The organism is Cnuella takakiae (assembly GCF_001953305.1).
GTDB lineage: Bacteria > Bacteroidota > Bacteroidia > Chitinophagales > Chitinophagaceae > Flavisolibacter > Flavisolibacter takakiae.
The window spans coordinates 3,813,945-3,855,440 of record NZ_MTFE01000010.1; the positions used below are offsets into that span (position 1 = coordinate 3,813,945).

Annotated in this window: 33 protein-coding genes; 11 read left to right on the top strand and 22 right to left on the bottom strand. The window is 50.8% G+C overall.

Features of this window, described 5'->3' with window-relative positions:
* The first annotated feature begins 114 nt into the window (after positions 1 to 114).
* Entirely contained in the window at positions 115 to 2,556 is a 2,442-nt protein-coding gene (locus BUE76_RS16415) for a transglycosylase domain-containing protein (protein ID WP_073042821.1), read from the top strand.
* A gap of 209 nt (positions 2,557 to 2,765) precedes the next feature.
* Entirely contained in the window at positions 2,766 to 3,356 is a 591-nt protein-coding gene (locus tag BUE76_RS16420; RefSeq protein ID WP_073042823.1) for a hypothetical protein, read from the top strand.
* A 94-nt stretch (positions 3,357 to 3,450) separates the two neighbouring features.
* Here BUE76_RS16420 and BUE76_RS16425 read toward each other — a convergent pair whose 3' ends face one another.
* From BUE76_RS16425 to ribD, 3 genes are read right to left on the bottom strand one after another with little or no spacing between them, the layout of a single operon-like run.
* Complete coding sequence (locus BUE76_RS16425; protein ID WP_073042825.1) at positions 3,451 to 4,047, bottom strand: IMPACT family protein; 597 nt, start codon at positions 4,045 to 4,047, stop codon at positions 3,451 to 3,453.
* A gap of 49 nt (positions 4,048 to 4,096) precedes the next feature.
* Positions 4,097 to 4,978 carry an EamA family transporter gene (locus BUE76_RS16430; RefSeq protein WP_073042827.1) on the bottom strand — a complete coding sequence of 294 codons (882 nt, stop codon included), beginning with the start codon at positions 4,976 to 4,978 and terminating at the stop codon, positions 4,097 to 4,099.
* Between the two features lie 14 nt (positions 4,979 to 4,992).
* The gene (gene ribD, locus BUE76_RS16435) at positions 4,993 to 6,108 is read right to left on the bottom strand and encodes a bifunctional diaminohydroxyphosphoribosylaminopyrimidine deaminase/5-amino-6-(5-phosphoribosylamino)uracil reductase RibD (RefSeq protein WP_073042829.1); all 1,116 of its coding nucleotides are present in this window, start codon (positions 6,106 to 6,108) and stop codon (positions 4,993 to 4,995) included.
* 272 nt (positions 6,109 to 6,380) lie between these two features.
* On the opposite strand from ribD, the gene prmC reads away from it, so the two are divergent.
* Positions 6,381 to 7,280, top strand: coding sequence for a peptide chain release factor N(5)-glutamine methyltransferase (gene prmC / locus BUE76_RS16440; protein WP_073043144.1), 900 nt, complete (start codon positions 6,381 to 6,383; stop codon positions 7,278 to 7,280).
* Between the two features lie 66 nt (positions 7,281 to 7,346).
* On the opposite strand, the gene BUE76_RS16445 is transcribed toward prmC, so the two are convergent.
* From BUE76_RS16445 to pepT, 5 genes are all read right to left on the bottom strand, one after another.
* On the bottom strand, positions 7,347 to 7,754 hold the full coding sequence (locus BUE76_RS16445; protein WP_073043146.1) for an ExbD/TolR family protein: 408 nt from the start codon (positions 7,752 to 7,754) through the stop codon (positions 7,347 to 7,349).
* A 96-nt stretch (positions 7,755 to 7,850) separates the two neighbouring features.
* Positions 7,851 to 8,549, bottom strand: coding sequence for a MotA/TolQ/ExbB proton channel family protein (locus BUE76_RS16450; protein WP_083596493.1), 699 nt, complete (start codon positions 8,547 to 8,549; stop codon positions 7,851 to 7,853).
* A gap of 217 nt (positions 8,550 to 8,766) precedes the next feature.
* Entirely contained in the window at positions 8,767 to 9,711 is a 945-nt protein-coding gene (locus BUE76_RS16455; RefSeq protein ID WP_073042833.1) for an SPFH domain-containing protein, read from the bottom strand.
* 199 nt (positions 9,712 to 9,910) lie between these two features.
* Complete coding sequence (locus BUE76_RS16460; protein WP_143157289.1) at positions 9,911 to 13,153, bottom strand: S41 family peptidase; 3,243 nt, start codon at positions 13,151 to 13,153, stop codon at positions 9,911 to 9,913.
* Positions 13,154 to 13,677: 524 nt separating this feature from the next.
* Complete coding sequence (gene pepT / locus BUE76_RS16465) at positions 13,678 to 14,925, bottom strand: peptidase T (RefSeq protein WP_073042837.1); 1,248 nt, start codon at positions 14,923 to 14,925, stop codon at positions 13,678 to 13,680.
* Positions 14,926 to 15,054: 129 nt separating this feature from the next.
* On the opposite strand from pepT, the gene BUE76_RS16470 reads away from it, so the two are divergent.
* Complete coding sequence (locus tag BUE76_RS16470) at positions 15,055 to 15,657, top strand: hypothetical protein (protein ID WP_073042844.1); 603 nt, start codon at positions 15,055 to 15,057, stop codon at positions 15,655 to 15,657.
* Between the two features lie 60 nt (positions 15,658 to 15,717).
* Here the strand turns inward: BUE76_RS16470 and BUE76_RS16475 are convergent, their stop codons facing one another.
* Positions 15,718 to 16,170 (bottom strand): FKBP-type peptidyl-prolyl cis-trans isomerase, encoded by a 453-nt coding sequence (locus tag BUE76_RS16475; protein WP_073042846.1) that lies wholly within the window; start codon positions 16,168 to 16,170, stop codon positions 15,718 to 15,720.
* A 301-nt stretch (positions 16,171 to 16,471) separates the two neighbouring features.
* Between BUE76_RS16475 and BUE76_RS16480 the strand changes: the two genes are divergently transcribed.
* Positions 16,472 to 17,788: an exo-beta-N-acetylmuramidase NamZ family protein gene (locus BUE76_RS16480; RefSeq protein WP_073043148.1), complete on the top strand. Its 1,317-nt coding sequence runs from the start codon at positions 16,472 to 16,474 to the stop codon at positions 17,786 to 17,788.
* A gap of 51 nt (positions 17,789 to 17,839) precedes the next feature.
* A complete protein-coding gene (gene fmt, locus BUE76_RS16485; protein ID WP_073042848.1) occupies positions 17,840 to 18,778 on the top strand; it encodes a methionyl-tRNA formyltransferase in 939 nt (312 codons plus the stop codon).
* Positions 18,779 to 19,017: 239 nt separating this feature from the next.
* Here the strand turns inward: fmt and BUE76_RS16490 are convergent, their stop codons facing one another.
* From BUE76_RS16490 to BUE76_RS16525, 8 genes are all read right to left on the bottom strand, one after another.
* The gene (locus BUE76_RS16490; protein ID WP_083596495.1) at positions 19,018 to 20,019 is read right to left on the bottom strand and encodes a LysM peptidoglycan-binding domain-containing protein; all 1,002 of its coding nucleotides are present in this window, start codon (positions 20,017 to 20,019) and stop codon (positions 19,018 to 19,020) included.
* Positions 20,020 to 20,159: 140 nt separating this feature from the next.
* On the bottom strand, positions 20,160 to 21,554 hold the full coding sequence (locus BUE76_RS16495) for a methyltransferase RsmF C-terminal domain-like protein (RefSeq protein ID WP_073042852.1): 1,395 nt from the start codon (positions 21,552 to 21,554) through the stop codon (positions 20,160 to 20,162).
* Positions 21,555 to 21,849: 295 nt separating this feature from the next.
* The gene (locus BUE76_RS16500; RefSeq protein WP_073042853.1) at positions 21,850 to 23,397 is read right to left on the bottom strand and encodes an NAD(P)(+) transhydrogenase (Re/Si-specific) subunit beta; all 1,548 of its coding nucleotides are present in this window, start codon (positions 23,395 to 23,397) and stop codon (positions 21,850 to 21,852) included.
* Positions 23,398 to 23,497: 100 nt separating this feature from the next.
* On the bottom strand, positions 23,498 to 23,815 hold the full coding sequence (locus tag BUE76_RS16505; protein WP_073042855.1) for an NAD(P) transhydrogenase subunit alpha: 318 nt from the start codon (positions 23,813 to 23,815) through the stop codon (positions 23,498 to 23,500).
* A 46-nt stretch (positions 23,816 to 23,861) separates the two neighbouring features.
* On the bottom strand, positions 23,862 to 24,983 hold the full coding sequence (locus BUE76_RS16510; RefSeq protein WP_073042858.1) for an NAD(P) transhydrogenase subunit alpha: 1,122 nt from the start codon (positions 24,981 to 24,983) through the stop codon (positions 23,862 to 23,864).
* 153 nt (positions 24,984 to 25,136) lie between these two features.
* On the bottom strand, positions 25,137 to 25,934 hold the full coding sequence (locus tag BUE76_RS16515; RefSeq protein WP_083596496.1) for an O-methyltransferase: 798 nt from the start codon (positions 25,932 to 25,934) through the stop codon (positions 25,137 to 25,139).
* A 41-nt stretch (positions 25,935 to 25,975) separates the two neighbouring features.
* On the bottom strand, positions 25,976 to 26,479 hold the full coding sequence (locus BUE76_RS16520) for a dihydrofolate reductase (RefSeq protein ID WP_073042860.1): 504 nt from the start codon (positions 26,477 to 26,479) through the stop codon (positions 25,976 to 25,978).
* A gap of 81 nt (positions 26,480 to 26,560) precedes the next feature.
* The gene (locus BUE76_RS16525) at positions 26,561 to 27,355 is read right to left on the bottom strand and encodes a thymidylate synthase (protein WP_073042862.1); all 795 of its coding nucleotides are present in this window, start codon (positions 27,353 to 27,355) and stop codon (positions 26,561 to 26,563) included.
* A gap of 134 nt (positions 27,356 to 27,489) precedes the next feature.
* On the opposite strand from BUE76_RS16525, the gene BUE76_RS16530 reads away from it, so the two are divergent.
* Positions 27,490 to 28,122 (top strand): hypothetical protein, encoded by a 633-nt coding sequence (locus tag BUE76_RS16530; RefSeq protein ID WP_073042863.1) that lies wholly within the window; start codon positions 27,490 to 27,492, stop codon positions 28,120 to 28,122.
* A 42-nt stretch (positions 28,123 to 28,164) separates the two neighbouring features.
* On the opposite strand, the gene BUE76_RS16535 is transcribed toward BUE76_RS16530, so the two are convergent.
* From BUE76_RS16535 to BUE76_RS16550, 4 genes are all read right to left on the bottom strand, one after another.
* Positions 28,165 to 30,864, bottom strand: a complete 2,700-nt coding sequence (locus BUE76_RS16535; protein WP_158069987.1) for a choice-of-anchor tandem repeat GloVer-containing protein — start codon at positions 30,862 to 30,864, stop codon at positions 28,165 to 28,167.
* Between the two features lie 589 nt (positions 30,865 to 31,453).
* Positions 31,454 to 34,501, bottom strand: a complete 3,048-nt coding sequence (locus BUE76_RS16540) for a choice-of-anchor tandem repeat GloVer-containing protein (RefSeq protein ID WP_073042866.1) — start codon at positions 34,499 to 34,501, stop codon at positions 31,454 to 31,456.
* Between the two features lie 17 nt (positions 34,502 to 34,518).
* Complete coding sequence (locus BUE76_RS16545; protein ID WP_143157290.1) at positions 34,519 to 34,914, bottom strand: hypothetical protein; 396 nt, start codon at positions 34,912 to 34,914, stop codon at positions 34,519 to 34,521.
* 605 nt (positions 34,915 to 35,519) lie between these two features.
* Positions 35,520 to 36,755, bottom strand: coding sequence for a proline dehydrogenase family protein (locus tag BUE76_RS16550; RefSeq protein ID WP_073042870.1), 1,236 nt, complete (start codon positions 36,753 to 36,755; stop codon positions 35,520 to 35,522).
* 187 nt (positions 36,756 to 36,942) lie between these two features.
* On the opposite strand from BUE76_RS16550, the gene BUE76_RS16555 reads away from it, so the two are divergent.
* The gene (locus BUE76_RS16555; protein WP_073042872.1) at positions 36,943 to 38,466 is read left to right on the top strand and encodes a cryptochrome/photolyase family protein; all 1,524 of its coding nucleotides are present in this window, start codon (positions 36,943 to 36,945) and stop codon (positions 38,464 to 38,466) included.
* Positions 38,467 to 38,792: 326 nt separating this feature from the next.
* Here the strand turns inward: BUE76_RS16555 and BUE76_RS16560 are convergent, their stop codons facing one another.
* Entirely contained in the window at positions 38,793 to 39,059 is a 267-nt protein-coding gene (locus BUE76_RS16560; RefSeq protein WP_254049535.1) for a TIGR03643 family protein, read from the bottom strand.
* 92 nt (positions 39,060 to 39,151) lie between these two features.
* On the opposite strand from BUE76_RS16560, the gene BUE76_RS16565 reads away from it, so the two are divergent.
* The 3 genes from BUE76_RS16565 (at position 39,152) to BUE76_RS16575 (ending at position 41,123) form a co-directional block, all read left to right on the top strand.
* Positions 39,152 to 40,198, top strand: coding sequence for an FAD-binding domain-containing protein (locus BUE76_RS16565; protein ID WP_216820670.1), 1,047 nt, complete (start codon positions 39,152 to 39,154; stop codon positions 40,196 to 40,198).
* A gap of 98 nt (positions 40,199 to 40,296) precedes the next feature.
* Positions 40,297 to 40,812 carry an acyl-CoA thioesterase gene (locus BUE76_RS16570; RefSeq protein ID WP_073042878.1) on the top strand — a complete coding sequence of 172 codons (516 nt, stop codon included), beginning with the start codon at positions 40,297 to 40,299 and terminating at the stop codon, positions 40,810 to 40,812.
* Positions 40,813 to 40,829: 17 nt separating this feature from the next.
* A complete protein-coding gene (locus tag BUE76_RS16575; protein WP_073042880.1) occupies positions 40,830 to 41,123 on the top strand; it encodes a DUF1330 domain-containing protein in 294 nt (97 codons plus the stop codon).
* The last annotated feature ends 373 nt before the right edge of the window (positions 41,124 to 41,496 follow it).

Consider the following 41,496-nt stretch of genomic DNA (forward strand, 5'->3'; position numbering starts at 1 on the left):
GGCTTACCTTCCGTAGTTACTACTTCCTTTCCCGTCTTTCCCGTCTCTTCTTAACACTCTTTTCTCCTTTTCCCGATTTCGGACTATACTAAATAATTAGCTTTGGCCCTACGTATGAAGACTTCTGTCAAGATCTTTTGGCGCATCCTTTTAGGTGGGCTGGGTTTGTTTGTACTGATTATTGTGCTTGCCATGGTGGGTGTTTTTGGAAAACTTCCCTCCCTTAAGGAACTGGAAAACCCCAGCATCCTGCAGTCGTCGGAGGTTTATGCCGCCGATGGCACGCTGATGGGCAAATACTACCGCGAACGTGGCAACCGCAGCAATGTGGCCTACCGGGACATTTCCAAGCACGTGATTAATGCCCTTATAGCTACGGAGGACGAACGGTTTTACGACCATGCTGGTATTGATGTGCGCTCTACTACCCGTGCGGTGGTACTGCTGGGCAAGGAAGGCGGTGGCTCCACCATTACGCAGCAGCTGGCTAAAACCCTGCTGGACCAGGGCAACCGCAACAAGCTGGCCCGCCTGATGGAAAAGGTGAAAGAATACATCGTGGCCCTGCGCCTGGAACGCAACTTTACCAAGGAGGAAATCATTGCCCTTTACCTCAACGCTGTGCCTTTTTCCGATAACGTGTATGGCATCCGGAATGCTGCGCGTACTTTTTTCCAAAAGGAACCTGACCGCCTTTCCATTGAAGAAGCTGCCCTGCTGATAGGCACCCTCAAGGCCAACTACTCTTATAACCCCCGCCTTTTCCCGGTAGCGGCCAAAGAGCGCCGCGACATTGTGCTGGGACAAATGGAAAAAAACGACATGCTGACCGGTGCCGAGTTCAGCAGGCTGCGGGCGACCCCCATCCAACTGAACTACAAAAAACTGGATGAGAATACCGGCTATGCACCTTATTTCCGCGAGGTGCTGAAAGACGAGGTACGCCAGGCACTGAAAGGCATTACCGGGCCTGATGGCGAGGAATATGATATCTATGATGATGGTTTGAAGATCTATACCACCATCAACCCTAAAATGCAGGAATATGCCGAAGAAGCCGTAGCCCAGCAAATGCCGCAACTGCAAAAGTCACTGAACCGCCAGGGCAATATCCGCAACGGCAAGGTGTGGAACGGCCACGAAAACGTACTGGAAGCTTCGATGAAGGCCAGCGACCGTTGGGAAAACATGCAGGAAGAAGGCGCCTCGGAAGAGGAAATCCGCCGGACCTTCAAAGAAAAAGTGCCCATGCGCATTTTTGCATGGAACCAGAAAAGGGAAACCGATACGGTGATGACACCGATGGATTCCATCAGGTACCACCGCCAGATGCTTCAAACCTCTTTTATGGTAATGGACCCGATTACCGGCGAGGTAAAAGCCTGGGTTGGCGGCATCGACTTTAAAACCTATAAGTACGACCACGCCAATATCAAAACCAAGCGCCAGGTAGGTTCTACCATCAAACCCCTCCTCTACTGCCAGGCAATGGAAGAACGGGGAATGGATATGAACACACCCGTGCAGGATGTGCAGCAGTCTTTCGGTTCCCTGGGTCTGGTGCCCGCCACCGGAAAAACCTGTACCGGCCGTACCGTTACGATGGCTTCGGCGCTGACCTGGAGCCGCAACTGTGCCACCGCATACATCATGAAACAGGTTGGCGCAGCCCAGTTTGCCGCATTCCTGGAGCGCATTAATATCCCAACAAAAGTGGAACCCTTCCCCTCTATTGCTTTGGGTGCTTGCGACCTCAGCCTGTACGAAATGATGTGGGGTTATACCATTTTCCCCGGTCGTGGCTTTTCTACCAAGCCCACCTTCATTTCCCGTATTGAAGACCGCAATGGCAACGTGATTAAGCGTTTTGACTATAGCCAAAACCGCAAGGAAGCCGTAAGCGAAGTAACCGCCTATAAAATGGCCCGCATGATGGAAGGCCCCGTGACCATGGGCACTGCTGCCGGACTGATGCAACGCCTGGGTGCTGCCGAAATGGGTGGCAAAACAGGTACCACCAACGAAAACTCAGATGCCTGGTTTATGGGATACACTCCCCAATTGCTGGCAGGCACCTGGATTGGTTGCGACGACCGTTTTATCCGTATTGAAAGCGGCCTCGGTTATGGCGGACAGGCTGCCCGCCCCATCTGGGAAGCGTTCTTTAAAAAAGTATATGCCGATAAAACCCTGGGCATCGACCGGTCGGCAACTTTTGCAAAACCCGCCGACCTGGAAAACGAAATTTCTACGGCTGATATCATGGAAGTGATTCCCAATGCACCGCCTCCCGGTGCCGAAGGGGAAGACATGGGCGTTGGCAATGCCGATGATTTTGGATTGGATACTTCTTATGAGTTTATGCGTCCCGAATCGAAGGCTCCCGTAGAAGAAGATGCACGCAAGCAAAACGCGCCTGCCAACCAGCAAAAACGCGATACAGCACGAAAGACAGCAGCACCCCGCATTGGCGAACAGGTGGAGGAGCCGCAAAAGAAAAAAGGACTTTTCCGCAAAGTATTTGGCGGCAAAAACAAGGAACAAAACGATTATTAAAATATAGCTGCAACAGAAGCCCGGACCAAGTGGTCCGGGCTTTTTTGTAGGTGTATGTAAAGGCATACAACCTTTGGCTTATGATGGTTGCAATATGTTTGGTGCAGCTATACAACAGGCAGGGTATCAAACAAAACAAAGGGGCTTGAAAAACAGTTAGGCATTGACGTGAGGTCAGCTTAGTTTTGATCCCTCAATTATCTTATACCATGAAAACAATTAAAAATGCTGTACTCACCAGCCTTTTGGCATTAGGCGCAGCGGCACCTGCTTTTGCCCAGGAATCAAAGAAGGAATCCGAATTCCAGCTCTTATTGGGTGGCGCCCTTGAATTGGGGGGCGACAATATCGCAACTGTTTACTTTACCAATGGCGAAGATCAGAAAGTAAACGCCGGCCAGGGTGGATCCATTGCGGTTGGCGGTCAATTGAAACTGGCCAATGCACCCAGGTTTTTGTTGCGTACCACGGTTGGTTTTAAATACCTGACCACACAGGCCGACAATGTACATATCCGGCTCACCCGCATTCCTTTTATTACAACAGCCAACTGGATGGTGGCACCCAAACTGCGCATAGGCGCAGGCCTTTCAGCCCATACAGGAATCCGCTTCAAAACGGGTGGCATCGGTGATGATATGAAATTTAAAGGTGCCGTTGGTCCTATTCTGGAGATTGCTTACAGCGGTATTGGCTTAAGCTACACGGCAATGAAATACACCGACACTGAAAAGAATACTTATTCCGCAAATGCAATAGGTATAACCATATCGGGTGTGGTAAGACCTAAGAAGAAGTAGGAAAATGTGGTTAATAAAAAAGCTCCGGAGCAAAGTCATTCGACCCTGCTTTGGAGCTTTTTTATTTATAGCCAATACTGCCGGCAACCGGGTATCAGCCCTTCCGTACTTCCACCCCATGCAGGTCGCCGATGCGTTGCAGGAAATAAGGCTCTTCCGCTTTGGGCACGCCAATTTTAAGATTGCAAAACAGCTGCATTTCATTGTGCAGCACAATACAATTAAACTTCTTTACTACAATCATCACTTCATTCATCAGGTCGTAGGCAAACTCCAAAGTATAATCCTGTACAATGGGCTTTTGAATGATGGGCGTAAGCTGGATGGCGAAAGAAGTAGCCGTTTTATAAGCATTGATCAAACCCGGCACCCCCAGCAGGGTACCGCCAAAATAGCGCACCACGATAACCGCGGTATTGGTAAGTCCCTTGCTGTCGATGGTATTCAATATGGGTTTACCTGCCGATCCCGAAGGTTCGCCATCGTCCCCGGAACGGAAGTTATTACCATCTGTACCCAGGCGGTAAGCAAAGCAATGATGAACCGCCTTGGGGTGTTCTTCTTTTAATTCTTTGATGCGCTTTTTGAATTCCTCCACCGACTGAATAGGATATGCATAAGCAATAAAGCGGCTGCCCCGGTCCTTAAATTCTGCCATCGAAGGCTTTTCAATAGTCTGGTAGTGCGTCATGAAATGTGCGGTATGATCTTTCTGCTTTGGATGGTTGCAGCTTGCAAAACTAACCAAAAGCAATGAGGGCAATGGCAACTAAGGACAAACCAATACCCAGCCAGTTGATGCGGGACATACGCTCACCCAGCAGCAGAAAGGCTGCCACAGATCCTGCCAGCACAATACCCATATTGTTTACCGGTATGATGGCCGCGGAACGGCCAGGGTTTAATTGTAAAGCTTTCACCAGGCACCAAATGGAAAAATAGTTGGGAATACCAATGGCAATGCCGGCCAGAATGCTCCTTGGATTGAATTGTTGTTTGCCCCTTGCTACAAGTACAGCCAGCACAATGGAGCCGATGGTTGCGGCCGTAGCAAAAGAGGTAATCAGGTAGGCATTACTGTTCGCTGTATTCAGAAAACCCTGTTCTACATACTTCAGCAGGGTATCGAGCAAACCGGTAGAGATGAACAACACAAGCGGGATCAGCAAGCGCACAAAAGGAGAAAGGCGCTGGTCGCCATGACCGGCTTTCCTGTCCGGGATACTGGTCAAAACCACGGCCATCAGGGCCACGAGCAATCCGCCAACCTGTACCGCTGAGACCTTTTCGCTATAGAGGTAAATGGAGAACAGGAAAGGAATGACCAAAGAAAGCTTGGTGACCACCGACACTACCGACACGCCAATCTTTTGTGCCGTAAAACCAATCAGGTTAAAAATGGATACGAACATGGTACCCATCAGCAGGGCCCAGTAAAACCAGGGTTGCCCTACCGATGCAGTATTTAACGGAAAGCTGCCGATGATAAAACAGCCCGTGATCACACAGGTGATATAATTGAACACGATGGCCTGCAACACGGGAATACCAAAGCGTTCCACAACCTTGAAAGAAAGAAACAGGTAGGCATTCAAAAGAATGGACAGAAGTAGATACAACAAAATGTAGGAAAGATTTAAAGGTGCCGGAAATAACGGATGGTATCGCCATCCAACTGCTCCATGCGCTGCAGCTGCTGGTGCGACAAAACAGGAGCTGGCAAGCCATGGAGCGCATTTAGCGATTCGTTGGTGATGGTGCGGGCTTCATCCCATATACCGGCATCAATAAACGATTGTAGCATGCCGGCACCACCCTCCACAAAAAGACTCTGAACCTGCAACTGGTACAAGGCATTTACTACCTGGTGCACCAGCGATACATCTTCGGTTACCTGGTAATAAAAAACGCCACCCTTTGCTGCACGCAACCGGGCAGCATCAGTTAAGGTATGTTTAGTAAGGCTGAACACGATGGTGGTAACGCTGCCATCAAATAACTTCAGGTGTTGCGGCAGCCTATTGTGCAGGTCGGGTACCAGCCTGATGGGATCAGGTCCGGGCCAGAGCCTTGTAGTGAGCGAAGGATCATCGGCAAGGGCTGTTTGTGTGCCTACCAAAATACCAGCCTCCTCGCTGCGCCAGCGGTGTACCAGGCGGTTGGATTGCGCACCCGTAATCAGGAGCCTCTTTGCTGTGGTCACTGAAGGATTGGACGCCTGGATATAATTTCCAAATGCAGCGTCACCGGCAATGTTGCCATCACCTGTTTGGGCCCATTTCAGCGTGATATACGGACGATGTAGGGTATGAAAACAAAAGAACCTTTTATTCAATTCCAGGCAATCCTGCTCCAACACACCTACTACCACATCGCAACCGGCAGCCTGCAGTTTTTCGATGCCCTTACCCGCAACTAAAGGAAATGGATCACGGCAGCCCACCACTACTTTTTTGATCTGGTGTTTAATGAGGAGGTCGGCGCAAGGAGGCGTTTTACCAAAATGCGCACAGGGCTCCAGCGATACATACATGGTAGCATCGCCAATCAGGTGCTGATCGCTTTCTTTAACCGAATCAATGCAATTTACTTCGGCGTGGGGCCCGCCATATTGCCGGTGCCAGCCTTCACCAATAATGCGGTCATTGTACACCAGCACAGCGCCCACCATGGGGTTGGGCGCTACCCTGCCCTGTCCCATTTGGGCCAGTTGCAAACAGCGGTACATATATCGTTCGTGCTGGCTATGCATTTAACCCGGTAAAAGTAGGAATAAAGCAATTAGCCAGGTTGGCGTTTACAATAGGGCGGGCACTCCGGTATTTGCATGCGCTGAAGCTATGTGAACACAATCCAATGCAATTGACCTGGCTCTTGTACCTAAAAACCTTGCCTGGCTGGGAATATAACCTGGATATGCTTTACAAGGAATGCAAAAAGGCGATGTGCTATGTTTGCACAACTGGCAGCAAAAAGTGCGCAGCCAGCGGCTCTAAGCCATCCCAAAATATTAACCACGCCAACATGAACATTGCTGCTGCAGAACTATGGTTGTCCAACAAACTGGCAGACATTTATGAACCTTCCGAAGCCATACAGATGGCCAGCATGGTAATGGAAAAAATCACCGGGCTGTATGGCGGCAACCGAGCTTTCCAAAGGGCCAAAGAACTCAACGCCGAACAGGAACAACAATTGAAAGCCTACTTCATCCGGCTGGAGCAACATGAACCCGTTCAGTATGTGTTAGGGGAAGCCTGGTTTTACGACTTCCCTTTGTATGTGGATGGCAATGTTTTGATCCCCCGTCCCGAGACGGAAGAACTGGTGGAATGGGTACTTAAAGATGTGCAGGCAAGCGGCAAACCTGTTTTTCAAAAAACGCCTACCGATGCAGACCGCACCAACCTGTTGAAGGTGCTGGATGTGGGCACCGGCAGTGGCTGTATTGCCCTGGCACTGAAAAGAAAAATGCCGCTGGCAGAAGTGTGGGGTTGCGATGTCAGTGATGGTGCGCTGAATGTTGCCAGGCGCAACGGCTCAGACTTGGACATACGGGTGGACTTTGTTGGCCTCGACTTTTTGGATGAAGCACAATGGCGGCAATTGCCAACTGTAGATATCCTGGTTAGCAATCCACCTTATATTCCGCTAACAGAAAAGGACAGCATGGCTGCACATGTAGTCAACCACGAACCACACAAAGCATTATTTGTACCCGACCAGGACCCATTAATTTTTTACAAGGCCCTGGCCAATTTTGGTCACCACCGGTTATATCCGCAAGGCTCCATCTATCTTGAAATACACGAAAACCTGGGAGCAGCAGTTTGCCGTTTGCTGGATGTAGCAGGCTATACTACCGAGCTGCGCAAAGACTTACAGGGAAGGGACCGGATGATCAGGGCGTCCAAAAAATTGTGAATGGCTACACGCCTTTGCACTTGATTTGTTGGTAAAGCAGTGGTTATATGTATTTCAACCATCCTGTTATTGCGCATTCCTGTCAACCGACAACACCGTGCGGGCGTTGAGTTGCTGGCCAAGGCGCATTACACCAACTACATACTCGAGCGGTACACTCTTGTCGGCGTTGATCACGATGGTAGGCTCCTGAAGCGAATCGCGTTGCAGTAAGGGAATAAGGGCGGCCTTCATGGCGCTGTCGCCATCTACGCGGTTGGTACCTACAAAATAGGTTTTGTTGGCATCAATGGACACCACCACGGTTTGCTTGGCCTTGGTATCGCTCTTTGCCTTTGGCTGCGACAGCTTGATCACGTTGGGATTGGCAAGTGTGGCTGCAATCAGGAAGAACAACAGCAGGATGAACAGGATATCATTGAGCGGCCCGGTATGCACTTCGGCATGCGACTTTAACTTTCTTCGGATATTCATGGAACCGGTGATTTGCAAGATTAAAAAAGAATTGATAGGAAACAGCCGGAGCAAAAATTGCAGCGCAACTTTGAACTACCAACTAGTATCTCCCGGCTATCTGGTTGGTTCCTGCAATACATCCACAAACTCGGCACTCGCGGCTTCCATCTTGTTGGCGTTCTTATCCACCTGGGTGTTGAGGTAGCTGTAAGCGATATAGGCCAGCAAGCCGATGATGAGACCAACAGCGGAAGTGATCATCTTGGTATAGATACCGTTGGCCATGCTTTGAATGGTGAACTCACCGGTAGATGCCAGGCGGTAAAAAAGCTGGAACATACCAATGATGGTACCCAGGAAACCAAACATAGGTGCAATACCTGCAATCAGCGAAAGCACGGAGAGGTTGCGTTCCAGGTTGTACAGTTCCAGCTTGCCCACGTTTTCCATGCTTTTTTCAATGGCATCAATGGGTTTGCCAATACGCTGGATGCCTTTATCGATGATGCGGGCTACGGGGTTGGCCGTGTTCTTGGCAAAAGACCGGGCAGCGCTCACATTACCGTTGTAGACGTGGTCGCGGATGATGTTCATAAAGTTGGGATCCACACGACCAGCCTTTTGGATGGCGAGATAACGCTCTACAAAAACATAGATGGTAATCAGGAAAAGCAACAGCAGCGGGATCATGATCCAGCCACCCATGGTCAACAGTTCTACCAGGGAAAGTTTGCCATCGCCATTAGCGTCACTCTGGGCTACGGTTTGGGCGGCCTGCACTACCGTATCTGCCATCTGCAGCAGGTTCATCATAAGGTTTTCAGTTTTATACTTTGTATTGCTTCTCCAAAAAACGCCCCTGCCCCTCTTTTAGTATCGCGGGCCGGGCCGCGGCAAAAATAACCGCCTAATCCACTCTTGACGGGATCGACCCTAAATTTTTATCGCTTTTAACCACAAAAAAGTAATGGGCAGCTTTTGCCACCCATTACCAGCACATTAGCAAATCGTTTTATCAACTCATTATTCCTTACCCCATCAACTCACCAGCCCTTCCCGCCTGTTTTACCATGAGGGCCTGGATCTGCTTCATGGTTCTTTCCATGCCATCGGCCGATCCATCCAGGAAAATGACATTACCCTTACCGTATTCGGCAAAGTTCTTCACCGCCTCGGTCCACATGCTAAACAGGATGACATTGGTATCGAGGTTGGCCTGTTTCATTTGTTCGGCGGCTTCGGTCATACCGCGGGCCACTTCCTGGCGGAAGAGGGCAACACCCTGTCCACGCAGTCGGGCAGCTTCCCGTTCTGCTTCCGCGGCAATCTTGATGGCGTTGCCTTCCGCTTCTGCACTTTTTGTTTTGGTGATCAGGAGGGCCTGGCCTTCATTTTCGGCAGCGGCCTTCAGGTTGTTGGAAGCCACCACCTTGCTCATGGAGTCAATGATTTGCTTGTCGAACGTGATGTCGTTGATCTGCAGATCGAGCAGGTGATATCCCCAATCTTCAATCACATGATCGATCTCGCTTTTTACATATTCCACCAGGTCTTTGCGTAAGCCCAGGATTTCCGCTTGCTTTTTAGTGGCCACAAAAGAACGGATATTGCCTTCAATGGTGCGGGTTAAAGCCTGCATCAGGTCGCGGTCGGCAATAAACTTGAACGCCACTTTCTTGATGGTTTCCTCATCGGCGTTCTGAACCGCATACAACAGCATGCTTTTAAAATACACATTGGCCTGGTCTTGGGTAACGGCCTGGAACTCCATTTCAACCGAGCGGTTCTGGATCGATACCCTTTTATTAACCTGTTCCAGGATGGGTATTTTGATATTCAGTCCGGGCCGCACAATACGCCGGTATTTACCAAACATGGTAATAACACCGATATAGCCCTGGTTGATGGTAAAGAGGCCGCTGAACACGATGATCAACAGGATGATCAGCCACCAAAAATTTGCAAGAAAGCTCATAGCAGTTAATATTTGAAACATAAATGTAGGCAAATGCGGGAGGCTTTCACCAGCACAATACCCGCTGCGCTGTTTATTACAACCACCATAACAAGGCCGACTGCAACAGCAGGTGGAGCAATAACAAAAGGAAGTGGGGCAGCTATCCAATAACAGCCTCGCTTTCTATAGTCATTTTCCCCTATACCTGCCCATACGCTTAAGGTTTTACCTTCACAGGCAACTGCGGCGAAGGAGCTTTCTGCGGTGGATTTTTCTTTAATGCATCCAGCACAATCTGGATAGCTTTTTCCAACTGCGGGTCGTGTCCTTTAATTACCTCCGAAGGCCACTGTTCCACTTCCACATCGGGTGGGGTACCCACGTTTTCAATACCATATCCGTTTTCATTGAAGAAGGCCAGGTTGGGGGCTGTCACTGCGCCGCCGTCAATAAATTCGGGGAAACCCAAAATGCCTACCAGCCCGCCCCAGGTGGTTTTGCCCACCAGGGTGCCGAGGCCTGCCTGCCGGAAGAGGTAAGGCAGGTAATCGCCCCCCGACCCTGCTGTTTCATCTATCAGCATCACCTTGGGCCCCTGTATGGAGGCATTGGGTGCCTTCTGGTCTTTACCATGGCGGTACTTCCAGTACGACTGCACGGGCCGCTTCAGCAGGTCGATATAATAATCAGCCAGTTGCCCTCCCCCGTTAAACCGTTCGTCTACAATGATGGCGGCTTTGTTGGCCTGCGGAAAAAAGTAGCGTTTGAAGTATTCATGCCCCTCGGTGGTAGTGTTGGGTACATACACATAGGCCACCTGTCCGTTAGTAGCATCAGCCACCTTACGGATATTACCTTCCACCCAGTCGCGGTTGCGCAAGGCCGCTTCGCTGGCCAGAGGCACCACTTTTACGGTGCGCTTGTTGGCTCCTTCGGCCGACGTTGCCACCGTGAGGTTTAGAATCTTATCGGCGGTATTTTCAAAATAGCTGTACAAATTTTTATCCGCGGTTACCTCCACGCCATTCACTTCCAGGATATAATCGCCTACAGCTACATTTACCCCAGGTTCGGTAAGCGGCGAGCGCAGGTCGGGCGACCAGTTTAGCCCGCCATAAATCTTCTTTATCCGGAAGCGGTTGTTGCTTACTTCGTAGTCGGCACCCAGCAGCCCACCCGGAACCGTATCTGGATTAACACGGCGGTCGCCGGTGGCACTAAAGCGGTGGTGCCCTACCGATAGTTCGCTGAACATCCACTGCATGACCTGGTACAGGTCGGCAGTACTGGCTACATCCGCCACCAGGGGTTCATATTTCTGTTTCATGGCCTTCCAGTTCACGCCATGCATGTTCGGGTCGTAGAAATAATCGCGGTTTACGCGCCATGCTTCGTTGAAGATGTTCGGCCATTCTTCTTTGGGCACCACCTTTACCTGTATGGAAGCAGTATTCAGCAGGGCCTCGGCGCCAGGCTTCTGCCCCGTGGCTGCTGTACCCCACTTGCCTTTACTCAGATATACCGTCTTCTCCCCTTTGGCCGCAATTTTATACCCGTCGGCAGGCATGATGACCTCCTCCTTGCGTTTTTTCAAACTAAACAGGTTGAGTGTTGCAGGGGTTGCATCATGAGGCGCACCGGCAAGATAAAAGAGCTCGCCCTCCTTCATCACCTGCAGCGACCGGTAGCGCCCCTTGGGCACGGGAAGCGGAACGATCCTGCTTTGTATACCGGCCCAGTCTATTCTGAGTTTGGTACTGTTCGAATCTGCTTTGTAGGGCCCCTTTGCGGCGGCACTGTCGCGGGCTTCCTCCTGTTCGTTTTCTTTGGCAAAAGGCGATACTACCTGCTTTTGCAAGGTGATGAGGTAGATAGCATTGGTGGATTCCATATCCTGGCCCGACTGGTCGAACCAGTTGAGTACCGGCCCCGCATCGGTGCTGGCCAGCAGGTACAGGTATTTTCCCGAAGGGTCGAAAGTAGGCTCCGTTACATTCGACAGGGCATCGCTCACGGGGTAGGATTTATTTTCCGCCACCGAATACACCCATGCCCGCTCGAAATTGGTTTGGGCAATGGTGGTATAAGCCAGGAAGTTCGCATCGTGCGACCAACTGCCAAAAAGGTCGCGGTAAGGCCCGGGAATATAGTTGGTGTCGGCTGCGATGGGGATGGTTTTGCCATTGGCGATATCGGCGATATACAACTTGCGGCCATTGTCTACAAAAGCAATTTTACGGCTATCGGGCGACCAGTGCAGGTGGGCATAAAACCCCGAGCCACTGAGCGCTATAACCCGCGCCTTGCCGCTGCCATCGTGGTTTTGGATGTGGAGCGCATACTCGCCGGAAGCATCACTCAGGTAGGCGATGTATTTGCCATTGGGCGACCAGGCGGGATCTTTTTCGTGTACGCCCGGTGTGTTGGTCAGGTTGAACACATCGCCTTTTGTAGCAGGGAGCGTAAGGATTTCGCCCCGGTAATCCATTGCCAGCCGGGCGCCGGAGGGTGAAATATCGACGCTGCGGATGTGCTGCTCGCCTTTCACAAACCTGGAGCGGTGATCCAGCAAATCGGCGGCAACACCCACCTGAAGCTTTGTGGTAGCGCGGGTGGCTGTATCATACCGGTGGAGGTAGCCACCCTGTGCAAAGATTACCTGACCGCTCCCTGCTTCCAGGCTCGATACGGGCAGGTCGGCAAACCTGCTGATTTGGGTAACGGCTTTGGAGCCAATATCATAACTGTACAGGTTCAAAGCGCCATCTCGGTCGCTGCGGAAATAAATTTTGTTGCCTTCCCACACGGGTTTAGAATCGTTGCCGCCGCCCTGGGGCTTGGGTATTTCCACCACCGCATGGGTTTGGGTATTGTACAGCCAGATGCGGCTCATGGTGCCCCCGCGATAGTTTTTCCACTGGTCAAACCTGTCCTGGAGCGGGGTGTAGGCAATGCTGCTGCCATCGGGGCTATAAGAAGCCCAATAGGCATTGGGAATGGGCAACTGCTGCTCGGAACCGGTGTTTATATCCACGGTAAACAGCTGGTGGTAGCGGTTTGTAAAGCTGTTGCGCTGCGAGGCAAACAAGATCTTTTTGCCATCGGGCGAAAAGTCACGCACCAGGTCGGCACCGGGGTGCCAGGTAAGCCTTCGCGGAACGCCTCCCGAAGCAGGCACCACAAATACATCGGTATTGCCATCGTACTGCCCCGTGAAAGCGATCATGCTGCCATCGGGCGAAAACACAGGATTGGACTCGGCACCTTCACCCACGGTGATTCTCCGGGGATAAGACCCATCCGGGTTGGCTACCCACAAGTCTTCGGCGTAGATAAAAGCGATGGCATTTTTGCTGATGGCGGGCTGCCATAGCAGCCGGGTGTCGGTAGTGTTTTGTGCTGATAGCACCAGAGACTGCAGCAACAACAGCAGGCATGATAGGTAAAGGGGGCGCAGCATAGTCATTGTTTTATAGGTTGGTAAGTCTTATCGGGATTGACGTGTATTTGAAATGTTTGCTGTTTCGTGGTAATACCAACCTGGACAAGAGCCACAGGCTGTAGGAACACAACCCAACGAAAAAACAAGCATGGACCATTCACACCCTGGTACAGGAATCACAAAAGCTAAAGCGGCAAGGGTTGAAAAGAACCGGTGCCACAACCTACAACAAAATCCATCAGAGGGCAGCATGACAATCAGGCGGATGCATTCTGAATTGTCGCACATCCACAGGATTGTGTGGACACAGCCCGGGCAGCCGCTGGTTTGTGTCCACCCAAAACAGAAAGTAATTTGGAATACCCACAATAAGGCAGAACAGCCGGGGTGTTTCGCCTAAGGATCAGGGCATGTAGCGATACCTTAAATGGCCTTTTAGCTCCATTTAAATGACGGCTAAATAAAGCGGGGAAACAGGAAGCGCTCTGAAGGCACGCTCCGGTTTCCCCGCATTCTTACGCAGTTATTTATCAATCAGCCTTTCAGCTACGCTCTTCCCACACCTGCACCAAGTGCACGATGGTTTCAACGGCTTTGTGTAAATCCTGCACGGAAATAAACTCCCGCTTGGAGTGGATGGCCTGCATACCGGTAAACAGGTTGGGACAGGGCAAGCCCATAAAACTTAAACGGCTGCCGTCGGTGCCACCGCGGATGCTTTCCATTTTCAGGGGCAAGCCAGCCCGCTGAATGGCTTCTTTTGCATTGGCAATGATCTGCGGGTGCAGGTCCAGCACTTCCTTCATATTGCGGTACTGCTCCGTTACTTTCATTTGGTAGGTTGCACCGGGGTGTTGCTGCAAAACTTCCTGTACGATCCCTTCCAGAAAGTTTTCCTTTTCCTGTAAGCCTGCAGTTACAAAATCACGGATGATAAACTCCAGGGTGCACTGCTCTGAAAGGCCATCAACCCGGGTGGGATGAATAAAACCTTCTTTGCCTTCGGTGGTTTCGGGCGACAAACTGTCTTTAGGTAAAGCAGCCAGGATTTCCCCGGCTATCTTCAGGGCATTCACCAATTTTCCCTTGGCATCGCCCGGGTGGGTAATAATTCCCTTGATGGTAAGGGTCACACCATCTGCGCTAAAGGTTTCATCTTCCAGCGAACCGCGGTCGCCACCGTCGAGGGTATAGCCCAAATCAGCACCCAGCTTTTGCAGGTCCACCCTGGCCGTGCCGCGGCCCACTTCCTCATCGGGCGTAAAGAGCACCTTGATGGTACCATGCTGCATTTCAGGATGGCTCACCAGGTACTGCACGGCATCCATGATAGCAGCCACACCGGCCTTATCATCGCCGCCCAACAGGGTGGTGCCACTTGCGGTGATGATATCCTGACCAATACAGGTTTTCAGGTAAGGCAGTTCCGTTGGGCGCAACACAATGGCCGGGTCATCGGGCAGCACCAGGTCGCGGCCGTCATAGGCCTCGTGCAAGAGGGGTTTTACACCGGTGCCGCTGGCATCGGGGGCAGTGTCTACATGCGAACAGAAACAGATTACCGGAACGGCCTTATCGGTATTGGCGGGTAAGGTTGCGTATACATAACCGTACTCGTCCAGGTGGGCATCAGTAAGTCCAAGCGCCTGCAGTTCGTCGGCAAGCAGTGCACCCAGGTTCTTTTGCTTTTCGGTGGAAGGCTGGCTTTGCGAAAGTGGATCGCTTTGGGTATCGATCTGAACATACCGCATCAGGCGGCTGGCGGCGGAGAAAGGGTATCCTGCAAACATGCGGCAAAGATAAAGGGCCGCAAGCCGGCGCCCTATTTCTTTGCTTTTGCTCAATAACTAAGGAAGGCTATTGTCGGGCTAAAAGATACAAGCTCAGCCATTTCATTTATTTTTAAACAAACCAACATCATGAAAAGAACCCTCTTTGCAGCCTTCATTGGCGGGCTGCTGCTCTTTATCGTGCAGTTCCTCAGTTGGGGATTGCTCAACCTCCACCAGCCTGCCCAGCAATACACTTCCCGGCAGGACAGCATCCTGAACTTTCTGCAACAACAGCAACTGCCTGCAGGCGGCTACCTGATGCCCAACGTGCCGGAAAATGCCAGTATGCAGGAATACGACCAGATGTTGCTGGCTGCGGAAGGCAAGCCCTGGGTAAGCATTCAGTACCACCACCGAAACAATTCCAGGATGGGTCTGAACATGGCAAGGGGATTGGCAACCAATATCCTTACCGTTGGCCTGTTGTGCTGGATCCTGGGCCGGTGGCGCAGGCCACAGTTCCGCTCTTATTTTATGGCTGCCCTGTTTACCGGCACAATCGTTTTTCTGAACGCGCCCTATACCTACCACATCTGGTACCAGAGCTTCGACCTTTATGCGCACCTTTTTGACGCACTGGCGGGATGGGCGCTCTGCGGGGTTTGGCTGGGCTGGTACCTGCCCGGGGTACAGCAAAAAAGCACAAGGCCGGACTGGACGGCGGAGGCATCCACCATGAATATTGACTGACCCGTACCGCCAAAAAAAGCGCCCTTTGGGGCGCCTTTTTTATGTTCGAACCTATTTGTATTAAGGCATAATGATCCGGGAAGCAGGAACGATCTCTACCAGTTCGATATCGAAAACCAGCTCCTGGCCAGCCAGGGGATGGTTGGCATCCAGCATTACGCTTTCTTCCTTTACTTCGGCAATGGTAACGGGGAACTGCTGACCCTGGCCATTGTTCATCATCAGTTGCATGCCCACCTCGGGGTTCATGTCTTCAGGAAACTGGTTCTTGGGAAACTCGATGATCATCTCGGAGCTTTTCTCGCCATAAGCGTTCTGCACATCGATTTCAACGGTGCGCTTGTCGCCTACCGACATTCCCATCACACCCTGATCGAAGCCGGGAATTACCTGGCCACCACCTACGGTAAACTCCAGCGGCTCACGGCCTTCGGAGGAGTCAAAAGTTTCGCCGCTGCGCAGCTTGCCATGGTAATGTACCCTTACCTTATCACCATTTTGTACTTGTTGCATGTTGGTGCAATTTTTAAGTGTAAAAATTCATGTATCGTTCCAGCCTTTGCCTGCGCAAAAGCCATCAGAACTGCCGTACCAGGTGGGGCAAAAGCAGGGCCGAAGGGAAAGATTCAAGGGCGGGAAGGTACGGAGTGATTGCCGATTTCAGCCTTTGGATTTGAAAAGGCTATTCCATTCAGCAAACATCCCTTCCTCCACAACCACCGGAAACCGAAATCATAAATCCGTCATTCATCACCGCCTGCTCCTCGCTTTCTCCCTATTTTAGCAGCCACTACAACCCCGGAAACTGATGCTGATGCAAAACTCCTGCCTTAAGTTGTGCGCCCTCTCCCTATCTGCCCTTTTGGCCCTGGGTTGCGGTGCGCAAAAAACAGCCCAGGCAACGCCTGCCCAAAACATAAAAACCATCGCTACCAACAATTCCATTTTACCCGCCGCCGAACGCACGCAGGCCTACCTGCCCCTGCTCAAAGGCAAAACTGTTGCCGTTTTTGCCAACCAAACTTCTATGGCGGGCAAGCGCCACCTGGTGGATGTGCTGAAAGAAGCAGGCGTAAAGGTGAAGGTTATCTTTGGCCCCGAACACGGGTTTAGGGGCACGGTAGAGGCAGGCGAAAAGGTATCGAGCAATGTGGATGCAAAAACCGGCATCCCGGTAGTTTCCCTGTATGGCAAAAAACGGAAACCTTCCAAGGAGGATGTCGCAGGGGTAGATGTGCTCCTCTTCGATATCCAGGACGTAGGCGTCCGGTTTTATACCTATATCTCCTCGCTGCAGGATTATATGGAAGCAGCCATCCAGTACAACATCCCCCTGATGGTGCTGGACCGGCCCAACCCCAATGGCTTTTATGTGGACGGCCCCGTGCTGGAACCCAGATACAAATCATTCGTGGGCATGCAGCCCGTGCCGGTGGTATACGGCATGACCATTGGCGAGTACGCCAAAATGCTACTGGAGGAAGGCTGGCTGGGCAAGGAAGCCATGGATGCCTATACCCAAAATGTGCTGGCGGCCACCTATCCGCCCGGCGCTAAATATTTCGGCCTCACGGTTATTCCCTGCGGCAATTATACCCATAGCAGCAAGTACGTGCTGCCGGTAAACCCCTCGCCCAACCTGCCGGAAATCCAAAGCATTTACTGGTATCCATCCACCTGTTTTTTTGAAGGCACTACGCTGAGCGAAGGGCGTGGTACGGAGAAGCCTTTCCAGATCTTTGGCCACCCCGACCTGCCTAAGACCATGTACGCTTTTGTGCCCCAACCAAGGGATTATGCCAGGGAGTCGAAACCTTATGGCAAGCAGTGCTACGGATGGAACCTTGCCGGCACTCCCGAGGAAGTACTGAAGCAGATGGACAACAAAATACAGTTGAAATACCTGCTGGAAGCCTACCGGCTTTTCCCGGATAAAAGCAAGTTTTTTATCCTACCCAAGAGCGGCAATGATGCGGAAGCCTTTTTCAACAACCTGGCAGGCACCCATACCCTGATGCAACAAATAAAGGCAGGCAAGAGCGAAGCCGAGATCAGGAAAAGCTGGGAACCTGCCCTGGCAAGGTTCAGGGAGATCAGGAAAAAATACCTGCTGTACCCCGATTTCAAATAATACCAGCCCTGTATCCAAATAAGGCAATACAACACACAGAACAAAACAGCGATGAGAGATTTCAGAGACTTACGAATCGTATTTATGGGCACACCCGAGTTTGCAGTAGCCTCCCTGCATGCACTGGTAGAAGCCGGCTGCACTATTGCAGGCGTTATTACCGCTCCCGACAAACCTGCCGGCCGCGGCATGCAACTCCAGCAAAGCGCGGTAAAGAAATACGCCGTTGAAAAAGGCCTGAACGTACTGCAGCCTGAAAAGCTGAAAAACCCCGAGTTCCTGCAGGAACTGGCAGCCCTTGAAGCCGACCTGCAAGTGGTAGTGGCCTTCCGGATGCTGCCCGAGGTGGTGTGGAGCATGCCCGCCATGGGCACCATTAATGTGCATGGATCGCTGCTGCCCCAATACAGGGGTGCTGCACCCATCAACTGGGCCATCATCAATGGCGAAAAGGAAACCGGTGTAACCACCTTTAAACTCCAGCACGCCATTGATACCGGTAATATCCTGTTGCAGGAACGTATTGTTATCACAGAAACGGAAACTGCAGGCACCCTGCACGACAAAATGAAAATGGTGGGTGCCGAACTGCTGGTAAAAACTGTAAAAGCCCTGGCCCACGGTACCCTGGAAGAAACACCGCAGCAAACCATTGCCGATGAAGCTTCCATCAGGCATGCACCAAAAATCTTTTCCGATACCTGCCGCATCAACTGGAACCAGCCTGTATCGGCAGTGTACAACCACATCAGGGGCCTTGCCCCCTACCCGGCCGCCTTTACACAACTGGATGGCAAGGTGCTGAAAGTATATGCCGTTGAAATGAAAGAAGGAAGTACTAGCCAGGAACCTGGCCGCCCTGACACTGATGGCAAAACCTACCTGCGTTTTGCCTGCACCGATGGCTGGATAGCAGTGCAGGAATTGCAACTGGAAGGGAAAAAGCGCATGCAGGTAGGCGACTTTTTGCGTGGGTATCGAAAGTCATAAGGAACAAGATTATTGCACGCAAAGGACGCAGCGGTGCAAAGGACGCGAAGTGCTTTCTGTGGTTTAAATCTGCGCCCCGCTCCTCCTCTAGCTCTGCATGAAACACATGCCTGCTTAAATAAACCCCATCAAAAAGCCCGCAACCAATAACAGGTGCGGGCTTTTTGATACTTTACCAGTAGTACTAAATCAATCTTCGGAGTTTAAAGCTCCTCCCACCGGGAGGGGTTAGGGCTGGGCTAATAGTTCACCCGAACCACAAACTTCTCCCCATCCCCTTCTTCCAGGGCTGCGGCTGCGGCATTGGAAATACGTATATCCAAACCGGTATTCTGGCGGATGCCGCTCATTTCACCCAGCACTTTGGCAAACACCACTTTATTGTTGCCAGGATTTACAATCCGCACAATGGTGCCGGGTTCTACCCCGTCCATGAGGGCATAAAACTTTCCGTCCTGCCAGCCCGAGGAGGTTTTGAAAATACCTGCGGAAAGTGTCAGGTCCTTACCGGCATTCTGGGTGCGGCTCTGCGCCTCAAACTGGCCTTTGAAATACCCGGAACCCGGGGTACTCAGCTGGCGGGCAGGCTGCGCTGCCTCCTGCGGCCTCGGTGCTACCGGAGCCGGTTTGTTGCCGGCATTTTCCCGAACTTTTACTTCGGCAGGCGGGTCCTGCCGGGCAACTTCACGGGTTTGCTGTGCCGGCTTTACCGGTTCGGGGTTACTGGCCACAGTTTGCCTGGGCGCTTCCTGTGGTTTTGCAGCGGGTTGTTGTGCGGCCACGGTGCTGGCAGGGGTTGCAGGCAGCCCGGTGGACTGGATATAACCCACAATCAGCTTCTGACCCGTCGCAATATTATCCGATGCCAGTTTGTTCCACTTGCGCAGGCTGGCCATCTGAACCTTGTTGTTTTTAACACTCACCCGGTACAGGCCTTCCTTTTCACCCACCAGGTAGTAAACGGGGGTGCCGTTCTCATTGGTTTGGGAAAAATTGGCGGAAGTAAGGGGTACATTAATCACCTGTCCCACGCTCAGGCCACTGGCCATATCCACCCCGTTGAAAGCGGCAATGTCTTTAGGTGATATAGCATACAGGCGGCCAATTGAGTAAAAGTTTTCCTTGGGGCTAACGGTATGGGGCACATACATGCCCTTATCATTGCTCTGTACCAACACCTCCTGTGCAGATGCAGCCAGGGCAAACAGCCACATTCCCAAAGCGAGCAAAGTCTTTTTCATTGTTACAAATTTCTTTCGGTGGTAGCGCCGGATGGCGGGTGTGCAAATTAAGGATTTCAGATTAGGGATTGCAGATTTCAGGAGCAAGTGGCGGCAATACCTTTGCCAGTTTTAACATCTGGCAAAAAGGCGTCTGCCTTTTACTGATCGGGGCCGCCCTGCTTCAAAATGCGCAACTCTTTCGGATAGTAGTTGTTCAGCCGGTTGCCCAGTGCATTGATCCAGCCCAGTTCGTGGCCCTTGTACCGCACGGTTTGCCAGCCTCTTTTTTCCGGCACAAAAGAAAGATCCTGGCGCTGGAGATAACGGATGGCATCTTCAAGCGAGAGGTCGGTTCCCGGCACATCGTCGTGCAACAGGCCACTTAAGGCCAGCGCATGGTCGGGTACCAGTTTGTCCTTCATCACCTCTCCCAGCCGGATACCTGCTTGCTGCACATAGAGGTTGGCCTTAACCATGCTGTAAGCTTCCAGCAAATGCGCTGGAAGGGCATACAGGAAACCTTCTTTCAGCACTTCCAGTTGGCTGGTGTCGAGCCAGGTAGCAAGTGCAGCTACTTCTTTGGCACTGGCCTTTTCTGGTTTAGCCGTTTTATAACGGGTATCATCAACCGCTTTTTTGCGGAAGCAGGCCAGGTAAAACCCTTCGCCCTTTGTTTTATCCGGAAAAAAGCGATAACCCTTTGGACCGCTGGCAGGTGCCGAGGTGGTCACAATCTGCCATTCGGCAGGCACTTCCAGTTGGAGGGGCTCCATGCCACAGTCCTGCACCAGCCAGTCGGCGATAGCTTCATCTTCTTCGGCGGAATAGGAACAGGTGGAATAAACCAACAACCCACCGGACCTGAGCGCTGGCAGGGCATCGGCAAGGATACGGCGCTGGCGGCCGCAACAAAGCTGCACGGCATCTTCGCTCCACACATTGATGGCCTGCGGATCGCGGCGGAAAAGACCGCTGCCACTGCAGGGCGCGTCCACCACCATGATATCAAAGAAGCCGGCAAGGCGTGCAAAATGCTGTGGGTCGTTATTGGTGACCACGGTATTTGCGGCACCCCACCGGGTAAGGTTTTGCTTCAGTATACCCGCCCGTGCTTTGATCACTTCATTGCTCACCAGCAGGCTTCCCGCACTGATCAGCGACTGTATATGGGTACTCTTGCCGCCAGGTGCGGCACAAAGATCCAGTACTTTTTGGTCCTGTTCCAACTGGCCATGTTGCAAAAGGGCCTGCTCCAGGAACATGCTGGAAGCTTCCTGCACATAGTAACACCCTGCGTGGAACAGCGGATCGAATGTAAATGAAGGCCGCTGTGGCAGGTAAAAACCATATTGGGACCAGGGGACAGCAACAGGATTTGTATTGGTTAGCTGTACGCCACTAAAATGCGCTACATCTTCCAAACCAAACTTCACCGGGTTGATGCGCACACTGGTCACCTTTTCCTCAGCGGCATGCACGGCAATAAAAGCTTCCTTATCGAAATGGGGCAGCTGCTCCAGGGAATGAATCAATGCGGCAGGTACTGTGGCCATGAGGGATGCTTGATAAGTGAATGGTGATGTGTGATGGGCGAGTGGCAATGAGTTTTGTGAACGGACTGTTGGCTGGAATTATTTGATACCGGGATAAACTAAGGTATCTAGCACGGTGCGTACACATCTAAAAAAGGAAAATGCACGGTTTATTGTTCTAAAAATCCAGTTCCTTTTTCCATACAAATGATTGGGCCAACAGCAGAACCTTTCCGAAGCATGAGAAAAATTCGGGTAGTAAAAACAACATCGGTTTATGAGGGCTGGAAAAACCTGCTCACCACTCACCAACCACTCATATATTCTTGATCTCCGCAATTAAATCCTGCAATACTTTTTTGGCATCACCAAAAAGCATGGAGGTCTTGGGGCGGAAGAACAGGTCGTTTTCGATGCCGGCATAGCCTGGCTTCATGCTCCGCTTGTTGACGATTACCGTTTTGGCAAGTTCCACATCCAGTATGGGCATACCATAGATGGGAGATGCAGGGTCCGTTTTGGCGGCAGGGTTCACAACGTCGTTTGCACCCAATATCAATACTACATCCGTTGTTGGAAATGCTTCATTGGCCACCTCCATTTCTTCAAGTTTCTCGTAAGCCACATCCGATTCTGCCAGCAATACGTTCATATGCCCGGGCATACGGCCTGCAACGGGGTGGATGGCATATTTTACATCCACGCCTCTTTCCACCAGCAGTTTTTCCAACTCGTGGCAGGCATGCTGGGCCTGCGCTACAGCAAGACCATAACCGGGAACGATCATTACTTTGTTAGCATAACCCAGTACAACGGCGGCATCGGCAAGGCTGATCTCTTTAAAACTGCCCTGCTCTTCTGCCCCGCTTGCAGCAGCCACCGTGCTGCCGCCAAACGCACCTATCAGCACATTCTTCAGCGACCGGTTCATGGCCTTACACATCATGATGGTGAGCAGGGTACCTGCGGCACCTACCAGTATACCACCGGTCATCATGGCATTGTTCTCGTACAGGAAGCCACCACAGGCTGCGGCTACACCGGTAAAGGAGTTGAGCAGGGAAATAACTACCGGCATGTCGGCGCCCCCAATGGGCAGTACAAACATTACCCCGTAGGCCAGTGCCAGCAACAGGATGATATAGAACAATACAAATACAGAAAGGGGCAGCCTGATCCGGATCTTGTTGAACAGGTTTACGGCACTCAGGGTACCAATGTCACCAGAAGAAACCACAAACTGCGCGTAGATATTATACAACAGGGTTGCACCCAGAACTACGATCAGTCCAAGGATCACCAGGTTTACAATATGCTGGCCTTTGAACACCTTATCGGGAATCTTGCCATTGAGTTTGCCCCAGGCTATGATGGAACCGGCAAAAGAAACAGAGCCGATGATCAATCCAATGAGTACGGTAACCATGATGCCCATGCGTACCGGCAGCACCAAGGTTGCTTCATCTATAGAATCTGCATTCTGGTAGGCTTCGTGAATCTGGAAGGTAAAGTCGGTGGAAGCAAAATGGTTGAACTCCGCAATAGAGATCAGCGCAGCACAGGCGCCCCCCATGCCATTGAAAAGGGACACCATTTCGGGCATGGCAGTCATCTGTACCTTTTTTGCCGATACGGTACCAATGGCGCCGCCCACCAGTAAGCCCGCAAAGATCCAAACCTTGTTGTGGAGGAAGGCACCCTGCTCATTCTGGTACAGGAAAATAGTACCCAGTATGGCGAGCCCCATGCCGCCAGCTGCCACCCAGTTGCCCTGCCGGGCAGTTTCGGGATGGGCCAGCATTTTCAGGCCGATGATAAAGGATACGGAACTGATGATATAAACGATGATGAGTAAACTATCCATTGACTAAACCGTATTCATTTAGGATGCAAACAGGATCAAACTACTAAGGGAAACACTATTACAGCAATGGTTACCTTACTGTTGAAATGCAGGCAGCTGTTTATTTCTTTTGTCTTTTGCCTTTGAACATTTCCAGCATGCGGTCGGTAACCATAAAGCCCCCCACCACGTTGAGCGTACCCAGCACCACGGCAACAAAGCCAAGTAGCAGCGCAAAAATATTATCAGGATCTGCCTGCCCCATCACAATAATGGCTCCTACCACCACAACGCCATGAATGGCATTGGCGCCGCTCATTAAAGGCGTGTGCAAAACGCTGGGCACCCTGCCAATGACTTCAATACCTACGAAGATCATCAGGATAACAATGTAGATGGTTTGCTGGTTTGCCGCCAGCCAGTTGATGGTGTATTGCATATTTGTGTGTTGCGACCATGGACAATTGACCATGGCCCATGGTCTTTTAAACCGCTTCTGAAATCAGGCTTTTTACTCTTTCATTCACCACTGCACCCTCATGCGCAATGCAGGCGCCTTTCACCAGGTCGTCTTCCCAGTTCAGGTGCAGGCCGCCTTCCTTATTAAAGAGCAGGGACAGGAAATTGGTGATATTCTTTCCGTACAATTTGGAGGCATCGGCAGGCATGGATGCAGCAAGGTTGCTATTGCCTACAATGGATACGCCGTTGAAATGAACCGCCTCGTTGTTTTGGGTAAAAGGTGTATTGCCGCCTGTTGCAGCGGCAAGATCAATTACAACTGACCCGGAACGCATCCTGCGCAGCATGTCCTCCTGTATCAGCACGGGTGCTTTTTTACCCGGAATCTGTGCGGTGGTAATCACCACATCGGCTTTGGCAATGCTATCGGAAATACGTTGCTGCTGCCGTTGCAGGTAGGCTTCGGATTGCTCCACTGCATAGCCGCCAGCCCTTGATGCATCGGCAGCGCCTTCAACTTCGATGAATTTGGCACCCAGGCTTTGCACTTCTTCTTTTACCGCAGGGCGGGTATCAAATACTTCCACCACGGCGCCCAGCCTGCGGGCAGTGGCTACCGCCTGCAGGCCTGCCACGCCGGCACCCAAAACCAACACCTTTGCAGGTGCAACCGAACCGGCGGCCGTCATGAACATGGGGAAATAGCGGGGGTACAATTGAGCTGCCAGCAGCACCGCCTTGTAACCGGCAATATTGGCTTGCGAGGACAGTACATCCATAGCCTGCGCCCTTGTAGTGCGGGGCAGCATATCGAGGCTGAAGACGGTAAGACCAGAGGCTGCCCATGCAGCCATGAGCTGTTGTTGATATAGGGGTTGAAAAACGCCGATAAGGACCGTTCCAGTTTTAATGGATTGCCGTGGCGGGTGCATGCTCAACACAAGGGCAGCGCTGTCCAGGATTTCGGTTGCACTGCCTATTTGCGCACCTGCGTTGCGGTAGTCTTCATCCGATGCAAATGACTGCTGGCCCGCGCTGGATTCCACCCAAACGGTTTGTCCCTTCCTGGTCAAAGCCGCAACCCCTTCCGGCAATAAGGACACCCTTGTTTCAGGTGCCGGCTCGCGCAAAACCCCTATGATCATAGTCTGTAAATTGACGCGTTGAAGGTAAAGCAAATGAATGAGGTAAATGGATGCAGGATGAAGAACGCCACAGTTATATTGAACAACAGGAATTACTCAGACATCAGGAAAATGCAACACCTGAAAAACTAGGGAAAAGCTTTTCATCCACTATCAGTAGCGGATCACAAAATCCTGCCGCTCCCGAAACTCGCTGCGGAATAATACAATACCCAGGAAGAACAGGTCGATGGTACAGCGCACCCGCGGATCTGTTTTGATGGCTTCCCAAGCACGTTCCATTTCGCTGCTCCAGTGAATATCATCAAATACCAGGAAGGTATCGTTATGGCAGAAAGGCAGCAGCTGTTGAAAATATTTCAGCGTGGGTTCGTACCGGTGATTGCCATCAACCAACACAAAATCCACCTTTTTCATTTCCTGTAAAATGGCCGGCAGGCAGTCGTCGAAAGCTCCTGCAACAGATTGGATTTGCGGCACACCCAACTGCTTGAAATTATCTACTGCCACCTGCCTGATGGAAGGATTGCCTTCAATGGTATACACCTTTGCATTGGCATTGGCCAGGGCCAGGTAAGCTGTTGTAATACCCAACGAGGTACCCAACTCCAGTATTTGCGTTGGCTGGTAATGGTGAACCATGCGGTACAACAAATGGCTGTACCGGGCAGGCATCAAAGCAGTACGGGCAATTCTTTTTACCACCAACTGTTCCATGGCTCCTGCCCTCGAACCGGCCCCTAAATCATTAGGCGGCAAAGCCCGGTTGTCTTTTCGCATAGTTCGTCGCAAAGCTTCCACAGCTGGCGGCGGAGTATAACCTTGCCCGTTGTTCAGCACCTTTACAATAAACTGGAAAACAAAAGGCGAATGCATGCCATGCCCTTTGCCATTCATGGCGGTGCGGTAATAGTGCAGGTACTTTCGGGCAAGCCTGAAAGAAGAGTACAAAAGGAAATGGATTTGAAATGAAGATTATGAAACCGGATGTGTCACTGCTTTTTTTCCCATACCTGGAAGGTGTGGGCGTAAGCATTTTTTTCATCCGCAGCACAGGGCACTTCCTTTACCAGTTGCCAGCTGTTTTCATCTACCGGCGGCAAAAACACATCGCCTTCAAAGCAGTGGTGCACACGGGTAAGATAAAGCCGCGAAGCCTGTGGGTATGCCGTGCGGAAAATTTCGGCGCCGCCAATCACGAAAATTTCACGGACACCTGCTTCAGCAGCCTGCTTTAGCGCATCTGCTACCGAATGCACCACTGCTACCCCATCCTGCTGCCAATTCATGCTGCGGGTAATCACGATATTTTTCCTGCCGGGCAAAGGCTTACCAATAGAGTCATAGGTTTTGCGTCCCATAAGGATGGGCATTCCCCAGGTAATGTTCTTGAAATACTTCAAGTCGTTGGGCAGGTGCCAGGGCAACTGGTTGTCTTTACCAATAACATTGCCTTCATCGGCGGCTACAACAAAACTGATCAAAGGGGCATCCATGGATAGTGTTCTTTGGAAAATATGCAGGTTTCAAGGTTCCGATTGCAGCAGGCCGGAAACAGTTTCCGGCAGCTGCCCTACTCACACCGCCACTGGGGCCTTGATGGCAGGATGGGACTCGTAATTTTCGAGGGTAAAATCTTCAAACCGGAAGCTGAAAATATCCTTCACTTCGGGGTTGATGCGCATAGTGGGCAAAGCAAAAGGCTGACGGGATAGCTGAAGTTGTACCTGCTCCATGTGGTTGCTGTAAATATGCACATCGCCAAACGTATGAATAAACTCGCCGGGCTCCAGTCCGCATACCTGCGCGATCATCATCGTCAGCAAAGCATAAGAGGCAATATTGAAAGGCACGCCCAGGAATACATCTGCCGAACGCTGGTATAGCTGGCAGCTGAGTTTGCCATTGGCCACGTAAAACTGGAACAGGGCATGGCAGGGCATCAGGGCCATTTCCGTCAGGTCGGCAACATTCCAGGCCGAAATAATCATGCGGCGGCTGTCCGGGTTGGTTTTTATTTGCCGGATCAGGTCGGAAACCTGGTCCACCACCTTGCCACCGGCACCTTCCCAGCTACGCCATTGTTTGCCATAAACCGGACCCAGCTCGCCGTTGGCATCGGCCCATTCGTCCCAAATACGAACGCCATGCTCCTTCAGGTAAGCGATATTGGTTTCGCCCTTTAAAAACCACAACAGCTCGTGGATAATGCTTTTGAGGTGCACTTTCTTGGTGGTTACCAACGGAAAGCCTTTTTGCAGGTCGAAACGCATCTGGTAGCCAAACACACTTTGCGTGCCGGTGCCGGTACGGTCGCTTTTAATCACCCCGTTATCCAGGATGTGGCGGAGCAGGTCGTGGTACTGTTGCATGGCCGCAAGTTAAAACCCAGCACAATAAGGTGAACCGGATTTTGCTAACATCCCCGGTCACAGTTTAACCATGTATGCTTTTGCCGGCTAGTACTTGCTACACAGGAAGATTATATTTGAGAAAACTTTGCAATATGAAGCAACTTACCATTTCCCTGCTTGGCGCCTGCTGCTTGCTGCTGGCTGCACCCGCCGCTTTTGGGCAGCTGATGTTGGGCGGCCAGGCCTCCTACCTCACGGGCGACGATCAAAACCTGTGGGGCGGCGGCGCCCAGATAAAATTGCTGGTAGGCCAAAGAATAGCCATCGGCGCAACGGTGCGCAGCTATCCCAAGTCGTATGACGAGCGGCCGATTGGCGGCACCAACCCCGGCACCATCCGCACGGCCAACACCATTACCCCGGTATTGGGCACCCTGGAATATTATTTTGGCAAAGACAACGGCATACAACCTTATATCGGCGCAGATGCCGGGCTTTACCTACACCGCGTATTTACCGAAATAAACTCGGGCAACACCCTGGTACTGGATACCGATGAAGGCCAAACCTATTTTGGCATCGCACCCAAATTTGGGCTCCTGTTCAAAACCGGTGCGCTGATAGCACCCTTTGTGCAGGCGCAGTACCACGCCAATTTCGGCTCCGGCGAAGGTGATGATATCACGGTACCAGGTATCACCAATCCCATCAAAACAGAAATCGCCAATTCTTTTGCTACGTTTGATGCAGGCATCATCATCCGGCTAAGGGCTGCCGGTAAGTAAAAAAGAAAAAGAAAGGGCGGTGATGATCACCGCCCTTTCTTTTTATTGTCCCTGTTTGATCAGTTTTAATTTAACGAGCCGGTCGCCTTGTCTTAACTCCACCAGGTAAAAACCGGGTGTATAATTGCGGCCAAGGGTCAGCACTTTCCCTGTTTGCAGGTTCTGGAATACCTCCACCTGTTTGCCAGCTCCATCCAACACCCTGAGCGATACCTTTTCCGTACTGCCAGCCTTTACCGACAGGCGGAACTCGGTGGCAGAAGGGTTGGGATAAGCGTCAAGGCTCAAAGCAAGCATTTCAGCAATTGCAGGTGCATTGCGCCCCTGCTCCGTGCGGGAAGTAGTGGTGCAGGTTTCGTCTACCAGGCCGTTACAGTTGTCGTCCACACCATTGCCGCATATTTCTACAGCACCAGGTTTTATAGAAGGCGCAGCATCGTTGCAATCCAGATGATTGCTCACGAATCCAGCGGGTGCGCTGCAGGCCTGTATGCTATAGGCTGGGGTACCAAAGCCGTCACCATCTCCATCGCGGTAAAAAGTTGCAGGGCTGGTACAATGCTGGGTAAGACCTGCACTGGCAGGGTTGGCGGTTCCGGAATGTACAAAGCTTTTCAGCTTTTTGGTTGCGCCATCAGCAGGATCGTACCTGAAGATGATACCGGAATCGCTGATGCCACCTTTTTGGGTAAAACCGTACAGGCGTCCATCTTCCCGCATAGCAAGCCGGCCAAATGGATGGGCACCCTTGTTGCCGTCAAAATGAAACAGAACCGTGAAGGTTCCCAACTTAGGGTCAAAGCAAAAGAGTACCCCTTTGTTGTACTTGCCGCCTGCAGGCGTAGTGCCATACAGTTTATTGTCGTGGCCCATCACTACCCTGCGCAGGGGATTGCTACCGGTGGCACCGTCAAAATCATACAATTTCTTGGTGGTGCCTGTTGCAGGATCAAAAGCATAAAGGACTCCCAGGTTGTGCGCTCCGCCCCATTGGGTAACCCCATAAAGCCTGGTTCCGGCACCCATGGTCAGGCCGTCAATCGGATTGGCACCATCGGCGCCCGAAAAGGACAGCAGGCGGGTAAAGATGCCCGTTGCAGGCTGGAAGCGGAATAGGGCCCCCTGCCCGTTGGCACCGCCGCTGTTGGCAGTTCCGTAAAAAGCACCATCGTCACCCCGCAGCAGGCTGCCATCGGGATAAGCGCCACCAGCTTCTGAAAATTGAAAGACCGGAGTTGCATTATTATGAACAGGATCAAAAGAAAATATCTGCCCAGCGCTGTTGGCTCCTCCGGTGCTCAGCATGCCGTACAACTTACCATCGGCACCTACAGTAAACCCACTGGCCATATACTGCCCAAGGGTGGCATCCATGCGGTAGCGGGACTGGTACTTTTTTGTAACCGGGTTAAATGAAAAGATAACGCCCCGGCCACCGCTACCACCACCGGTAGTAGCGCCATACAATAGGCCATCGGTATATCGGGTCAGATCGGCAACCGGGTTGATACCATTGGGGGCTTCTTCAAAAGTTTTGACAGTATGGAATACTGCCGTTGGGAGGTTGTAAGAAAATAAGGTCCCGTAATCGGCACCACCATATGGCGCCACTCCATAAAGGGTGGTGCCTGCAAGGGTAAGGCCACCTTTGGGATAGATGCCATCCTGTGCCTTCAAGGCATAAAGGTTTGCGTAACTGCTGCTGGCAATATCAAAAGCAAACAAGCCGCCATTGTCATAAGTATTTCCAGCCTGGGTAAGTCCGTAAAGCCTGCCTTCATGAAACAGCAGGTTACCGGTAGGCTTGCCGCCTGTTTCAGTAGCAAAGCTGTACAGGCTGTTGTACGTTTTGCTGGCCGTATTGAAGCGGAAAAGTACGCCTTCATTGCTGGCGCCGCCACGTTGCGTTGCGCCGTACAACTGGCCATCGGTTCCTACCGTTAACCCGCCTGCAGGATCGGAGCCCAGTTTGTTATCCCAACGAAAATAAAAGAGGTGGCTGAGCCGGTTGGTAGCGGCAACATAGCGAAAGATGCCACCCGCATGTGTATCTTCTGTACCACCCATTGCAGTAGCGCCATACAGCGAACCATCCTTGGCCAGCACCAGGCTGGTGGCAGGATATGCACCGGTTGCAAGTGAGAAATCCTGCAGCCTGGCATAGGTACCGGTATTGGGATCAAAAGAAAACAGTACTCCCAGATCTTCGTTACCGCCAGCCTGCGTCACACCATACAACTTGCCATTGCTGTGCATCACCAATCCACCTACCGGACTGCTGCCATTAGCGCTATCAAAATGATAGCGACCAGCAAATACTTTTGTTTTGGGATCAAAGGAAAACATGTAACCATTTCCATTGTTACCGCCACTGGCAAACAGGCCATACAATTTACCATCACCTGCCAGCACCAATTCGCCGGTAGGCTGCCCCGCGTCCTGCTGGCTAAAGGTGTACAACAACTGGTAACTCCCGCTAAAGGCATCCAAAACAAAGATGCCTCCGGCGCCTTCCGCGCCGCCCTGGGCAGCAATACCATAGAGCCTTCCATCAGCGCCCTTTGTAAGGCTGCCTGTAGGCATCACAGCCTGCACTTCGGTTTTGTAAACAGTAGCAATAGCGGAAGTAGCATTATCGTACAAAAACACAGTGCCGCCCTTATAATCGGACACTCCGTAAAACTGTTGCGCATTACTCCATAAGGCACAACAAAAACATAACAGGGTACAAATAAATTTCATGGCAAATATCTTTTGATGGTGGGTTGATGCCGGTCGTTTTGAAATGGGCAATTCAGATTGGGTCATTTTTTACCGGGGTATGCTATAGGCTCAAACACAACAGATGCATACAAAGACACATAAAGGCAAAAGCTTTCCGGGCCACGTAAAGCAGCAAAACACACGGGATAGGTTCATGATTATAGAATTAATTGGATTTTGCCAGAAGCAATATTGAAAGGTTAGTGCTTGTTATAAAGTTTCGGTTGAGCATGTAAGTGGGTGAGGCGGGAGCGTTCCTGTTGTGCGCAGAAAATCACCATTTGAAAGCGGATAAAAATTGATTTTAATGTCTTTTTATTTTTACCGTCACTAAAGGAAAACATTTACCTGTCTTCCAATTAAAGTGTAAAAGTAAACACCTATTCGTTCACTACAAATAAGGATTTATACGTATTTAACTTGTAGTACATATGTATGAAGTGAAGTAGGCCTTTAAGAGGCACCAATTTAAAAAGGATGTTGCCATGCAACATCCTTTTTTGCTATCTAACAGCATAACTACAAAAACTGTTCGTGCAGTAAAATTTTGCTTTTAGAAACAAGCATGCTATTGCGCTTGTTTCAACAATTTCAGCCTTACCGAAACACCATCCTGCACAACATCTACCAGGTACATACCGGGATGATATTGCGCACCAATCCGGATAGGTTGTGCAGCAGGCAGGCCACGCCGCACTTCGATGATCTTGCCTGTGGCATCCGATACCGTAAGGGTCACCGGGCCGCTGCCCTTGAAAGATGGCACCAGTTGAAAGCCGGTTGCCGAAGGGTTGGGATAGGCGGTAACAGCAGGTGCACCTTCCTCCATGATCCCAGCTGGCCTCAAACCAGGCGCGGCAAAATTTCCACTTGGCTGTGCCGATTTATCGCGAATGGTGATGCGCACCATCGTTTGATCCAGGGTCACACCCTTGGGATCAAACAAATACACTTTGAAGTTCTCATCCTCTTCGGTTTGCTGGTCGCGGTATACCGGTATGAAAACGGTAACAGAAGAACTGCCTTTGGGTAACTTAATAAGACCTGCCCTTGAGGCGAAGTCAAGGCCAGCCTTGGCACTTCCCGACTCGGTGCGGTAATGCAGTTTGATCTCCTTGGTTGCAGGCTGGCTCAATTGAAACACCAGCTTTGCCTGTCCGTCCTGTTCCTTTACCGTCATGGTTGATACTACCGACAGGTGCAAGGAGCCGCACTGCTCGTCTACCTGGCCATTGCAATTATCATCAATGCCATTACCACAAATTTCTGTTGCGCCGGGATGAATGGCAGCTACTGCATCGTTACAATCCGTATTGTTGGCAGCATAGCCGGGAGGCACACTGCAGGCAAGCAGGGTTTGCGATCCAGCACCATAGCCATCACCATCCTGGTCGCGGTAGAAAGCGGTAAGCTGGCTGCAGTACTCCGACAATGCACTGGTAATTGAATTTGCCGTTCCGCTGCCATCAAAGTCTTTTGTTTTGGCAACGCTGCCTGTTGCAGGATCCAATACAAATACAACACCTTTTCCCTTTACGCCACCTTCGCGGGTTACGCCGTACATTTTTCCATCGGCACCCAGGCTCAGCCTGCCGGAAGGATGTGCGCCATTGGGGCCATCAAAGTGAAAGAGTACTGCAAACTGGCTACTCGCCGGGTCGAATGAATAAAGCACGCCCAGGTTGTTTTTTCCACCACTGGGAGTAGTTCCATACAACTTTTTATTGGCGGCAAGTACCAGTCCACGGAGCGGATTGGCGCCATTGCTGCCGCTGAATTCAAACAGCTTGCTGATGCTGCCCGCTGCAGGATCAAAAGCATACAGCGTACCCAGGTTGGCTGCACCACCCAACTGGGTAATGCCATACAGCTTGTTGTTGGCTCCGCGGGTCAAGCCATCCATGGGCATCGATCCATTGGTACCATCAAAGGATGCCTTTGCGGTATATACAAGCGTCGCAGGGTCAAACTGAAATACGGTACCGGCATTGGCAGTGCCACCGGCAGTTGTAACGCCAAACATCCCGCCGCCATCTGCAGGCAACAAAGCACCTTCAGGGTACGCACCATTGGCATAGTCGAAATTATACAGCACCTGCACCACCTTGCCTGCAGGGTCGAAGGAAAAAATCTGTCCTGACCCATTAGCCCCGCCACTGCTTAACATACCATACAATTTACCGCCAGTACCTCGGGTAAATGCGGCGCCCATATACTGTCCATGCTCCTGTGAAAAGCGAAATACTGTTTGGTAAGTTTGGCTGGCAGGGTTGAAGGCATAAATAACACCCTTACCATAATGACCACCATTAACAGTACTGCCATACAGCAGGCCGTCGGTATGCGGTGCCGGTGCAGCAACAGGATACATACCATCAGGCGCTTCATCAAATTCTTTGAGTTTGGAAAATACTTTTGTGGCCTTGTTGAAGGTGAAGAGCGTACCGTACTCTGTACTACCACCAAAGGGTGCCACGCCATACATGCGGCCATCGGTACCCAGGCACAAAGCGCCTGCATGATCGTAGCCATCTGTAGCAGCAAAAGCATACAGGTTGGTAAAGCTTAAAGTAGCAGGATCGAACGTGAAGATGCCGCCATGATCATTGGTATTAGCCCGGCGGGTAATGCCCACCAGTTTTCCATCGCCTGAAGCCACCAGGCCACCGGCAGGCTCCACTCCACCCTGCTCCGCCAGGTTGTACAACACTTTGTACCGGGAGCGCACGGGGTCGAAACGAAAGATCACACCGCCGCCATTGGTACCGCCATCACTGGTAGCACCAAACAATTTACCATCGGGCATAAAGGTGAAGCTTCCTACTGCACCATAGCCGCTGACATCAGATGCATTGAAGTAATACAGGTGTCCGAGGGTGTCTTTTGCAGGGTTATAGCGGAAAATAGAACCCGCCTGCCACCAATCTGCACCACCAAATGCGGTGGCACCATACAGCAATCCATCAGGGCCTTTTGTCAGGCTGCCTTCGGGGTAGGCACCACTGGCTTCATCAAAATCAGCCTGCTTTTTATATAGGCCTGTAAGGGTATTGAAAGAGAATAAAACGCCGTCTTCATTTACACCACCCAGTTGGGTAAGCCCATACAATTTGCCGTTGCTGCCTGCAGTTAATCCCCCGGTAGGGTTGGCGCCATCGGTGCCGTTGAATTGGTAAAGTACTTTATAAACAAGGCTTTTAGGATCGAACGAAAACAACACACCGTTGTTGTACTGCCCGCCATAAGTAGTAAGGCCATACAGCAGGCCATTACTTCCCCAGGTAATAACACCGGTGGGCTGGCTGCCGCTTGTTTCATCAAACTGGTAAAGTGTTGTGTAAGCTCCGGTGGAAGTATTATAACGGAAAATAGCACCCTGGCGGGCACCGCCGCCACTCAGCGTCATGCCATAGAGCTGGCCATCGGGGCCTTTGGAAAGTGTACCGGTGGGAAACACCTCGTTTACCTGGTGCTTATAAACAGTGCCTAGGCTATTGGCGCCAGCCTGGTAACGAAAGAGGCGGCCAACCGCATAATCGGAAACACCATAGAATGTGGGCTGGGCATGAAGGGAAGTAGCTATTACAAATAGCAGGAGGGTAAAAATATTTTTCATACAGTTAGTTTAGGTGATTACCAGGCGGCTTGCTTTTCGTCCAGATTCAGTTTGCTGGCAATATTGGGCGGGATCAGGTCTGGAAAAACACCGTCCTTACGATAAGCAGCAATCATCCAGTTGGCAGCTCTGAAAGCGGCTTCCCTGTTGGCAAATCCTTCTGCCTGGCGGGTAGCTGGATTCAGTTGCACATTGTGCACGGGTTTACCTTTCTGGTAAATGGTAAAAAGAAAGCTGCGGCGGATGGCAGGCTTCAGGATAACCGAAAAACCATCGTCCTCTTTTTTATCCAGCTTTGGATTGAGCGGGTTTACCGATTTGACTTTTGCATGCGGGTTTGGGGTACGATGCTGCTGGGCAAACGACGCCAGGGCTGCTGCATGGAGCAACAACAAGAGGCAAGCTCTTTTCATGGGTTAGCTTTAGAGGTGAATAGAAGGATTAGCCTGCTGAAAATTCAGAAGACCGGCAATTGGTACAGAAGAAGCCGGTTGCGTATGGAGCGGAATGGGTTTGCACATAAGCATTGGTTGGCGAATGATTGTATTCAGCAAACAAGCTCGACTAAAAATGTGCCAGTGCGGACTAAAAACTACAAGCTGGGTAGATAAATGGTGCTAGAAATGAAAATCAGGCTTATTGTCGAGTTTGATGTAAATATAAACCCTTATTCACATATATAGAAATTTTAATTTCAGCCAAATTGCACCCGCATGGCTGCAATCATAAGAAGCACGAACAAATTAAATGGGGCGCAGTATACTACCTGGTTGAGGTCGAATTTACCCAAGGAAATACTATTTTTTTATAGCAATAAATGAGCGGCAAATACTGAAACACTGCGCCAAAGCACTTGGATCATCGTAGTAGATAAATGAACTGTTGCGCATGCAGCATTATTCTATTCATTACACTATACTTCATGGCAATAAAAAAACACCCCGATGGGTGTTTACTGAAATTTTATTGTTGTAAAAGCATGAGTTTCCAAACTTCGAAACCAAACCGCGGGATTTCCTCAGTTCCTTCTTCTCCGTTTCAGTTCCTTTTCGATCAATGCCAACTCCCGGCCTGTCTGTCCTTTTACCGAAGTATTTTCCTGTGCACGTCGCATCAGGTAAGGTATCACATCCTCAATTGGACCAAAGGGCAGGTACTTGCTTACCGAGCAGCCGGACTTTGCGAGGTTGTAAGTAATGTTATCACTCATACCATATAACTGGCTGAAATGAATATGTGGATGATGATGGGGCAAACCCTTTTCATCCAGCAGCTGCACGGCCAGCAGGTTGCTGTATTCATTGTGCGAAGCAACGATCACTCCTATACGGTTGATATGATCAATACAAAAACTAACGGCTTCATTATAGTCCTGGTCCGACGATTCTTTTGAAGGTTGTATGGGTGAAGCATAACCCATCTCTGTTGCGCGTTTTCTTTCTTTTTCCATATAAGCGCCGCGCACCAGTTTTACACCCAGCAGAAAGTTGCGCTCAACGGCTGCAGCCCCGCATTTTTTCAGAAAAGCCAACCGGTCGTGGCGGTATAGCTGTATGGTATTGTACACTACCAACTTTTCGCGGTTGTACACATCCATCATCACCATGGTCAATGCATCAACAGGATCTTGTATCCATGTTTCCTCTGCATCCACCAGGAAGCCAACACCTGCTTCCTGTGCGGCTTCGCATATGGTACGAAAGCGGGCTACTACCCTTTCCCATTCTTCCTGCTCAGTGGCAGGCAATGTGGCCAGTGCTGCATGATAGCGCTTTACCAATGTGTCGGCACCCGAAACATGCATGGCAGCATCCAGTTTTTCCAACAGTGCAAAGCGGGCAAAGCCGGTGACCTTTACACTCATAAAAGGAATATTGGGCTGGGTGGCTGCAAAATGAATCACCCGGATAAACTCGTTGCGGGCATGGTCGTAGCTGGCTTCACCACTCATGCCTTCCACTCCGTAATCAAGAATGACCTGCACCTTATAGCGCGCCATGCGCTGAACGGCAAGCGTAGTTTCTTCAAGGGTTTCGCCGCCAACAAATTGTTTGAAAATTGTATTGCGGATGATGCCTTTTACCGGCAAGCCCGATTTGATAGCCCATGGAGTAAGACGGGTACCCAGCTTTACCAGCCAGGGATAGCTCATACTGTTGAATAGGAAATGCGCTTCCTTCAACTCCTTATCCGTCTTATGGGCAAAAGCAATTTCAGTATTGTCGAACGACAACACGGGGGGTGATGTAATCATAGCAACGCGTTAATGCCGCAAATGTAGGCCAAATGCCACAGGACAAAGATGAGATAAAGCAATGTGCAGGAGAAGTAGCCGCAGAAAGCGACCAGTTCAACAAGTTTTAACCCCTTGTATACAGATACGGATCGGAGCTGCTGCTTTTTTCTACAACCATTCGTACCCAAAACTTGTCTTTAATGCTATGACCGAAGTAAGCCTTGTTTTTCCGCACCAGCTGTTTCGCCAGCACCCGGCACTTGCCAAGGACCGTACCGTTTACTTGGTTGAAGAGCCGCTTTTCTTCACACAGTTTGCTTTCCACCAACAAAAGCTGGTACTCCACAGGGCCAGCATGCAGTTTTACCGGCAGTGGCTGCAGCAACAAGGATTTACGGTACACTACATTGCTTGCAAAGCTGCCAATGCAGATATTCGGGTATTGGTAAAGGAACTGGCAAATGAAGGGGTGACCGCTTTCCACCTGTGCGAACTGGCAGATGACTGGCTCACCCGGCGGCTGCAAAAGGCTGCTGGTAGCAACAGCCTGGTATGGCACCGGTCGCCTGCATTTCTGAACAGCGCAACCGAAGGTTCCCTTCTTTTTCCTAAAGGCAAATATTTCCAGACCGATTTTTATAAGGCCCAACGGCAGCAGCGCAACCTGTTGCTGGATGATGGCAAACCTTTGGGTGGCCGCTGGACTTTTGATGATGAAAACAGACTCAAGTTACCCAAAGAAGTACCGGTTCCACAGATGCCTTTACCAACAGCAAACCAGTGGGTAGATGAGGCGCTTAATTATGTACAGCAAAACTTCTCTAAACATTACGGCAGCACCCAGGCACCATTTACCGAAGGCAGAACGGAACGGTTCTACCCTACCACTTTTGAGGAGGCAGATGAATGGTTAGGCCATTTCCTGGAACAGCGCTTTGCATTGTTCGGCCCCTATGAAGATGCCCTTTCGCAGCGGCACCCGGTTATGTTTCACTCTTTATTATCGCCCCTCCTCAATACGGGTTTACTCACCCCGCAACAGGTGTTGAATGCAGTGCTGGAACATGCTTCCCAACATGAAATCCCCATGAACTCGCTGGAAGGATTTATCCGGCAGCTAGTGGGCTGGCGCGAGTACATCCGGCAGGTATATGAATTGGAGGGACGCAAACAACGCACCCGCAATTACTGGGGCTTCAACCGGTCCATACCCGCATCATTTTACAACGGCACTACCGGCATTGCACCTATTGATGCCGTGATCAAAAAAGTGCTCCAAACAGGTTATGCACACCACATTGAAAGGCTGATGGTGCTGGGCAACTTCTTCTTGCTCTGCGAATTTCACCCGGATGAAGTATACCGCTGGTTTATGGAACTATTCATCGATAGCTACGACTGGGTGATGGTGCCCAATACTTACGGCATGACGCAGTTTGCGGATGGCGGACTGATGATGACCAAACCTTATATCAGCGGCAGCAATTACCTGATGAAGATGGGTGAGTTTACCAAGGGGCCATGGCAGGAAGTATGGGATGGATTGTTCTGGCGCTTTATGCATGTACAGCGTAATTTCTTTTTGCAAAACCCAAGGCTGGGTATGCTGGTGCGCACTTTTGATAAAATGCCGGAGGCAAAAAGGCTTGCGCACCTGAAAGTAGCAAACGAGTTTTTGAAAAAGATAGACCGGAAAGAAGTGGTACAGGAAGCGCCGTTGCTGTTTTAGCGTTTCACGCAAAGGTGCTAAGGAGCAAAGCCGCAAAAGGTTTTCACGCAACGGCGCAACATTATGTTGTTGCCTCATAATTTGTATATAAATAAGAATGGTCATGCCGAAGTATGCCGGCATCTCCTCCTACTGTAGAACACTCTAATGTTATTGGGGATGCCGAAACGAGTTCGTCATGACAAGCCGTTAAGCTTTAACTACTCCTATATGCTCAAAAAGACTTTGCATTTTTGCTCCTTCACGCCTTTGCGTGCTACAAAACTTTACATCGTTGCTCCTTAGCACCTTTGCGTGACACCTTTCTCTGCGCCGCTTCGTGCCACCTATCGCTTGGCAATTTTATTCATCGATACTGTTCTTTGCCGGCTGCACTTAAAGCGGTCCACAGCTTTGTTGCGCAGAGCTACATGCTTGGTACTGCGTCCCTGCACCCTTTTGCGCCACATGCGGAATGAAGTAGCTTTCATTTCCTGCCGCATAATGCGAATCACGTTTGCTTCCGTAACACCAAACTGGGCCTCAATAGCATCAAAGGGCGTACGGTCTTCCCATGCCATTTCCACAATGCGGTCCCTTTCTGTTTGCGACAAATATTGCATGCAGTATCAACAAACAGGTGTATGAATTGTTATGATCCACCATGCATCATTTCCCTACGTCCTACCCACAAATACTGGAACGTATGCACCGCATCGACCCAGTACGGTATGCCAAAACCCGCAACTTTATAGATGGCGACATCACGTATTTATCACCTTATATTTCCCGTGGCGTCATTTCGCTGCCACAAGTGGGGGATGCCGTGCTGGCAAAAGGCTACAAACCCTACGAGGTAGAAAAGTTTTTGCAGGAGCTTGCCTGGCGCGAGTTCTTCCAAAAAGTATGGTGGCAAATGGGCGACCGGATGTTTGCCGATATCAAACAACCACAGGCGGACGTACAACACCGCAGAATGATCCGGAGCCTTGCCGATGCCCAAACCGGCATTGAAGCCATTGACGAACAGATAAAAGGCCTGTACCAAACAGGTTACCTGCACAACCATGCCCGCATGTATATAGCAGGCATGGCCTGCAACCTGGGCCGGGCACACTGGCAGGCACCATCGGAGTGGATGTATTACCACCTGCTGGATGGCGACCTGGCATCCAACACCTGTAGCTGGCAATGGGTAGCAGGATCGTTCAGCAGTAAAAAGTACATCGCCAACCAGGAAAATATCAACCGTTACCTGCACAGCAATCAACGCGGCACTTTCCTCGATTGCGGTTATGACACCATACTGGACCAGGATGTGCCGCTAGCCATGCAAGCTACTACCGAGTTGCAACTGGAAACACCATTACCTGCAGTGCAGCAATTGCAACTGGACGACGCCAAGCCTTTATTGCTGTACAATAGCTATAACCTCGATCCCACATGGCGGCAGCAGGACCAAGCCAACAGGGTATTGGTGCTGGAACCCGAACATTTTCGCCAACACCCCGTATCTGGTAAGGTGCTCAACTTTATTCTTGCTTTGGGCCAGAATATCGAAGGCCTGCAGCTATGGACAGGGGCAGTACAGGATATTCCGGGCATCAGGCAAATGAAAGTGTATAGCCGCATGCATCCGGTATCTGCGCACTATCCTGGTACGAAAGATCCTTACCCCTGGATGTTTCCGCAGGTGCAGGGTCAGTTCGGGTCATTCTTCTCTTTTTGGAAAAAAGCAGCGCGGTATTTATAGATCTTTTATCTTTTGAAGAGATAGAAGATCAGGGTAAACCTTCAAGGTGTTCAAGACCTTAAAGATTTAAGGGTTTACATTTGCGTCAAATTGGATGCATGAACGTTAAGAAACCTGCGGATAGTTATACAATGATGACCGAGCTGGTGTTACCCAACGACACCAATGTTTTTGGCAACCTGATGGGTGGCCGACTGATGTACTGGATGGACATTGCCGCTGCCATTGCCGCAGCTAAACATTGCAATGCACCCGTTGTTACGGCCTCTGTTGACAATATTTCTTTTGAAAACCCTATAAAGCTGGGCAACGTGGTACATATTGAAGCCAATGTTACCCGCGCCTTCAGCACATCGATGGAAGTACACCTTAAGGTATGGGGTGAAGACCTGACGCAGCAATACAAGTACAAGAGCAATGAAGCTTATTATACATTTGTTGCCCTCGATCCAAACCGCAAACCCCGTCAGGTACCCAAGCTGGAACCGGTAACCGAAGAAGACCAGCGGTTGTTTGACGGCGCCCTTCGCCGCCGCCAGCTGCGCCTGATCCTGGGTGGCAAGATGAAGCCCGATGATGCCGCCGAACTGAAAGCCCTGTTTATTAAAGAGTAGATTAAAATTGATTGGCTATGCCTGCCTATGTGATTGTAGAAATATACATCCACGACCCTGCAGCTTATGAAGGCTACAAACTGCTAACCCCTGCTGCAGTAGCTGCATACGATGGCCGCTTTGTAGTGCGGGGTGCACAATCGGAAAGCCTTGAAGGTGATTGGATTCCGCAACGCATGGTCGTATTAGAGTTCCCATCTGTAGCGCGGGCAAAAGAATGGTGGCACTCACCTGAATATGCCGAAGCAAAAAGCATCCGGCAAAAAGCTGCTACTACTAAGATGTTGGTGGTGGATGGGTTTAACGGTTAGTAGTTTGTAGTTTACCTGAATTGAATAATGCTTAATGTAAACGAACAAGGCCTGCGGAGTTTTCCGGACGCCTTGTTCGTTTTTCCTTTATCATGCCGAACTTGTTTCGGCATTTCCGTTTGATGTTGTATTCTCAAATTTTACTTGGGAGACTTCAAGAAGTTCAGCACGATCGTACATGATTGGCTTTGTCATTTTGACGCCGCAGCAACTTCATTTCTTCTTAGCACCCAATGGTGCCGGGGATGCCGAAACAAGTTCGGCATGACGGACCCAAACAGACACCTGATTTCTTTTGTACCTTAAGCAGTTTTTTTCAATCACCAATCACCAATCACCAATCACCAATCACCAATCACCAATCACCAATCAC

What these genes read in the sequence shown, in the direction of transcription:
- BUE76_RS16520 (WP_073042860.1), bottom strand. Translation starts at nt 26,479, where the DNA reads ATGGATGCCCCTTTGATCAGTTTTGTTGTAGCCGCCGATGAAGGCAAT.
- BUE76_RS16475 (WP_073042846.1), bottom strand. Translation starts at nt 16,170, where the DNA reads ATGCAACAAGTACAAAATGGTGATAAGGTAAGGGTACATTACCATGGC.
- BUE76_RS16495 (WP_073042852.1), bottom strand. Translation starts at nt 21,554, where the DNA reads ATGGCCACAGTACCTGCCGCATTGATTCATTCCCTGGAGCAGCTGCCC.
- BUE76_RS16455 (WP_073042833.1), bottom strand. Translation starts at nt 9,711, where the DNA reads ATGAGCTTTCTTGCAAATTTTTGGTGGCTGATCATCCTGTTGATCATC.
- BUE76_RS16445 (WP_073043146.1), bottom strand. Translation starts at nt 7,754, where the DNA reads ATGAATATCCGAAGAAAGTTAAAGTCGCATGCCGAAGTGCATACCGGG.
- ribD (WP_073042829.1), bottom strand. Translation starts at nt 6,108, where the DNA reads ATGCATAGCCAGCACGAACGATATATGTACCGCTGTTTGCAACTGGCC.
- BUE76_RS16415 (WP_073042821.1), top strand. Translation starts at nt 115, where the DNA reads ATGAAGACTTCTGTCAAGATCTTTTGGCGCATCCTTTTAGGTGGGCTG.
- prmC (WP_073043144.1), top strand. Translation starts at nt 6,381, where the DNA reads ATGAACATTGCTGCTGCAGAACTATGGTTGTCCAACAAACTGGCAGAC.
- BUE76_RS16540 (WP_073042866.1), bottom strand. Translation starts at nt 34,501, where the DNA reads ATGAAAAATATTTTTACCCTCCTGCTATTTGTAATAGCTACTTCCCTT.
- BUE76_RS16535 (WP_158069987.1), bottom strand. Translation starts at nt 30,864, where the DNA reads ATGAAATTTATTTGTACCCTGTTATGTTTTTGTTGTGCCTTATGGAGT.
- BUE76_RS16575 (WP_073042880.1), top strand. Translation starts at nt 40,830, where the DNA reads ATGCCTGCCTATGTGATTGTAGAAATATACATCCACGACCCTGCAGCT.
- BUE76_RS16420 (WP_073042823.1), top strand. Translation starts at nt 2,766, where the DNA reads ATGAAAACAATTAAAAATGCTGTACTCACCAGCCTTTTGGCATTAGGC.
- BUE76_RS16570 (WP_073042878.1), top strand. Translation starts at nt 40,297, where the DNA reads ATGAACGTTAAGAAACCTGCGGATAGTTATACAATGATGACCGAGCTG.
- BUE76_RS16480 (WP_073043148.1), top strand. Translation starts at nt 16,472, where the DNA reads ATGCAAAACTCCTGCCTTAAGTTGTGCGCCCTCTCCCTATCTGCCCTT.
- BUE76_RS16565 (WP_216820670.1), top strand. Translation starts at nt 39,152, where the DNA reads ATGCACCGCATCGACCCAGTACGGTATGCCAAAACCCGCAACTTTATA.
- BUE76_RS16470 (WP_073042844.1), top strand. Translation starts at nt 15,055, where the DNA reads ATGAAAAGAACCCTCTTTGCAGCCTTCATTGGCGGGCTGCTGCTCTTT.
- BUE76_RS16545 (WP_143157290.1), bottom strand. Translation starts at nt 34,914, where the DNA reads ATGAAAAGAGCTTGCCTCTTGTTGTTGCTCCATGCAGCAGCCCTGGCG.
- BUE76_RS16530 (WP_073042863.1), top strand. Translation starts at nt 27,490, where the DNA reads ATGAAGCAACTTACCATTTCCCTGCTTGGCGCCTGCTGCTTGCTGCTG.
- BUE76_RS16505 (WP_073042855.1), bottom strand. Translation starts at nt 23,815, where the DNA reads ATGCAATACACCATCAACTGGCTGGCGGCAAACCAGCAAACCATCTAC.
- BUE76_RS16460 (WP_143157289.1), bottom strand. Translation starts at nt 13,153, where the DNA reads ATGCTGCGCCCCCTTTACCTATCATGCCTGCTGTTGTTGCTGCAGTCT.
- BUE76_RS16525 (WP_073042862.1), bottom strand. Translation starts at nt 27,355, where the DNA reads ATGCAACAGTACCACGACCTGCTCCGCCACATCCTGGATAACGGGGTG.
- fmt (WP_073042848.1), top strand. Translation starts at nt 17,840, where the DNA reads ATGAGAGATTTCAGAGACTTACGAATCGTATTTATGGGCACACCCGAG.
- BUE76_RS16500 (WP_073042853.1), bottom strand. Translation starts at nt 23,397, where the DNA reads ATGGATAGTTTACTCATCATCGTTTATATCATCAGTTCCGTATCCTTT.
- pepT (WP_073042837.1), bottom strand. Translation starts at nt 14,925, where the DNA reads ATGTTTGCAGGATACCCTTTCTCCGCCGCCAGCCGCCTGATGCGGTAT.
- BUE76_RS16490 (WP_083596495.1), bottom strand. Translation starts at nt 20,019, where the DNA reads ATGAAAAAGACTTTGCTCGCTTTGGGAATGTGGCTGTTTGCCCTGGCT.
- BUE76_RS16425 (WP_073042825.1), bottom strand. Translation starts at nt 4,047, where the DNA reads ATGACGCACTACCAGACTATTGAAAAGCCTTCGATGGCAGAATTTAAG.
- BUE76_RS16550 (WP_073042870.1), bottom strand. Translation starts at nt 36,755, where the DNA reads ATGATTACATCACCCCCCGTGTTGTCGTTCGACAATACTGAAATTGCT.
- BUE76_RS16450 (WP_083596493.1), bottom strand. Translation starts at nt 8,549, where the DNA reads ATGATGAACCTGCTGCAGATGGCAGATACGGTAGTGCAGGCCGCCCAA.
- BUE76_RS16555 (WP_073042872.1), top strand. Translation starts at nt 36,943, where the DNA reads ATGACCGAAGTAAGCCTTGTTTTTCCGCACCAGCTGTTTCGCCAGCAC.
- BUE76_RS16510 (WP_073042858.1), bottom strand. Translation starts at nt 24,983, where the DNA reads ATGATCATAGGGGTTTTGCGCGAGCCGGCACCTGAAACAAGGGTGTCC.